We start from the raw sequence: 57,671 nt of genomic DNA, 5'->3' as shown, positions 1-57,671 counted from the left end.
CAGGATGGACTGAAGGAGTTCAGCTGATGGTAGTAGGCGATAAAACACGCTTTTTTATCCCATCACACTTAGCTTACGGGAACAGTTCAACTGGTAAAATACCACCAGGTTCAGTGCTTATTTTTGATGTTGAATTATTAGAAATTCAATAAGAAATGAGAATAACATTAGCTTCATCGATTTTTTATAGTGGTGAAGCTAACGTAAATTTTTATCAAGCCTAGTCAATATCATCCAGAGGCCACACGACAATATAATCTTCAAAATCATCCAGCGACACTTGGTCATCTTTAACAATTTTGCCGCGAATCGACATACCAGCCTTATGCATTGCTGATTTTTTTCCTTTGTGCAGCAAAGGATGCCAACTAGGCACTCCACGTCCTTCTCGAATGCGCCGATAAGTACAACTTGGCGGCATAAAAAACACGTCATCAAGGTTTTCTTGCGTCAACCTTACACAATCAGGGACAAGCTTAGTACGTTGCTCGTATTTGCTGCATTGACAGGTTTTGTCGTTCAATAAAAAACAAGCAATGCTTGAATACAGCATGTGCTCGTCTTCTTTGATGTAATCAGTTGGCTTAAGCTCTGTGGACTCATCAGTATTATCATCATCAATAAATTTATGCAAACAACACTTAGCACAACCATCACATAACGATTCCCACTCAGCTCTCGTCATTTCCTCTAACGATTTTGCTTCCCAAAACGGTAATGGATTTGACGTTGTCATTAGTCAGCTGCCTTAATTACTTTAGTGTTAAACTTATGGTTTGTAATTGAAAGCTCTAGTTCATCACCAACAATCAAAGGGCCAACGCCTGCTGGTGTACCGGTCAGCACAATATCTCCAGGTAGCAAGGTAAAATGCTGGCTGATGGTGCTCAATAACTTGGTGATGCTATGAACCATTAATTTGCTATTCCCTTGTTGTCTAGTATCGTCATTGACTAACAGTGAAAAGCTAATGTTTTGTGGGTCACTAAATTGTGATTTTTCAATAAAAGGCGAAACGGGCGCTGAGCCATCGAAGGCTTTGGCAATTTCCCAAGGTCGGCCTAACTTTTTTAATGACTGCTGCACTTCGCGTAAGGTTAAATCTAAACCGATGCCGTAGCCCCATACCGCGTCCATCACATCGTTGGCAGCGGCGTTTTTCAAAGGCTTGTGAATTAATACGGCAATTTCTGCCTCATTATGACAATCTCCCTGATTTTCAGGTACAGAGAATGGCTTCAACAAATCATGCAACGCCGTACTAGGCTTCATAAACAGCACAGGCTCATCATTAACAATACTGCCCATTTCTTGAATATGATCATGGTAGTTTTGCCCGACGCACACCACTTTGCCTACCGGTAAATCAATATTATTTAATGAAACCGTCTGATGTTGATACATGCTTATTGTACCGCTGGGTATTTAATGCGATCAGACAAATGTCCGACTGAGCTGACAAAGTAATAGGACAAATTCCAGTGCATCAAGCTTTTATAATTATTGTAGGCTAAATATACACGGCCTTTAGGATCGTCAGGAAATACCATAGCCGCCTTGATATCAGCCTTAGGTAAATTTGTGCCATCCATTCTTCTTACGCCTAATGCTTGCCATTGTGCTAGCGTTTTTTCAGTATTTGACCAAGCTTTTAACCAGTTTTTACGACTGCCAGTATTCTTCGGAATGGCGTTAGATAGATCGAAATCTTCAGGTAGCTTAACCTGACGACCCCAAGTTAAATCATCATTCCAACCTTCTTTTTTCAAGTAATTGGCCATTGATGCAAAAACATCGGCGTGATTACCCCAAATATCTTTTTTACCATCGCCGTCGCCATCAACCGCATAACTCACGAAAGACGTTGGCATAAATTGGTTTTGTCCCATCGCACCAGCCCAAGATCCCTTCATGTTTTCTACTGCAATATGACCTTCATTTAGAATAGTTAACGCCGCCCATAATTGTTTTTTGAAAAATACTTCTCGGCGTCCTTCATAAGCGAGTGTTGTTAATGCCGAAATGACATTATAGTTACCCATGATTTTACCGAAATTAGTTTCAAGCCCCCACAGCGAAACAATAAATCGTGGTTGTACGCCATATTCTTTACCAATCTTACTCAATAATTCATGGTGTGTTTTGTACATCGTACGTGCTTTTTTGACTTTCCACTCAGGTACACGTTTAGGTAAATAGGTGTCTAGCGTTTCAACTTTTTCAGGTTGGTTGTTATCTGCTTTAATCGCACGTTTATAAAAAGTAATATCTGCAAAAACCTGGTCAACTAGTGCTGTCGGATACCCCTTAGCAACTGCTTCTTGTTTAATGTCTGCAACATACTCTTCGTAGCTAGGTTTTGCCGGCGCAGATACCTGCTCAGCTTCTTCTGCATTAGCAATACCAACAAACAATAAACAGCTGATACTTGATGAAATCGCTATCTTTTTCATCACCTGAGAAAAAATATTCATTGGTTACTGCTCCTGATTTTTTTTCATTTGTGCTTTATGTTCATCCAACAAATTTTCTTGTGGTGGCGGTAATTGCAGATAGAAACCCGTATCTTTTAAAGCCGTTTTAACTTTATTTATATCGGCCATCGCGAGCTTGTCTTTGGTGGCTAAGTTAACCACTGTGACAAGCTGAGGTGTCCCAAAGGTTTGCATTAATCCTTCAGGGACATCAGAAAAATCATCCCGTTTATTGATGAACAGGTAGGTATATTGCTTTTTAGGGCTTTTATAAATTGTGCATAGCATAATGGAGACCTATGTTTATTAAATAGTGAATTGTGAGAGCAAGCATGAACTCAAGATAGCTAATACCTTGACCATTGGTATTTTATTTAAAACCATTGTTGGCAAAAGCGAGCAGTTTCTCTCCAAACAACGCCAATCGCCAATCAAGTAAAATATCCACTTTGTTTTCCTGCTCTTCCATATTATTGATTTTAAAATGCCATGACAAGAATTGGTTCACTTGCTTTTTAGACGCCAAATTTTCAGGTGTTAAGCCACTGCTATTGGCAACGTCTGCAATAAAGCTCTTTACTTTTTTGTACGTTTGTTTGTAGCTTGGGTATTCGTCTAAACGAATAATTTTTTCTGGAAACTCAGCTTCCGATATAGCTTCTGCTTTTTTCAACACATTTAGCATTGCTTTGCCTTTGTGTCGAACATCAAGTACCTCAGCTCCTTCTAACCCCGCCATAGTGCCAACATTTCTTGGGTTGTGCTGAGCCAATGCCATTAAAGTATTATCTTTAGCAATAAAGCTGATCGGCAAATCACGCTGTTGTGCCTGCTGGTATCGCCATGTTGCAAGCAGTTTCAGTCGATTTAATTGCTTAGGATTTAATCGCCACCCCATCTTAACCGCGCGGTACATTTCGTCGGCATCAATAGGTGTAAACTTTCGTTCAATCATCAATTGCGTTTCTTGCTGCGCTGCTACAAGCCAGCCCGTTTGCTCTAGCTCTTTGGCAATGATCGGGTAAATTTCAAAAAGGTATTTAACATCCGCTTGTGCATAAGCTAACTGACGGTCTGACAACGGACGTTTAGTCCAATCGGTGCGCGATTCTGATTTGTCTAATTCGATGTCAAGGTAATGATTCACCATCGCAGCATAGCCCATGGATAGTCCATGTCCCAAAAATGACATCATCACTTGAGAATCAATGAGGTTGACAGGTTTACAGTTGGCCGACGTAAGAAACACCTCTAGGTCTTCCGAACAGGCGTGTAGCACTTTTGTAATACTTGCATCCGTTAGCAAGGCCCAAAACGGTGTTAAGTCATCAATTACGATTGGGTCAATAAGGGCAATATCATCACCATTACTAACTTGCAATAACCCTAGCTTTGGGTAAAGGGTACGCGTTCGAACAAATTCAGTATCAATAGTAAGGACAGGCGATTGAGCATACTGCGCACAAATGGCAGTTAAAGTGTCTTGGTCTTGGATGTAGTGTATTGGCACGTTGTAACTCTTGTTCGACAGCGGAAGGTTAAATAAACGACTTTATTATGACTGTAAAATAATAATAAAGCCGTTGGCACGTTAGCTTATTTTTCAAAATAAACCAAGTGGGGGCTCGTTATGTTCTTCTTCTACGTACTGCTTGTTGATGACGAGATTGATGCTTTTTAACGCTGCGACGTATGCGCCTGTTTTTAGCGTTATCAATTCCTTTTTCAGTGACTTTCACTTTACTTTGCGTTTCATGGGGCAGCTGTACTAATTTACGGTAATAATTGACATCTTTTAGTCCTAACTCAGTCCATCCACCTAATGGTAATTGGCGCTGTAAGTTAATATCGCCGTACCTGACACGAATCAAACGACTCACTTGTACGTCTTGGCTTTCCCATAAACGTCTAACTTCTCGATTTCGCCCTTCAGAAAGCACTACATGGAACCAATGGTTTCTTCCTTCACCACCACGGTAAGTAATTTTTTGGAATTTAGCTGGTCCATCTTCAAGTTTAACGCCATGGCGTAACGTTTGAAGCATAGCTTCGTTAACTTCACCAAATACACGTACCGCATATTCTCGTTCTACTTTATGTGATGGGTGCATTAATCGATTGGCTAATTCACCATCATTAGTAAACAGCAACATGCCCGAAGTATTAATATCCAAGCGGCCAACCGCTACCCAACGCCCTCCTTCTAACGGAGGTAAACGATCAAAAACCGTTGGACGCCCTTCAGGATCTTTGCGGGTACACATTTCACCTTCAGGTTTGTTGTACATTAATACGCGGCAAATTTGCTCTGATTGCGCTTCAAGCACAACAGTATGACCGTCGATGCGAATTTGCTCATCACCTTCAACACGATCCCCCAAATAAGCGGTTTTTCCATTAACACTTACGCGTCCGGCACTGATCACCGTTTCCATTTCACGTCGAGAGCCTTTACCCGCTCTAGCTAATACCTTCTGTAACTTTTCAGACATAGGTCAAATCTCATTCGTCAGTAGCTTCACATTTATCAATTAAATGCTACGCCTCTGTCTCTATTTTAAATGGCAAGTCAGCCGTCGCGGTTGACTCAGTTATTGGCATTATTTCTGGTAGTTGCTTGAGTGAATCTAATGAAAAGTAGTTCAAGAATTCATGGGTGGTACCTAGCATTGCTGGCCGACCAGGAACTTCTTTATGCCCAACTACTTTTATCCACTGCCGCTCAGTTAACGTTTTTACAATATGACTACTTACCGCCACACCACGAATAACTTCAATTTCACTGCGGGTGATGGGTTGCTTGTAAGCAATTATCGCGAGTGTTTCCATTAACGCTGGCGATGTTTTATGTATTTTCTCATTATACATGCTCGCTAACTGTTCACTCAATGAAGAATTTGTTTGAAATCGATATCCATTACTTAATTTGACTAATTCGACCCCGCGATTGTGATAATCTTGCGTTAGTTCGGCAATAACGCTCACAATTGATTGGGTTTTAATATTTTGCCCTTGTAGCAAATTTTCTTTGATAAATTTAATCGAAACCGGTTTACCTGCCGAAAAAATGGCAGCCTCAACCAATGGTTTCAGTTGATTTTCAGGCAATGCTTCTGACTCGCTATCCATCATGAGTTACTCACCAAATGACCGATAAATACAATCACACCAATAAAACCTAGGTAAGACAAAATCATGCGGCAATCCTAATACCAAATTCTTCATTTTCATTGCCCACTCGGCACAATACGCGTTCTTCTTTGACTAACTCCAATATAGCCAAAAACGTGACAATCACGCCAACCCTGCCCTGTTCGAGGACTAGTAATTGATGAAACGAATGATATGTAGTTGCATCAGACGCTAGCATTAATAAAACCTGCTCAATCTTATCTTTAGTCGAGATCGACTCTTTTTCAATATGATGGTGTTCAAAGGCCGCTTGTCTCGAAAGTACTTCTTGAAACGCAGACACTAATTGCGATAAGCCCAGATCATATTCTTGTTCTGGTTTAACGAGATTATCAGCCAGTAAAACATCAGCAACATGATAATCCCTGCCAGATTGAGGCAGTTCTTCAAGTAATTCACTGGCTCGTTTCATCAGCTCATATTCTTGCAGTTTGCGAACTAATTCAGCACGTGGATCTACTTCCTCATCCTCGATGATTTGTTTAGGTAATAACATCTTGGATTTAATTTGCGCCAATGTCGCCGCCATCAGCAAGTATTCAGCGGCTAGTTCAATGCCCTGTTCTTCTACCGATTCTAAGTACTCAAAATATTGTGTTGTGATTGGTGATATAGGCAAATCAACAATATCAAACTTTTGTTTTTTAATGAGATACAGCAAAAAATCCAGAGGGCCCTCAAACTCTTTGAGTTGAATTTCCAAAGCCCGCGAAGGAATAAACAAATCTTGCGGCTTTTCCACAACACGCTCACCGCGCACCAAAGCGATGGGCAATTCCTGTTGCATCATTTCACCGCTTTGTTTATTTAACACGTCATTCAATTTATGGTTCGCTCACTTTAGCAATGAATTTACACTCCGCGTCAAGCTTTACCTAAACGGTTCAGCATCACCTTCACCAACACGTAAAATATCAACTTCCCCTTCTGAAAAGTCGATAACCGTGGTTGGATGTTCACCTAAATATCCGCCATTAAGGATAAGGTCAACACGTTTCTCCAAGATATCGCGAATATGCTCAGGATCATATTCTGCCATATCTTCATTTGGCATAATCAATGTCGTCGACATTAATGGCTCGCCTAACTCTTCTAATAATGCCTGAGCAATTTCATTGTTTGGAATGCGAATACCAATGGTTTTCTTCTTGGGGTTCATTAGTCGGCGCGGTACTTCTTTGGTCGCTTTAAATATAAAGGTGTACGCCCCTGGGGTGTTATTTTTCATTAATCTAAATGCGGTATTATCGACTTTAGCGTAATCAGACAATTCAGATAAATCACGACACACCAAGGCAAAATCATGATCGGTATCGATATTTCTTATTTGGCAGATCCGCTCTAACGCTTTTTTGTCACCAATATGACAACCTAGCGCGTAGCCAGAATCAGTAGGATAGACAACAACCGCCCCTTCCTTAATCATGGCGGCAGCTTGCTTCATTAATCGCCCTTGCGGGTTATCTGGATGAACATAGAAAAATTGGCTCACAAAAAGCTCCTATGATTGCCATAACTGCCACACAGGCTTGCAGCTATCAGGTAAAGTTAAATTGCGTCCAAGATCACTCCATTTACTTGGGTAGTGAAAATCTGAACCAAGCGACGCATACAATTCATATTCTAGACAATAACTTAGCATAAGTCGTCTTTGTTCGGGGTTCATTTGCGGCAATACGATTTCCATGCCGTCACCGCCAGCGGCTTTAAAATCACTCAACAGGCGTTTTAACCATTTAGCGGTCATGTCGTATCGCATGGGGTGCGCCATTACTGCAACGCCGCCCGCTTGATGAATAGCATCAACCGCGTTAGAAATATCACACCATGTAGGTTTGACAAAAGCACGCTTACCTTTGCCAATGTATTTATCGAATGCTGCCTGCATTTTCGGCACAGCCCCTTCATTCAATAATACTTGGGCAAAATGTGCTCGCGTTATACTACCCTCACCGGCAAGCAACTTGGCTTTTTCTAGCATGTTATCAAAACCGCACTTTGCTAATTTTTCGCCCATAGCTATTGCTCGCTGTTCACGCGCATTTTGCTGATTACTTATCAGTGATTGCAGGCTTTCATTATCAGGGTCGATATTTAAACCCACAATATGAATTTCAAAGTTCCTCCAACTAGTAGAAAACTCAATACCATTGACCAATTCGATTTTTTTATTTGTTTCACTGATATACCGATTGGCAATATCTAATGCCGCAGTCGTGTCGTGGTCAGTTATTGCCAGCACATCAAGCTGGAAGTTCTCCGCCCTGTCTATCAGCTCTTTCGGAGATAATTTGCCATCAGAAAGATTAGTATGGCTATGCAGGTCGAAACGCTTATTAGTTTGTTTTTGATTAATATTGTCTGAAACAGCAGTTGACATAGATTCAAATTTGATGTCTTCTATATGGGTGATTATTTTACGCTTATTCACTGGCTATTGAAACAAGTATCCGCAAGGCAATGTTTTGATCAGTTTGAATAAACGAGACTTGAGAAAATACTAGGACAAAACATGCAATTCGCAAAACAAACAAACACAATGATTTGGTGGTGGCATAACTCTACATAAGTGGGTTGTGATGTTTGCGTATACGCAAAAAATATTATGAGGACCCGCTTTTTAAGCGGGTTTTTTCGTTCTTAAGCTTGTTGTTTTGATAAACAAAGAAGCCTACAAACAAGGTAAAAGTAATGTTAACGATAAAAGTAAAAAGTTGGTTTATGTGGTGGCTATTGCCCATTTACGCCGGATGACACGAGAAACTAACGAATAAAGGAAAACTGATGATTATTGTATTAAAACCAAACGCATCTGAAAGCGATGCTAACGAAATTCTAGATAAAATTGCCAGCCTTGGCTTAAAACCACTTTATATGCCCGGTGTAGAACGCACCGTATTAGGTGCACTCGGGGATGAACGTGTACTAAGACAACTGCACTTAGACAGCTACCCTATGGTTGACCAAATCAAGCCAGTATTAAGTCCCTATAAATTGGTAAGTCGCGAACTTCAAGCGCACGACTCGACTATTTCAATTGGTGGCGTTAAAGTTGGAGGTGGAAACTTCACCGTAATTGCTGGGCCTTGCTCAGTAGAAAGCCAAGAACAGCTATTCAGTGTCGCCGAAATGATCAAATCTCATCAAGTGCCATTATTACGAGGTGGTGCATACAAACCCCGCACCAGCCCATACAGTTTCCAAGGGTTAGGCGAGGAAGGATTAAAATTACTTAAAGCCGCGAAAACCCAATATCAGCTCCCCGTTGTGTCAGAAATTATCGACCCCAGTGATGCTGATTTAATGTCAACTTATGTTGATTGCTTTCAAATTGGCGCCAGAAACATGCAGAACTATCGTTTACTTGAAGCCGTTGGTAAACAAAATAAGCCTGTTTTACTTAAACGAGGCATGAGTGCCACCATTGAAGAATTATTGCTGGCGGCTGAATACATTGTCGATGCCGGCAACCCTAACGTTATTTTATGCGAACGTGGCATTCGCACGTTTGAAACCGCGACACGCAATACCCTTGATTTGAACGCCGTGGCTTACCTCAAAGAAAAGACACACTTACCCGTGTTAGTTGACCCATCTCACGGCACCGGCGTTAAATCGCTCATCAATCCACTTTCACGAGCAGCTGCTGCGGTGGGTGCTGACGGTATCATTGTCGAAGCGCATTTAAACCCTAAAGAAGCGCTATCTGATGGTCATCAAGCACTTACTGCCGATGACTTTGCCCAGTTAATGGCAGACATTAAACCTTTTATTACGGCGGCTGGTAAAAGCCTTTAAAGCATTCATTATGAAAACGAACATAAACACAGAAATTGGCTCAGTAAATACGCTATTTGGCAGTGCAAACTATCAAAAAGATCCGCTCGCGGTTTATCAACGCCTGTGCGGTGACAAAAACAATAGTGTCTTATTAGAGTCCGCCGAAATAGATAAAAAGCATCAGTTGAAGAGCTTATTATTAACCGACGCAGCAGTAAAAATTGTATGTTGCGGTAATCAAGTCAAAATGAGCGCTTTAACACTAAACGGACAAGCTGCATTAGCTTTTGCCAAAACGAAACTTCAAGATGAAGCGCACATTGAAGCAACTGACCTTAGCTTAGTCGCGACATTCTCCGCCGTTGACAGTAATTTAGACGAAAACGCTCGCCTTAAAGCCACTAATGTCTTTGAAGCACTACGTTGCTTTGAAGCAATGAGCAATGAAGACCATCACCCGTTTGCGATATTTTTAGGTGGCGCTTTTGCTTTTGACTTAATGTCAGTTGCTGAAACATTACCCGAAGTAGAAGACGGTGATAACACTTGTCCTGACTTTGTTTTTTATCTGGCAGAAACGTTAGTGATTATCGACCACGAAAAGCGTGCTAGCGAAATTATTGGTAACGTATTTTCAGGACCAAACCAACAAAAATGTTATTTTGAAATCAGTCGACGCTTATCCAACATCAAAGAAACATTAACGACGGGTATTTCGGACAGCGATAATGAAGTCTTAATTAATGCACCAGTAAAAAGCACTGGCGATGATAAGCTCATCAATAATGTATCGGTGGATATTTCCGACCAGCAGTTTTGCGCCATTGTTGATGACTTAAAAGAACACATTCGTGCGGGTAACATTTTCCAAGTCGTACCATCTCGTACATTCTCACTGGCTTGCCCTGACTCTGTTATGGCTTACAAAGTGCTAAAACAGACAAACCCTAGTCCATACATGTTTTACTTAAAAGATGATGATTTTGTCATGTTTGGCGCTTCACCTGAGTCGGCTTTGAAATATCAACACTCAAATAGACAAGTAGAGCTTTACCCTATTGCTGGCACTCGTCCTCGCGGCTTTGACAGCTCAGGTAAACTCTCACTGGATTTAGACAGCCGCATTGAACTTGAGCTAAGACAAGACCAAAAAGAGCTTGCCGAGCACACCATGTTAGTTGATTTAGCCCGTAACGATATCGCTCGTGTTTCAAGCCCCGGCACAAGACACGTAGCGGAGCTTTTAAAAGTCGACCGTTACTCACATGTCATGCATTTAGTGTCACGCGTGTGCGGTGAATTAAAGCCTGATTTAGATGCCCTTCATGCCTACCAAGCTTGCATGAACATGGGCACACTTTCAGGTGCCCCGAAAGTTAAAGCAACGCAGCTGATCAGGCAATGTGAAGGGAAACGTCGCGGCAGTTACGGTGGCGCGGTTGGTTACATTACGGGCAATGGTGATATGGACACTTGTATTGTTATTCGCTCTGCGTTTGTGAAACACAGTATTGCTCACGTTCAAGCAGGCGCAGGCGTTGTTTACGATTCAAACCCGCAAGCAGAAGCCAACGAAACTCGTCAAAAAGCACAAGCAGTACTCTCCGCTGTTCAAAAAGCAAATACGTTGTTAGGAGGTAACGAGTAATGACTGGACAAACAATCAATTCAAGTTTGCTTAACAGCAATAAACCTCAAATTATCATGTTAGATAATTTTGACTCATTCACCTACAACCTTGTTGATGAATTTTATCAGCTAGGGTTTGAGCCAAAGGTCTACCGTAACACCATCAGCGCTGACTACATTATTGAACAACTTAAACTTGCGGGCGATAATGCCATGTTGGTGCTTTCGCCAGGACCTGGTGAACCAACAGACGCGGGCTGTTTAATGACGTTAATTGAAAAAGCCGTAGGACAATTCCCCATTTTAGGCATTTGTTTAGGTCATCAGGCACTCATTCAACATTACGGTGGTATTATCGGCCGCGCCCCAGAAATAGTGCACGGTAAATCATCGATGATGACGCACACGGCAAAAGGCGCTTTTCAAGCCATTCAAAACCCTGTGCCTGTTGCGCGCTATCATTCATTAGTGGCCACCAAAATGCCCGAACAACTCATTACCACAGCGCAAGTCGAATTTTCAAAAGAAAGTTCTTTAGTAATGGCAGTGGAGCATCCTCAAGATGCCATCTTAGGTTTTCAGTTTCACCCTGAGTCAATTTTAACGACCTATGGTAGCCATTTATTGAAACAAGCGATTTGCCATTTGCTTAACACCCATAAGCGCAATAGAAACACAAATGAGCTAAAGGAAGAGACATTATGAGCAACATTCTAGATAAACTTGTTAGCGGCACGTCGTTAACTCAAAACGAAACAACCGAATTTTTTAACCACGTGATGACAGGTGATATTGCGCCTGAATATTTAGCCTCGGTATTAACCGCACTAAAAATTAAAGGTGAAACATCAGAAGAAATCGCAGGAGCCGCCGTTGCTGTGCGTCAACACGCAACAGCATTCCCAGAGTTAGATTTTGCCGTCTCTGATTGTGTAGGTACAGGTGGCGATGGCGCAAATACCATTAATATTTCAACAACCGCTGCTATTCTAGCCGCCGCTTGTGGCTTGAAAATGGCCAAACACGGCAACCGTAGTGTTTCGTCAATGTCAGGCTCTGCCGACTTACTTGAAGCGCTTGGTGTTAACTTAACCATGTCGCCAGATACGGCAGCGAAATGCTTGGCAAACGCCAATTTATGTTTTTTATATGCACCGGCGTATCACCCCGGCTTTAAACACGCAGGTCCGGTGCGAAAAGCCATGGGCATTCGCACCCTGTTTAATATTTTAGGCCCATTGGTCAACCCTGCTTCACCTGAAACCATGTTATTGGGTGTTTATACACCAGAGCTCATTGATGTGATGGCTAAAGCTTTGCCACTAACTGGTGTGAAACGCGGCTGGGTAGTCCATGGTAGTGGTTTAGACGAAATAGCACTGCATGGTCAAACCCAAGTAACTGAAATTAACAGAGGTCAATTGACCCCAAAAACCATATGCCCTGCTGATTTTGGCTTAGAAAGCTATACCCTTGAAGACATTAAAGGCGGTACACCTCAAGAGAACGCGGCCTTTATTCAAGCTATTTTAGCGGGCAACGGGCTACAGGCGCACAATGCAGCGGTTATTATTAACTGCGCAGCCCTACTCTACTTACATGAAAAAACAGACAACTTAAAAGATGCAGCAAACATTGCAGCAGAAGTGTTGGCCTCAGGTAAGGCGGCGGAAACACTTGCTGAACTAGTGTTAATATCAAACCAGCAACAAGAACAAGGCAGCTAACCACATGGCAGAATCAGTCGTTGCTAGCATTAAAAAGTTACCGAATGTTTTAGCAAAAATTGTAGAAGATAAAGTGCAAACGGTTGCGCAGCATAAACAATCGCTGCCATTAGACAGCTTTATTAACCAACTTACGCCGTCGACAAGGTGCTTGTATGATGCGTTATCTCAAGACAATGCGGGCTTTATTTTAGAGTGTAAGAAGGCTTCTCCGTCAAAAGGCTTGATCAGAGAAGATTTTAACGTTGAACACATTGCTAACACTTACGATAAATACGCGGCAGGTATATCCGTACTTACCGACGAAAAGTACTTTCAGGGCAAATATGAATACCTAGAAACGGTCAGTAGATTAGTGAATTGTCCGGTGTTAAACAAAGACTTCTTCATTGACACTTACCAAGTGCACCTTGCCCGTTATTATGGCGCAGATGCTATTTTACTAATGCTAAGCGTGTTAAATGACGAGCAATATACTGAATTAGCTAATGTCGCAAAAACTTACGACTTATCAATTTTAACAGAAGTATCAAACCACGAAGAACTTGAACGGGCGATTACGCTAGACGCTAAATTAATTGGTATTAACAATCGCGACTTACGTGATTTATCAACCGACATTGCACGTACATTTGAATTTGCGCCACATATTCCTGATGACAGAATTGTTATTTCAGAGTCTGGTATATACACCAACGCACAAGTGCGAGAACTAGCGCCTGCGGTTAGTGGTTTTTTAGTTGGCAGTTCAGTGATGGCTGAAAATAATATTGATCTTGCTTGTCGCAAACTGATATTTGGCCACCACAAAATTTGTGGCTTAACCAAACCAGAACACGCTAAATACGCGGCGCAAGCGGGAGCAGTTTATGGTGGGCTTATTTTTGCAGAAAAATCGCCGCGTTTTGTCACCAAAGAACAAGCCATTGCTATAACCAACAGTCCAGCAAATCTAAACTATGTTGGTGTATTTGTTAACCATAAAATTATGGACATTGTTGAACTTGCCACCAGCCTTAATTTATCCGCGGTACAACTTCACGGACAAGAAGACAATGACTATGTGGCACGTTTAAAAGCGAAACTACCAACCTCGGTTCAAATATGGAAAGCGGCCAGCGTTGACGAGCAAGTACCAAACCTTGATTTAGACGTAAGCCATTACGTGCTTGATGGCAAAAATGCCGGTAGCGGCCAAGTGTTTCGATGGCAACATTTACATGACACAGAACAAACCTTAGATCGTTGCTTTCTTGCAGGCGGCTTAAGTACAGAAAACATAAATGAAGCCATTAACGTGCTTAATCAACAAGAATTATTCGGTCTTGATATCAACTCAGGTGTTGAATCAAACCCAGGTGAAAAATCGAGTGCAAAAATTAATGAAGTTTTTGCCCAACTACGGAATTATTAACATGACACTTTTAAATGATAACAAGGATCAAAACCAAACACTTGCGCCCTATTTTGGCGACTTTGGTGGCATGTTCGTTAGCGAACTACTTGTGCCGGCGCTTGAGCAACTTGAACAAGCATTTATTGATTCACAAAACGACCAAGCTTTTTTAGATGAGTTCAACGGCCTTTTAACTAATTACGCCGGACGTCCTACACCACTGACTTTATGTAGAAATTTGTCTACAAACAAAAAAGCAAAAATTTACCTTAAACGTGAAGACTTATTGCACGGCGGTGCCCATAAAACTAACCAAGTGTTAGGACAAGCACTGTTAGCTAAACGTATGGGAAAAACCGAGATTATCGCTGAAACTGGTGCTGGTCAACACGGCGTAGCCACCGCTATTGCTTGTTCATTATTGGGCTTAAAATGTCGCGTTTACATGGGCGCAAAAGACTGTGAACGCCAACAACCTAATGTATTTCGTATGAAATTAATGGGCGCAACGGTAATTCCCGTCACCGCTGGTAGTGGCACACTTAAAGATGCAGTAAACGAAGCGTTAAGAGACTGGTCAGGTAATTATGAAGATGCACATTATTTACTAGGCACCGCCGCAGGCCCTCACCCGTTCCCTACCATCGTACGTGAATTTCAAAAAATGATCGGCGAAGAAGCCAAACAACAGCTACTTGCAGAGGAAGGGAAATTACCTGACTACGTAATTGCTTGTGTTGGTGGTGGCTCAAACGCTATTGGTATGTTTAATGACTTTATCAAGGAAACTGACGTCAAACTAATTGGCGTAGAAGCTGGTGGTAAAGGTGTTGATACAGACCAACATGGCGCAACTTTGTCAGCGGGTTCAAAAGGTATGTTACACGGTAACTACACCTACATTATGCAAGACAAGAACGGTCAAATTGAAGAATCATACTCTGTTTCAGCGGGGCTTGATTACCCTGGTGTTGGTCCACAACATGCGTTTTTAAAAGAAACTGGTCGCGCACAATATGTGCCTATTAACGACGATGAAGCATTAGAGGCATTCCAAGCATTGGCAATGAACGAAGGCATTATTCCGGCGTTAGAATCATCACACGCACTTGCTCAAGCTATGAAAATGGCTGATGTGGTCACTGAAGACACGGTTTTTTTAGTGAACTTATCTGGTCGAGGCGATAAAGACCTAGCCCACGTTCATTCTATTTTGTCCCCTGCAACTAGTTCATCAGAAGGAGTATCGTAATGAACGAACATAACAAACCAGTAGGCGCACGATACAACCAATTGTTTGAACGTTTGTCAGCGCAAAACGAAGGTGCTTTTATTCCTTTTGTTACCATTGGCGACCCTAACCCTGAGCAATCGTTCGAGATCATTAAAACCCTAATTGACAACGGCGCGGACGCACTTGAACTAGGTATTCCGTTTTCTGACCCAAGTGCTGACGGTATTACTATTCAAGATGCTGGCATTCGAGCATTAAGTTCAAACGTAAATACAGACACTTGTATTGAAATTTTAAGGAAGGTACGCGAATACGCACCGCAAATTCCTATTGGATTATTACTGTATGGCAACTTAGTATTTGCCCGAGGAATTAATAACTTTTACCGTGATATGAACCAAGCAGGTGTTGACTCCATTTTAATTGCCGATGTTCCTATTAGAGAAAGCGAACCGTTTAAACAAGCCGCGTTAGCAAACAATATTGCACCAATCTTTATTGCTCCGCCTAATGCCAGTACAGAGACATTAAAAGAAGTAGCCGCCTTTAGTAAAGGTTACACCTACGTACTTAGCCGCGCAGGTGTTACTGGCACAGAAACCAAAGCCAATATGCCAGCCGACAGTTTAATTAACGCGCTTAATGAATACCAAGCAGCCCCAGCGATATTGGGCTTTGGTATTTCATCTCCTGAACAAGTTAAGCAAGCCATAACAAGTGGCGCTAAAGGCGCAATTAGTGGCTCGGCTGTGGTTAAAATTATTGAAAATAATTTAAGCGATAACGCCGCTATGCTTAACGTTTTAGGCGAATTTGTGCGTGATATGAAAGGCGCAACAAAGTAGCTTTATTCAAAAACCAAAGCTACGTAAATCATCCAGGGGCTATTGACACCATTAGCCCCCTGTTTTATTTCATACGTGTAGACTTGTGTTGTTCGGATATCGATGTGGCCTAGCTACTTTTGTATGGTTGTAATATTGGTGCCACATTGAAGTAGATGAGTAGAAAAATGAATGATGCAAAGTATGACTAGTCACTTGCGTATTTACACCAGATACAATACCTGCCTATTTAATCGCTTTTCGTAATACGGTGCGATTAATATGATGTGCCTGATCTCTCCTGTTTCAGGATCAGCACTTAACCGTGTAGACGTTAACTCCAAAGTTAATGGGTTGCTCAATATGTGCCGACACATGAAAACCAGCGCATTTAATGCTACAGCTTGGGTTTTAGGTGTAACATTGATGTGTGTTATTAGGTAGGTAAGAATACTCTCCACTTCTCGATCGTGTAAAAGATTAGGGCGCTGCTTCGCGTTAAAGTTAATAAACGCTTTTATCCAATACCAATAAGTCTCAATAGTTCGTTTAGCGTATCTTCTAAATTGCATTTTTCAGCGACATAAGCCATAAAAACGGAAAACATAAATATCCAAATAAAACAATAATCAACTGTGTAAATACACAGTCTAGTGTAAGTGCCACTTTTAACGGAGTGTAAAAGTTCTCATTTGTAGAAAGGGAGCATTTTGCATAGTGCTTTATGAAGTCTTTTATCTTTTTCTCTTAATTGCTCGTATATGAGCCACGTCTTACCTTCAAAGGTTAGTGATCTCATCTAATTGCTCTTGTGTTGGTTTATAGCCTTTATTTTTGGTATGTGTTTTCATCGAATCAGCAATTTGTTGCATCAAACTATTGCTCTGTAAAACCTGTAAAGTTTCTTGCTCGCGTTCCCAATCTTCAGCACTCATTACAATAAAAGCATCACCAGCTCGTCTATTAACCTTTATAGGTTCATGTTCGCTAACTGTTTTCTCTACGTATGTTTTTAAGTTGTCTCTAAATTGATTTACACTTATGCTATCCATAATTCAATCCCCAATCACGTCGGACACGTAATGCTTGCTCGGCTCCGCTTCGTTTCACATTTTAGCAAGCATTACTTAGCCGCTTATTACGGCGATAGGTGTCAGTGATACTCAGAGTAGGTAATCAGATCATTTAACTAAGTTTATTCAATTTAAATCTTTAAAATATTAAGGAACATATGAATAGTCACGGGAACATTTCTTTCTCATGGGTAGAAGACATTTTTGCTTTAATAGTCAAAGGTCCATTTAACGAAGAAGGTATAGAGGTTAGCGTACCTTTACTACAAGAATCTGTATTAAATAGAACTTATAACAAATGGAAGCATCTAGAAATGTGGGATTCAGAAGTCCTTGGTTCTCCTGAAACAATCAAGAGATGCCAATTCATATGGAATTGGTTCAATACAAACGGATGTATAAAAACAGCAGTTGTGATTTCTAATAGTATCCAAGCTCAAGTACTTGAAAAACACTCTGATAGTAGTACACAAACATTTTTAGATAAAGAAAAAGCATTAAAATGGCTTAGAAACACCATACAAGCGCATTAAGAACTGGACTGCTAACAGTTTGCTCGGTTCCACTTCGCTTCACATTTTAGCAAAACTATTACCAGCCCTTTATCCGGGCGTTATAAGCCTAAAGGAATCCCAAGTGAAACTTTCCCTTTCAATTTTATTATCAATGATTTCTCTCCATTGTTTTGGCATTACGGATTTAGAGGTTAAAAGTTGGCAAGATGATCTTGAATTTTACTCTCAACACTTGTCTGAAAAACATATAGATCTATATCATACAATTTCTAAACAGAACTTTAATAAAGACATATCTCAACTTAAAAGCTCTTTATCTTCTTTAACAAAAAATCAGTTATTAGTTGAACTGATGAAGTTGACACACAAAATTGGTGATGGACATACATCATTTCCTTTATGGGGGGCTAAATTAAAAAGCTTTCCTATTCAGTTAAAAATGATCATGGGAAAGCTTTATGTAATTAAAGCTACCAAGGATTTTAAGCACCTCCTTGGAGCAAGACTTGAGAAAATTAACAATAAGAATGCAGACGAAATCTATCGTTCATTTTCTCAACTAACACCTTTTTCTGAAAATCAATACTCAACGCAAGTAAGAGCAGCGCAATATATCCCAAAAGCCGAGTTACTTAATGGGCTAGGAATCATTAACGATACATTTCAAGCTCGATTCACATTCATAATAGGCAAAGAGCTAATTGAACAACAATTAACACCTTCTTATTCAAATGAGTACACAGCCGAACTCTCATATCTAAACAATTCTATGTTTTCTATTGAGGAAAAATTAAACGAGGATCTTTGGTTTGGGTCGTTAAATGATAAGAAAGTAGTATATTTTAAATTTCGCCGTTACACATCAATTTCAAAAATGGAATCATTGGGCGAAGATTTATTGTCTTTCATTAAAAAAAACAAATCCAAAAAATTAATAATTGACCTTAGAGACAATTATGGTGGAGACTTTTTTGTAGGTTTAAAGTTGGCTCAACTTCTTGTGCTGGCTGACAGTATAGATTGGAAATCCGGAGTTTATGTTCTTATTGATAATGCCACTTTCTCTGCTGCAATGAGTAACGCAGCCCAGTTTTCACAATTACTGAACGCAAAATTAATTGGTGAGCCTACAGGTGCTAAACCTTCAGGGTATCAAGATATGGGGCAGTTTGTTCTACCTAATTCCAACCTAGAAGTGACATATTCAAAACGGTTGTATCATTTCACTAGTGATATTAAGGATGCGTTATACCCTGATATTAATATAGGGGTATCAATTGATGACTATATTTCAAAACAAGATCCTCAATTAAAATGGATATTAAATGATATAGGTTTGAATTAAGCGGCTTATAACAAGCTATTAAACAAAATACAGTTGGCTTTTGCTCCTTGGTCACTTATTTTAGCCAACAATTATTAACCCATTAACGAGAGTGTTAAGTGTTACTACAAAAATGTAATGCTATACAAAGTATTCACGTCGAGTAATAAGCGAATTAACCAATGAGTGATTCATTAACCACAACAACGAAGTTTTTCGATGCATGTGAGGCAGGCAAAGGCTGAGGCGCATGCAAGCCTTTCGTCCCCTTAATGCATCCTATACTATTGGCCTTCAACAACTTGGCTGGACGTAGTACTCTATATCTGGGCAGTATATGTACAAATAGATTTAACTCAACTTTATAATAAAAACTAGGGGTTCAAATGAATAATAAAATTATAGGTATCATACTGATTATCGTCGGCGCAGCTTTGGCTATGTGGGGTTATAATATTTACGATTCAGCCAGTTCACAACTGAGCCGTACATTAAGTGGTGATACCCCTATTGAAGCTTGGGCTGGTATGATTGGTGGTGTTATTAGTATTTTGATTGGAATTACCAGATTAAAATAAAGTAGCTTAGTAACGTAAACTACACTACGCAACAGACATTTAAAGCGGGGTGACTTCCAACTTGCTCTGCTTCCTTTCGCTACAAAACTTTAGCATACTATTTTCAGCGCCCATTGGGACTATGTTTAGAACCTTACAATGGAGTTTTAAATGCTAGAATTAAGACCTAACTGTGAATGCTGCGATAAAGATTTGCCTCCCGAATCGAATGAAGCAATGATTTGTACATTTGAATGCACATTTTGTTCAAACTGTGTAGAGACGGTACTAAATAATGTATGCCCAAACTGTGGTGGTAATTTAGTTCAACGGCCCATTAGGCCTTTAGCTGCGTTAAAAAACAATCCAGCATCAACTAAGCGGGTGTATTAAGTACATAACAAGCTTTTCTCGCGCTCAATACTCATCTAACGGTAAGTCATATTTTTGCTTGATGGCGATGCGTTGTTTAGCAATGGCTTCAAATGCGGTTTGATATTTTAATATCAAGCTGTCAGGGGTGTTTTTATGAAAAGCAATGTAATTCCCCACTTTATTAACCTGCCAAACTTGTTCGTACTCTTTAGTATCAAAACCTATTAACGAAGCCAAATGGTAATAACCATGTATGGTTAACACAATCATGTCTACACGATCAGTTTCCAGCATTAAAAACGCCTGCTCTAATTTTAGCACCGCAGAAAGATTCGATGAAGGAAAGCCAAGTTGCAGTAGCGCGACTTCCGAAATGTCTCCTCTGACAGCTGCAATATCATAGTCGAATACCTGCCCTAATGAGTTGATTTTAAGCTTTCTTTTTTTCTTGGCGAAAAGAACATGGGTTGAATAAAAAATGGGGCCAACCCATTTGAACATTCTCTCTCTAGCTGGTATTTTGGACATAGTAAAAAGCGCACTACGGTCAACATCTAAGGCGTATCTATAACCTCTTGCCCAAGGTACAATCGAGATAGGCTGCTCTTTTTCCCCTAAGTGTTGCCACATTGCCTTAAGTGTATCTACCGTTATACCTTTTAACTCACCCTCTTCTACATAATTGGCTGGGGGATATGCCTCGGTATAAAAGTTGACTGCTGCCTTTTTGTCATTAGCAAACACATTGAAAGAAACAACAATGACAAACCCAACGACATATATAAAGATTGGCTGAAACATGAAATCGGACTCTTAAATCACATGAAATTAAATATCTGGATAGATAAAAGTTTAGCAGTAATAAAATAATTGGCGGTAATAAACAGCTATAGATACAATCGTTCAAATCTAATGTGCTATTTATCTCCAACATGAAAGTTTATGTAAAAAACATGGTTTGTGACCGCTGTAGTCTAGCGGTAAGAAATGTACTCGAAAGTATAGGTTTAAACTATGCGTCGGTTGAGTTAGGGGAAATTGATTTCGCCAAGATTCACGGTGACCAGTTACCCAGCAATAAACAAGGGTTGCTAGAGCAACAATTGGAGGCACTCGGGTTTAGCATTCTAAGCGACCAAAAAAGCCAATTAATTGAAGCAATTAAACTTGCTTGCCTTGAATACATTGACACCATTGAAAGCTCAAACAACTCTAAGCTGTCTAGCCACATAAGCAGCACAGTCAAATTGGAGTATAACTATTTGAGCCACCTATTTTCCGTGGTTGAAGGGATTACCATTGAGCAATATTTTATTCGGCTTCGGATAGAGAAGGTCAAAGAGCTATTGGTTTACAACGAAATGACCATCAAAGAAGTAGCCTTTCATTTAGGGTATAGCAGTGTTGCTCATTTAAGTAGCCAATTTAAGAAACATACTGGTTTAAGCCCTGGACATTTTCGCACACTTAAAAATGAAAAATCACGTTCTTCGCTTGATAAGCTGTAAATTCTATAACAAAGGCATGACAGGATATAACAAGGTTTAGGCCCTGTTCAATTACACTAAACCAAGTATTATTCATCAATGGAAAACATCATGGTTATTGTTTGGAACAACCGAAAGAACTGGCTTAAAAGTGCACATAACACTAAATGGTGTTTAATAGGCTGCGCCATAGGCGATTTAGGTACAATCGCCTATTTTCAATTCACAGAACACAGTCTTTCTACGCTTACCGTCATGTTGCTCGCCATGTTTAATGGCCTTGTCACGAGCATAATTCTTGAAACCATCATATTATATCGTGCCAAATTTACGTTAATTGATGCCCTAAAAACCGCCTTTGGCATGAGCTTTATTTCGATGCTAGCGATGGAGCTTGCGATGAACATCACAGACTTTCTACTAACAGGTGGCGCAATACTCACCTGGTGGGTATTACCCATCACATTGTTGGCCGGCTTTTTGACCCCTTGGCCATATAATTATTGGCGTTTAGAAAAACACGGTAAGTCGTGTCATTAAGCTCGTTAAGCTCATTAAGCTCATTAAGCTCATTGACACGTAAATGTGAGGGCTAAACCAAGTTAAGCCAAGCACTACACACTGTTTGGCATTAACACTTTAATGTCCGCTTGGTTGAGCACGTTTATATTGAATTCATTTAGCAGTAATTGCTGAAGCTTTTCGATACTGCCTATGACTATTTCTTGTTTCTCACCATGCTCTGTACGAATCAAACTACCGTTAGCAACGGTTATCCGGCCGTAATCACGTAGTAATGTACAAACAGTTTTTTGGGTAAACGTAGATTGAGGATTGAACTGGTGGTATTCAAACATTCCTGCAAAATCTTCTATCGTATGTTGCTCAAGCGAGAACTTGTATTGAGGAAGCCAATTTTCAGTGGACTTACGTTGGTGAAGCACCTTCATCCCATTGATATCGGTAATTTTATAGTCGCCATTAATTTGATACGACGTTTTGCCGTTTAGGTTTATTGGTAAAATAAAGGAATCGCCAAAACCTACATCGACCAAGTAGCTCTTGTCAGCTAAATTTACCCGTAGCACTAAGTGATCAAATGGTTGCCCATAGTCATTTGTTGTTTGATTAAATACTTGAGCAGACAATATGCTGACATCAAACTTCAAGGAGCATAATAGCTGGTAGAACGCATAATTTAACTCATAGCAAAAACCACCTCGATGCTCAGCAACAATTTTTTCAAACGCATGATATCCGCCCAACTGGATCTCTTGGTTTAAAGCAATAGATAGGTTTTCAAATGGCACCGTAGACAGGTGTGATTGGTGCAATTGCGATAGCCGTTCAAGGTTTGGCAAATCACATCGAGAAAAAGAATACTCTACGCCTATTCTTGTTAAATACAGCCGAACTTCCAATTCATTTAAATACATGTTTCCCTACTCCGTTTATCCACTAAAGCATAGTAGCTTCTAGCAAAATCATTGAGCTTTTTTTGATGTTTTTTTAGTTCGAATTTATCTGCGCAATAACAATATTGCATTCCTAGATACTCCATTCCTAAATAATCAAAAGTGTGTTTAAACATTTGTTCAAAACACAACTCTGGCATTCTACTCGCGCCAGTTGACAGCACAGAAGCCACTTTAGTCCTTAACAGTCGTCCACTGTCCCTGTTTACTTTAAGTAAATCAGAAAGCCTGTCTAAAAACACTTTCATTTGAGCACTTGGCGCATACCAATAAATGGGCGATGCTAAAATAATGTGGTCAAATTGAAGTAACTTTTTGGTGAGTGTTACAAAGTCATCATGTTGGTTATTGAAGTTGTAATCAAATGGCAAGATATGGTGTTCCGTTAGGTCAATAACGTCTGCATCAATTAACTTTGCAACGCTATTTACCAATTTTTCGGTGTTACCTTGCTTTCTGCTAGTGCCTAAGACAATCACACTACGCATATTGATTTCGCTCTTGGGGAATATCTGACAGGTACTGCACAAACTCAATCTCGAAACCATTAGGATCTAGGAAATAAACATTTTTACGATATTCGTCTTGTGAACCGTCTTTAGCAATATCAAAACCAGCGGATAGTAACCTGCGGATCACAGCGTCTAGGTTTTGTGTAACATAAGCAAAATGCGCTAAGCCTAAATCATTAGTATGTAACGCTCGATTTTCACCGCTACCGTTATCGTTAAAGGTTAAATACTGCTGGTCATCACCAAAATGTATCCAACGTCTAGGTGTTCCATACCAACTTTGCGTACCTTCACCTCGTACTTCCCAGTATGGAAATGCTGCGCGGTAGAAGGTAAGCGTTTCTTCTAAATCATTTACGACTAAATTCAAATGTTCTAAATACATTCTTCACCTACCTATTATTTGTTTGCCATGGTTTGATTGAACAAGCTGATAAACGCCATTAACGTCGATGATTCTGTCACATGGTTTTGCTCTGATTGTTGAGTTTTCATAGTAATCTCCTTGATATCTATTTAAATTTTGGCTTTTTTTGTTCAGGTTTTCTTTAACACGCCACCACTATAAAACCTCAAGTTAAGTTGAGGTAAAGCGTTTTTTTTAATAAACTGAAAATAAATTTATCCAAAGAGAAAAATATGCAGACAACAAAAGAGCTTTCGGTAGGTTTTGTCGCAAAACGCTGCGGCATCAAAGTGTCAACGTTACATTTTTATGAACAAAAAGGACTTATCAGCAGTGGACGAAATGCAGGAAACCAGCGTAGATATTCGCCTGACGTACTAAGACGAGTATCAGTCATTAAAGCGGCGCAGAAAATGGGCATCAGTTTAGAGAGCATAAAAGCAGCGTTTGCTGCATTGCCAAATAACAGAACACCTGACAAGAAAGACTGGGAAATGTTATCTAAAACGTGGCAACAAGATTTGAACGAAAGGATTAGGTACCTGGAGAAACTACGAGACTCACTGACAGGTTGTATCGGGTGTGGCTGTTTATCAATGAAGAACTGCCCTATTTACAACCCTGACGACGTACTTGCCGAGCAAGGACAAGGCCCAGTGATTTTAGACAGACCAAGTGATTAGCTGTGCGTTAACACGACTCTATTCATTACATTTACCGTCTTTAAGCAATTTTTCAGCCTCTTCTAAATATATGCGAGCTTGTTCTACTTTTGATAAATCATTGCTGTTGAGCTCAAGTTTAGCATTGTTCATTTGCGCTCGAAGATAGTTGCAAGCATTCTCAGGGCTAGCTTGAGCATTATCGTAACCAGATGTTGTAGTCGAGGAGTTGCTTGAAACATTGGCATTAATTGCTGCTAACGCTTCATTATTTTGTTGCAACTCCTGCTCATTGACTGCGGGCTGTGAATAATTGTTATTACGCAAAATAAAGCGTTTTGCGTTGGCATTTTTAGGCTGATCAGCATAATGAACGTTTCCGTTCTCATCCACCCACCGATAAACCTCTTCCTGTGCTAGCGCATGTAAACTGACTAAACATGTCAGTAATATGGTGTAGATAAGCTTATCCAAAATTCACCCCGATCATCCAAATCTATTGGCTCAGTATAGCGTGAAGAGGTTGTTTTTCAACCAATAAAGAATAACTGTCCCCGCCAAACATTTTGACTATTAACAGATACTAAATGAGCTTTTAAGGCATAATCTAAATTGTTTATTTAAATTGATTCTATGGGATTTCAAGGTAATTTCTTGAGTCTGATGCCCTGCATGCTAGACTATCGCGCGAATTAAAAAAGAATTACCGATAGTGCTCTCTAATCCTATACTTGTAACGTTTTAATTTGGAATATTGAGCAATGCCTACTTTATCATTCACGGGCAAATAAATAGGTTTATAACTCTTGAATAATTAACATCCAAACAAATGGATGTGGTGTTTCATCTAACCAAAAGACAAATGTATATATGACGCGTTCTTCTATTCTTTCTCCTACTCTTGAACAAGCAAAATCCAATACAGCCGATAAGAAAGTATGGACCAACTTAGTTGGTAGTAGTGCTAGTGTTGCACTGTTTAAAGCGACGCAAAAAGCACAGCAGCCGATACTCCTGGTTACACATGACACGCCATCTGCCATTCGGTTTGAACAAGAGCTCGAGAGTTTAAATACAAATAAAGCGCTAAATATTTGTCTATTTCCTGACTGGGAAACGCTACCTTATGATTCATTCTCACCGCACCAAGACATTATCTCGCAACGATTATCGACTCTGTATAAGCTGTCGAGAATGGACAGTGGTATCGTTATTGTCCCCATTTCAACCTTGGCGCAACGACTTGGCCCTAAAGCGTACCTAGAAGCTAATACCTTATTGATCAAAAAAGGCGATAAGAAAGATCTTCATCGCTTAAGGCAAGATTTAGAAGCTTGTGGTTACCGAAATGTAGATCAAGTAATGGAGCACGGCGAATTTTCTGCGCGAGGAGCAATTTTAGATCTGTTCCCTATGGGCAGTAATCAACCATTTAGATTAGATTTTTTCGATGATGAAATAGATGAAATTCGCCTCTTTGATCCTGAAACTCAGCGCTCAAAAGAAAAAATAGAGACCATTGATTTACTGCCTGCTCATGAATTTCCAATGGATGAGAACGGCATCAACTTGTTTAGACGCCAATACCGTGAGCAATTTAAAAGCACTATCGACAAAGAATCGGTTTACCACCAAGTCAGCAATGGCATAATGCCTGCGGGCATTGAATATTACTTGCCATTATTTTTTGAGCAAACCAATACGCTATTTGACTATTTGGCGACGAACACTCTTGTAGTCCTTAGCGGTGATATTGAACACGCCATGGCGCATTATTGGCAGGATATAGAGTATCGCTATGAAGACAGACGATACGATCCTACTCGCCCTTTGTTGCCGCCAAGCCAACTATTTTTAAATACTGAGCAGCTATTTGTCGAGCTAAAAACCTTTGATCGCATTTCATTGGTGGCACAAGCGCAAGAAAAGGCAAGTAGAAAAGCCAGCGAAGTCTATTTTAATATTCAAACACTGCCTAACTTAACCGTTGACCATCAACTTAAAAAACCCTTTGAATTACTGAACCTGTTTTTAGCTGATAAAAAATCACCGAAAAAAGTACTATTTGTTGCTGAATCTCAAGGACGAAGAGAAAGTGTTTTAGAACTTCTAAAACGCGATGATATCAAACCGAATGAATTTTCGAGCATTGATGCGTTTATCAATAGTGATGAATCGTTAGGGATCACAGTCAATGCTTTATCGCAAGGTTTCATATTTGCGAATGAAGAAAACAAACAGGGCATTGCGTTAATCACTGAAACAGAAATTCTCGGTGACAGAGTTAAGCAGTCAAGGCGCCGCAGCAAACAGCAAGACGTACAAGCAGATGCTATTTTCAAGAATTTAGCAGAGCTTTCGATTGGTCAACCTGTGGTACATATTGATCACGGTATCGGTCGTTATCTAGGGCTACAAACGCTTGAAACAGGCGGCATAACAACAGAGTTTTTAACATTGAGTTATGCCAATGACGCAAAGCTTTATGTCCCTGTAGCGTCTTTGCATCTGATCAGCCGTTATTCAGGTAACGATCCTGACCAAGCACCACTACATAAATTAGGTAACGATACTTGGAGCAAGGCAAAGCGAAAAGCCGCGGAAAAAATTAAAGATGTTGCCGCTGAACTGCTTGATGTGTACGCCAACAGAGCGATAAGAACAGGTCATCAATTTAAACGCAACAAAGAAGAATACCAAGCATTCGCTGCTAGTTTTGGCTTTGAAGAAACCCTCGATCAAGAACAAGCGATTAATGCGGTTGTCAGCGACATGCTTGATAAAAAATCAATGGACAGATTGGTCTGTGGTGACGTAGGTTTTGGTAAAACCGAAGTGGCGATGCGCGCCGCTTTTGTTGCCGTCAATGATGGAAAGCAAGTTGCCATTTTAGTGCCAACCACTCTGCTTGCCCAGCAGCACTATGAGAACTTTAGAGATCGATTTGCCAATTGGCCGATCAGTATTGAAGTGCTGTCTCGATTTAAAACCACAAAAGAACAAAATCAAGTCATTGAAAAAGTTGAGTCTGGACAAATTGATATTTTAATTGGTACTCATAAGCTGATTCAAAACTCGATTAAATACCATGACTTAGGGTTGCTTATTGTTGATGAAGAGCATCGATTTGGCGTTAAGCAAAAAGAGAAAATTAAAAAGCTAAGAGCCAATGTTGATATTTTAACGTTAACGGCAACACCTATTCCACGCACACTTAATATGGCGATGGGGGGGATGCGAGATTTATCCATTATTGCCACACCTCCTGCAAAACGACTTGCGGTCAAGACCTTTGTTCGACAACGCGAAGATGCGCTCATTCGAGAATCTATCCTGCGTGAAATATTGCGCGGTGGTCAAGTTTACTTCTTACACAACAACGTAGAAACTATTGAGAAAACTGCCAGAGATATTGAAGCATTATTACCTGAAGCTAAAGTCACTACGGCTCATGGGCAAATGCGTGAGCGTGATCTAGAGCGCATCATGAGTGATTTTTATCACCAGCGGTACAATGTCTTGGTATGTACAACGATCATTGAAACAGGTATTGATGTGCCTAGCGCGAATACCATTATTATGGACCGAGCGGATAGCCTAGGCTTAGCACAGCTTCACCAATTGCGTGGCCGTGTTGGTCGATCTCACCATCAAGCCTACGCTTACCTACTTACACCGCATGAAAAACGAATGACGAAAGACGCCAAGAAAAGGCTAGACGCCATCGCTTCATTGGAAGACTTAGGCGCTGGCTTTACCCTAGCAACCCATGATTTGGAAATTCGTGGCGCTGGTGAATTGTTAGGTGAAGAGCAAAGCGGTCAAATGAGTCAAGTAGGCTTTAGTTTATATATGGAAATGTTAGACCAAGCAGTATTGGCACTGAAAGCAGGTAAAGAGCCTAGCCTAGATAATTTAACCGCAAGACAAACTGAAATCGATTTACGTATCGCCGCCCTAATACCTGACGATTATATTTTTGATGTCAGCTTAAGACTCAGTCTTTATAAACGTATTGCCAGCTGTGAAGACAAACAAGCGTTAGATGATATTCAAGTCGAGTTGATCGATCGTTTTGGCTTGCTCCCTCAGCCAACAAAGAACTTAGTCCAAATTGCAAAATTAAAACTTAAAGCACAAAAACTCGGTATTTCGCGGATTGAAGTGGGCCCTAGTGGCGGCTCAGTAGAATTCAATGATAATACCAATGTCGATCCAGTAAAAATCATTGGCCTAATTCAAAAGCAGCCAAAAATTTATAAACTCGATGGTGCAAACAAAGTGAAATTTACGAAAGTCACTGACGATGCACAAGCGCGATTTACTTGGGTTAACTCATTGTTAGCAGAATTATCAAATAAATGAGTAAGCCCCCAAAAATATTTGGTATTATCTAAACACAAAACATAAATCGCTGTTAATTGAGTGATTTTATTTAACAGTTACTCATTGGTGATTGATATAATATTTTACCAGTGAAAGCTTAGATTTATTACACGGACCAAAGAGAGTTAATGAAGGCTTATTTATCCCTAGTCAGTGCGAGCGTAGTTTTTATCTCTGCAACGGTGTTGTCAGGCAGCGTGCAAGCAGCAGAAAAGAAAATTGACAAACGGTGGTTTGAAGTAGAAGTTATTCTCTTTCGTCAATTAGGTGATAAAAGTCAGTTAAAGGAACGGTTTGAACAAAATTCAACATTGCCTAACTACCGCACCTTTGACTTACTTGGTCAGTACCTTCAGCCAAATTTGGCACAAATTAAATATCAATTACCGTCATGTGATGCGAAGCATTACCCTAAAAGCTTGCTTGAGCAAAGCGCAGAGTTACCTGCTTTTTTCACGCCCCTGACGTTAGAAAAAATCGACCAACAAGTCACTCTCGAACAATCCGATTTTATGGCTGACCAAACATTGGGCAATGAAGCCACTTTGAATATTGAGGATGCAGCTGCTAGTAATATACTGAATGAGCCAGAGCCGTATTTTGAAGAAGACGAGCAAGCGCTTGACGAGCTATCAAATGTAGATGAATTAAACACAGAAGTAATTTTACTAGGGCTGTCAGATGAAGAAATCACTGCCGTTAGTGATGCCGAGAAAGCATTTCCAGCGCTAGTGTTTAATTATAGTCACTTGAAAACCAACTATTTTACGTATAAGACAGACGGCAGCAGACGAAAATTAAGTACTTTATGTCAATACATCAGCTCAAATCCGCTATCGCCAAGAGCTTATACGACTGACACCTTCCCTGTTCATGGCTTAACGGGTCGTGTTGACGGTAATGAATTTGTTCATACTGACAACCCATACCTTATCGACAGTGACTCTTTACAGTTAAAAGACATTTATCTGCAGTTAAGGCGCAGCAAAAACTTTAGACCTATGCTCCATCTTGGTTGGAGACAAACGCTGATCAATAGAAAGCCTGCTGATCAAAATAAAGCACTAAAATTGTTTGCCGGTGAACATTTTCATCAAAACTATCTAGACCAACAACAAAATTATCAAAATCGTTTAGAGCAATTATCCATTGAGCAATGGTTAGCGCAACAACATGAAAGTATCACTGATGATATTCAAAATACTGAAACATCAACGCAAAGCTTATTAGACGAAAAATTATTGCCGGCTGAGACAATGTCGCCTACGGCACTAAAAACAAACTTTATTCTTGAAACCATTGATCAGCTTAATATTGCCCCAGAGCAGTTACTGGCTGAAATTGATGCTCCCAATTTGCACGCCGATGTGCTAGCTAAACTTAATACTGATGAATTGGCTGCGAGTACTGAAATCCAAGAGCCTAATCCCCCTATTCAATCTTGGTATTTAGATGGCTTATTTAGGCTGCATTTGAGTCATTACTTATACATCACGGCTGACTTTAATGTCTCCAGTCATAGCGCTGCTGAATTAGCGACACAATCACTCGAGGATGACACTGCCAATGCAGAACAAACTACTTGGCACTCCATTCCATTTAGTCAAAATCGCCGAGTAATTAGCGGAGAAGTTCATTATTTTGATCATCCTTACATGGGCATGATCGTACAAATAAGACGCTATAAAAAGCCGGAATTAGAGCAAGATCCTGAAGAAACCGGTTTAGTTCAGTAGACCAAGCATTAAACACAGCGCAATAACAACACAATACTACCCCATTTAAATTCCAACAGGAGATCACACATGATGGATAAAGAAACCGAAATTCAAGCCGCGGTATTCAGGCGTTTACTTGCCCACCTGGACGCAAGAAAAGATGTTCAAAACATTGAGCTAATGAACCTAGCTGGCTTTTGTCGAAACTGTTTTTCAAAGTGGACGGTAGCAGAAGCTGAAAAGCTGGGTGTAAATGTAGATATGGATACGGCCCGTGAAAGTGTTTACGGTATGCCATACAGTGAATGGAAAGAAAAGCACCAACTACCTGCGACACAAGAGCAATTGGCAAAATTTGAAGCGCTCAACCCTAAAAACTAGAAGACCTCATCTTGTATAAATAAACGCAATTTAATCAAAAAAGGTAGTGAATAATTCACTACCTTTTTTGATCCTACTAAATGGAGATTATTAAAGGTGCTCTTTAAAGAAAAGCACCACCGCTTGGGTATAAATATCTCTGTTTTCTTTTTTCCTGTAACCATGCCCTTCATTGAGCGCATTCATATACCAAACAGGCTTGCCTTTTGCTCGTAGTTCCTTAACGATTTGCTCCGCTTCAGTTACAGGAACACGCGGGTCATTTTCCCCCTGCACAACAAACATCGGCACGTTAATTTTTTCTACATTGTTACTTGGGCTAATTTTCTCTAGATGTGCGCGCATTTTTGGATCGCGTTCATCGCCATATTCAACACGACGTAAATCTCGACGATATGCTTTAGTATTTTCTAAGAAAGTCACGAAATTTGAAATACCAACAATATCCACCGCTGCTTTTAAACGATCGCTGTAATGCACAGCACTTGCCAACACCATGTAGCCACCGTAACTACCGCCAAAGACTGCGACACGATTTTCATCTAAATCCGGTTGTGTTTTGATCCAATCAAGCAATGCGCCAATGTCTTTAACAGAGTCTTCGCGTTTAAAGCCATTATCTAGGTTAATGTATTCTTTACCGTAACCCGCTGAGCCACGCACATTAGGCGCAATAACGGCAGCACCTAACTTGTCCATCCAAAGTTGGTAGGTACTTCTAAATGCCGGTTGAAATTGACCTTCAGGCCCACCGTGAATTGAAATAATTACCGGAAGTTTTTTCTTAGCTTTGTTTTCAGGCTTATAAACAAATGCTGGAATATTCCTGTCATCAAAGGTCGGAAATTCTACCAATTCAGGAATTGAGAATTTTGATGTGTCTAAGCCTCCCACTTCAGAATATGTCCATCGCGACAGGTCGCCATGTTTAGTCGCTTGTTTTGATAGTGCCAATACGAAACTATCACTTGGTGATTGTGCTGTGTTCAGTGTTAAACCCAGTTTTGTGTCATCATCACTGAATTCTAAACTGCCTAAGAGACCTACGGGTAAACCACTGACTTTTTCGTAATCAAACGACTTAGTATCAAGTAAATAAAGTGTATTGAGACCACCTTCATTAACCGAAAATGCAGCGCGTTTGCCATCATGAGACAATACAAACTCTGAGACATTCCAGTTAATCGCTTTAGTGATCAGTGAAACTTTACCACCAGAAAAGCTCTTATAAGCCAATTGCTCAAACTCGCTAAATTCGTTCGTGATAAAGAACATGCCTTTATTGTCGGCGTCAAAGTTAAGGCCGTAATTTACGGTTGGTTTTTCGACATTACCTGCAAGTAATTGCTTCTTCTTGGTTTTGATATCAACAAGGTAAATTCTTGAGTCGCTGGCACTTACGTATTGTTGTGCTAACAACTGGCTATTATCGTTACTCCAATCTGACGGTCCCCACCAGCTGCCATCTTTAGACTCTAAAATCATGGTCGATTGACTCGGGTTATTCGGGTCCATCATCCAAATATCATTTGATTTGCCATTTCGTTTGGTGCTTTGATAAGCAATTGCACTGCCGTCATTATTCCAATTCACGGCCCCGTTTCGAGATTCACCATCGGTGAGCATTATGGTGTTCCCTGTGGCAGGGTCTAAAGTAAATATTTGTGCATATTCATTGCCACCAGCATCCATAGTAAATGACACTAAGTCGCTATGTGGCTGTCGAGCGACGTTACCAATTGGTTCATCAAAAAAGGTTAGTTGATGACGGGCACCTCCAGCCATATCAACACGGTGCAACTGACTGACTTCACCAAACCGAGTTGAAACCAGTATGCTGTTACCGTCTTGGGTGAAGGCTCTAAAAGGGGCAGAACGGACATTTTGGTAGCGATTTAATGCATCAACTAATGTGGTAGGGATACTAGGCACATTTTCCATCACGAGATTGCCATTATTGGCTGTCGTTTTAATGACTTCTGCGTGAACACTGACCACGGCGCATAAGCTAAGCGCGATCATTCCAATATGTTTCATTATTATTATTCTCCGAGTTGTAATTTTGTATAAAAATACATCGTCAGAAAATTTAGCATAAAAATATCTTTAAACAACAAGCAACTAATTTAAAGTATTACAAAATGTTTACGCTTAATATTAATTTTATTGCTATGCGCTAAATCGCTATGTCACTTGCTTGGCGTAAGAAGCTCTTTCCATGTCTATCACTTCGACCGTCAGTGATACATTTTCAAGCTCTAAGGCAGCAATAGCACCTAGGATTGTCTGTGTAAGATGTTGTCGTTGTTCTAGCGTACGGCCAGAAAGTATTTTAGCGTTTACGTGAATAAAAGCCTTATCACTTTGCCCTACTTGGAAATGCTGATAGGCAATAGCTCTTGTTTTAATATGATTCTCGTCAAATAACGCAGAAGATGCTGCCGCTTGATTAATGATGGTGATTAATTTTTGCGGGGAAATAAGCTGCTCTACTGTGTCGGCATATTCAATTATACAATGAGGCATAAAGTACTCTGATTTGTTATTTTAGCGATTGTTTATATTAACGTTTCGTTTGAAATTCAGTGAGAAACCTTGACCTGACATCGTACGAACATCAACAAGTATTTCATCTCTTGATTTAACTTGGTAAACAATTTTTTGAGGAAAGTCATGTTGTTCATTGATGAAGACAAATCGCTTCTTCTCACAAGTCATCAATTTAAATGCAACTGGCAGTGCGTTACTCTTAGGCTTTGCAAGATAGAAAATACCATCAAGCATTTTTACTAAGCGCAACGATTCTGTTGATTGCACTTTATCAAACGTGCCTTTGACAAAAAACACACCCGCACCTTCGTAGGTATTTTCGCTAACTTGCTGCCACGATTCATTTACCATTTGCTCGTTTTGATGATGTTGCCAAAAACCGAGTAGTGGTGATAGCTGACGTAATGACTGACATTCATTGCCAAAAGACAAAGTGCTAGCACAAAGCAACAACAAACCAGTCAAAACTGGTGCCTTATTTATGATGATTTTAGGTAGGAAAAAGCACACCATGTTTGCCCCCGTAACTAGCTTTACCATCATTTTTAACAGCGTCATTAATGAAATTGATCTACTTCGTCATTAGTGAGGTAGCGCCACTGGCCTGGTTCTAACTCTTCATCTAAGGTGATATTACCAATTTTTTCCCTATGTAATCGCACCACTTTATTGCCGACAGCGGCAAACATACGTTTAACTTGGTGATACTTTCCTTCAGTAATGCTCAACATCGCCTCTTTCTCGCTAAGTATTTCAAGCTTCGCAGGTCGTGTTAGTTCCTTTTCATTATTTAGCTGAACGCCTTGCTCGAACTGTTCTTTAACATTCTCTACTATCGGCTCGGCGAGCCAGACATGGTATGTTTTCTGACAGGATTTATTAGGTGAGATAACATTGTGAGACCATTGGCCATCGTCGGTGATTAAGACTAAGCCTGTGGTATCTGCATCAAGCCGACCTGCGATATGCAGCTCAGTCCATTTCTCAACTTCAATCAAATTTAACAATGACGGTAAAGCTTCATCAACATTAGAACAAATGGTATCGGCGGGTTTATGCATCATGATATAACGAAGACCAATGGGAGTAAGTTCTCGATCATTTAACAATACGTTATCTTGCTCTTTAACTTGGAACGCAGCATTTTTTACAACGGCACCATTAACTTTGATACTGCCGTATTTTAATGAACGCTTTGCTTCACTTCGTGTTAACTCGGTACTTTTACAAATATATTTATCTAGGCGCATGAATTGAAATCACTGGTTGGGAAAGTGTTTTTTAATAGTGCAATTATGCCCCATTCGGTAAATGTTTAATATATGATTAGCAAACCCGATGAGCTTAAACCTTAATTTAATTTTGACAGTGCATTGAAATGACGAAAGTAACCAGCTCAGTCCATTTGATAAATAACATCGCTCAATGTCAGCTTTGCCAAAGCCAACTCCCTTTGCCCGCAAAACCTATTGTTCAATTTAGCGATCAAAGTAAAATTTTATTGGCAGGCCAGGCGCCGGGCATCATTACACACCACCAAGGTATTCCATTTGATGACAAAAGTGGTGAGCGACTAAGGGATTGGTTAGGCATTTCAAACGCAGATTTTTATGATGATCGTTTATTTGCCATTGTACCAATGGGCTTTTGTTACCCTGGTAAAGGAAAGAGTGGCGACTTACCACCACTTCTTCTTTGCGCTGACACTTGGCGGGAAACCATCATGAGCGAGCTCGGTGCAATCAAGCTCATCGTGCTAATTGGCAAGTATGCCATTGATTGGCACTTAGCAAAGCTTGCAACATCATTGGCTATTGATTCAGATAAAACGCGAATTGACAGCTATAAGAACATAACAACCGTCGTACAAGATTGGCAATTTTTACTGCAATTTAACCTGATTGCGCTTCCTCATCCAAGTCCAAGAAATAATATTTGGTTGAAGAAAAATCCTTGGTTTGAACAAGAGGTTTTACCCCAATTGCAAACGAAAGTTAAAAGCGTTTTAGGAGACACTTCATCAAGAGCCTCCTTTAAATAAGGCAAAGTTGCGAATAGCCATTGGTATCAACCCTAATATTGCGGTGAGCACACCTAAGGCTGACTCGATTGCATCGGTTGCGGCGTATGCCATGATGGCCAACAAGGCTATCAGTAAAGCGAAGAAAGGAATTCGTAAATAGCGCCAAATATTATCATTAGCTTCATCGAGCCACTCTTCCATCACCTCTGGCGGCTCTGCAGTGAGTATGAACTGCTTAAAGCTCTCGTTGATTATGTGCCAACCGCAGTCGCGATAGATATAACCGCGGCGGGTTAGATGTTCAATGGGTGCTAAATTTTTGGGGTTCGGCTCAAAATCATTGGCTAATTGAAACAACAGTAATCGTTCAGCTTTAGTGCACAACTCCCAACGATAGCGATATAATGCACCAGCATGACCGCTAAAAAACTCCACAATTTGTGATGGCTGCCAATACTTACTTAGACCACTATTTTTTGCTACTCGATCGTGTTGTTCTTGTGTCAAAAGTTCAAGTGTTAATTCGTAGTCTAAGTTATCTTCTTCATCCTGTGTTTTAGCATAATTATGATATTGACAAAACTCATGGAGCACACCTTTTAACTCTGGCCACCCCCTAGCTTCATTAATCAACGTTTCATCAGCCGTTAACGTTTCAATTCGGCCAAAATATGGTTTTCTGCTAGCGCTCCATTGATAGATTTTCTTGAATTTTCTAAAGAGATTTGACCAACGTTTCACTTCGCTGCTTTGCGCATTGACTTCATCATGCTCAGCGCATGGATACTCGCTTTGTTTAGTTAACATATAAAGCGGAGCTACCTCGCAGAAGATCACAACATTAAGCTTCGGAACACTAATGAGTGCTTCCAATACGTCTAATATCAGCAACCTTTTTTCTTTGTCATTAGCAATAGTCTCAAAGCCTTCAATAAATAATGTTTTTTGTTCTGTTATCTCCTGTTCGCCAGCTTCATCAAACAAAGATTGAATAATATTGCTAACCCTATCATCATCAATTAATGCTTTAACCTCTTGATGGTTATCGCCAACATTTAGTACCAATTTGATACCGTTAGGCTCATTAATCTCGGATTCAAGCGTTTTGATAATTGGCTGCTTATACCAAGTGGCCACATTAATGATTTTGTTGATTAGCGGCTTAACCGTACCTTGCTTATCCAATTGCTCAAACAATGTCTTTTTAAATTTAACATCAGGGCGAATTACCAACGCGAATTGATCTGTTTTGAACAGTTGAACATCTATGTGTTGTAATAAATCATTAGATTTAGTCACTTGCTGGCGAAAATGAATAGGAATATCTATACCGATGAGCCGTTGAAACAACCAATCAACGATCAATACACGCACAAGGTAAAATGCTATTAGAATTAAAATGGCCATCACAAAAACTAAGGCGACATTATAAAAATAAAAATCATGAATCTGGTGAGCATTAGGTACTGAGGTTTTATCAATAATATATTTGCTTGGCGCTTTGCCATTGTGCTCGGCTACTGCACATAACTGAGCATTATCACTGTCATATTGATGACAATACCAACTGACGTCCGCCAGTTTTTGACTGATCGTCAAGGATTCATCAATAGTGCTGGTTAACATAGAAAATGACCAGAAGTATTCAACCAGAGCGGAAAAGCCCAATCCTCGACGACGGGGCGACTGGGCATACATTGCACTATCGTGATTTAACGGAGTTAGAGTACATTGCTCAAAATTAACGCCCGCATCAGGTGTAGCCTGTCCCCCCATATAACAAGGAATACTGTATTGGATATCCCTTAAAAATATTGGGTTACCACCTTTATCAAACGGCTCAATGGCAAGTTGGCGGTATTTGTTATGGGCAACTCTTGCTTTTTCCACTGCATCAGCGAGTCTTGCATCCAATACTTCAATATACCGCTGTTCATGAAGGGCAAAGATACCAAACGACATAACAAGCCCAACAGCGATTGTCATAATAGCAGCGAAAGCCGTGTTGCTTATTAACTTACGACGACTATGTTCGACATTTTCAGTGTATTCAGGCCAAAAAAAGTACCTACGCGTACGTTTTCGCATAAAGAACAGCGCACTTGCATACACCAGCAGGCTAACAACAAAGGAAAGAAATAACGCAATAATGGCGGCAATTAGATTAACTGAACGTCGCTCTTCTTTGTCATAGAAGATGGCTAGTTTCCAAGGAATATCAGGGTGGATAGCTCCCACAGAAAAGTGATGCATTTTCCCACCATAGATCGCATCAAAATTTACGGGTTGTTCATAGGTATAAGGGTTAATTTTCAACGATTTAAACAATGGATTATTATCGGTTTCTACATAAACATTTTCAACTAAACTGCGACTTTTATCATCGCTATGATAAAGTGCCTGTCCTGTGTGTGTTTCAAATACCACAAAACCAAAATTTTCAGGCAGTACCGCATTAAAGAAGGTTTGCAGCTTAGTACCGTAAGACAAAACATCAAATAATGGACGATCAGGATTATCTATTAGCTGCCTTGCATTTACCCTTGAAAATTGAGTTGTTAAACGACTATCTCGTAGGTTAAACACACGTTCAATATACAGGCCACTAAAGTTTGATGTTTGGCTGTCATGTGCCAATGAGATTGGCCATATTTCATTTTGCAGTGCATTTTTAGCGTAATCACGTGAATACACGGATACATTATCATTTGAACGGTAAGTTTTTGTGGTCGACCACATAGCCAAACCATCAAGCTTGGTGCTTTCTTTTATGTCATCTTTTGCCGTTAGGTAAAACAAATTATCGAGAAAATATTGGTTATCACTAAACTCTCTATTACTTGCAGTGGTGAACAGAGAGTCACTAAATTGATTAACACCTGAATTTTTTGCTTCTAGCTCTGTTTTTTTGCTTATAAATTGTTCTTCCGCATATTGTGCTAATAACGTAATTTCATTATTAAAGCGGTTTCTAATTTGCGTGAAGATTGCTTTACTTTGTTTTGTAATCATCTGTTTTGTGTCTGCATATTGCCAACCACAGACTCCGCCTACAGTTACCACAGTTACCAACAATAGCAAGCCTATCGCAGTATAATGACGGTCAAAATTTGAAAATGCCTGTCCTTGAGACACTAGACGAATTTTAAATAGCGGTATCAGCGAAAATAAGCCAAAAAAAGTAAATATAGCGATAATAATTAAACTACGAGACAGAGATAACTTAGCCTGCACTAAGTTGGATTTGTCCCTAAAGCCGATTAAATATAGCTGATTACTTTTTAAAATATTGCCTTCAACACCACCTGATTTCACGTAGAAATTATCACTGGTTTTAGATTTAGACTTATTTGTATAAGGCGAGATGAATAGCCGATAAACATCGCCAGCAATATCGACATCGATATAGCCTGAATAACCAGGAAGCGAAAGTTTGCTTTCCGCTACCGGTTGCTCACTCGCTTTGAGAGAGAGCTCATTGTCACTTTGATTAGAAGCCGATACGGATTTTTGACCTGTTCCGCTTTGAGGCTTTTGTTGCTCAAACAAATTTAAAAATATGTGGTTTAACTGCTCAAATTCGATTCCTTTAAGTGAAGCATTAATTTGCTGATTCTCCTTGGAAACAATGACTTCCCCAGTTTCATTCACCAGTAGAACCAACGGGTACCTGGTACTTGCCTCCCCCATAAAATCAATGTGATGGGCTTCACCTACCTGTTGATCCGGTAAGCTCATAACGATAGTTTGCGCGTCGCCATCGAGTATGACCTTAGGATTTTCGTCTATTTCATTCTCGAACGCTTCAACTAGCATAGGGGTTGATTTATAGCTTTTAATCTTTAAGTTCTTTAGTGCGGTGCCAGCCAACAACAAGGTATTAATGGGGCTTGATAGGTTTAATGTTTCGGTAAAGGTTATTTCACAAAGACTTTCGGTCAATAAAGCATTATCAAGACATGACGTATAGATTTCAAAATCTCTTTGCCATGAATTTTCGTTAGTATTAGATTCTTTCAGTGACCTTAGTCGACTAGAGTTTGAGAGCTGGTGTGGCTCATTGAGTAGAAGATCAGAGTAGTATGTTTGTACAAGTGTTAGCAGTTCCTCTGATTTTTCATTTAGAGCAATTCGCGCTTTGTTACTTAGTTTTTTGAGCTTAGATCTTATCTCGACAATTCTCAATCGAACATTTTTAAGTTGCGTCTTCTTTGATGAGTCTTTTTGCACTAATCTTTCTTGGCTGGTTTTTATCTCCCGCTCTAATATCGGAATTGCTCTTTTTTTAACAAGCAGCTTTTCTTCGACTTGTTGTTTTTCCACATTAAGCACATACATATTGGCGAGCGCGAGTTGTACTCTTGACTTCTGCTCTAGCATCAGTTTATTTACGTTTTCGATTAAGTTAAGTTTCCCAATTAGATATCTTCGTTGTTCAACTGCTTTATCTCGGTGCGATAATAAATAGTTGTCAATTTTAGCGCTTAGCTCCTGATCAACGGTATTTATGAGTATCTCACTGGGTAGCGTTAAAGGCGGTTGTTGCGGCAGTTTTAGAATTTGTACCTGTTGGTTTTGTCGAGTATTTCGAGCCCTTGTATTTTGTCTGTTCTTACTTGAAATATACTGCTGAATCAGCGTTGAAATATCCTTAATGTGTTGCTCATTTTGAAACAAATATTGTGGTAAGGCACTGCTATCAGCAACTCGTAGAGTCGATTGAAGCGTTGTTATTTGCTGACCAGTAAATTTATTAAACCACGGCTTAGCGCTATCTACCTGAGCAACAATGGCATCTTGTTCACTTATAGCCGCCTTGATTTGAGCTATTTCTTTTCCTGCACTTGTAGCTAAGTCCGTTGATAATTTGGTTATTCGTTTTTCACTTTGTTTGTTTGCCTGTTTTATTATCAATTCAGCTAACGAGTTTGGCGATAAATTGCTAATATCCTCCTGTGTTAGATCTAGTTCACTGTCAAATATGTCAATTATATTGTCAATAAACTGCTCTAACCATTGGCATCGCTCAGGACTTTGTTCACACTCGTTATCATAACGCTTGGCATAATCAGTACTTTCATCCCACAACGCCGCTGTAATTTCTTCTAACACATCAAAGAAGGTTTCCTTTTCATCTAATAAGCTAAATTCTGCCTGGTCGAGATCAACTGATAACTCTTCAAACTCTCGCTTTTCAATTTTGAGCGTTGCATGTTTTGCCTCTATTGTTTTACTCAATTCTTCATTAGCATTATCTTCACTAGATATATCCTTAAGCAGCGCAACTAGGGATTGGTTTTGTTGGCTGAGCTGCTCTTCTAAAGCTGCTTTATCCGGATGGTATTCACGAATGATGTCATTATTCTTATCCGTCAACGCTTGGATTTGCTTGTAAGCACCTTTAATTTGCTTACTGTATTGCTTGAATTGCCCTATGCCGTTGTTAAACGAGGTATTGATGTTTTGGAGTTCGCGAAAATGCAGCTGATTTTGATAACTTTCGTTTTGTTCAATTTTGAAGTAATAGAAAACACTACACACAGTGATCGCTAGTAAAGTACTCGCGAATACAACGAGAATGCCTTTTAGTCGGCTTGAACGTTTAGCCATAATTCCACTTCCCAGTTAAAAGCAGAGATTCTTTTTATTGTTTTTAATAGGAGGCAGTAGAAAGTCGGGAAAGAAATAATAAGTATAGAATGAACAACATATACCTAATTTTACACCATCTCACCACGTCCTTGTTTGTTTTTTAAACATAGCAGAGTTTTGTATATTTACAACGTAACTACTGGACGCCGACTCTATTTAGCAATTTTTACTCATGTAAGATTAGAATTACAAAAATAAAAAAGGCTAAGAACGCAATGTTCTCAGCCTTGAAATAACTCCTATCAGGAAGTATTTATAACGGCAATTATTCCGTTAACGCGATTGATTAACAATTATTGCTTTAAGCTCAGCTATTTCTGATTGCAGCTGCTCGATTTGAGCTCGACTTGCTGGCTCTCCACCTTCTTTTGATTCGCCGTGAGATTCAGCGCGGAAGTTCTCATGCTCTTCACTCATGACATCTAAAATGGTGCCTACCATCATGTTTAAAAAGATAAAGGCTGTCAGGAAAATAAAGGTAATGTAATAAATCCAGCTTATAGGATGTACCGCCATGGTTTCATACATAACGTCCGTCCAATCTTCAAAAGTTGCTACCCTAAACAAGGTTAACATTGAAATTGAAACATCGCCCCATAACACTTCATTAATGGAGTGAAAGACAATACTGCCAATCGCTGCATAGATATAAAAAATGACAAACATTAATAACGCAATGTAGCCCATACGAGGAATGGCTTTAATCAGTGCATTGATGAGTAAACGCAGCTCCGGCACCATCGACACCAAACGCAGTACTCTAAAGACGCGCAGTAGACGTGCAATCAGTACCCCTGAGCCACCTGCTGGTATCAGTGAACCGATGACTATTACCGTGTCAAATATATTCCAACCACTTTTAAAGAATTGGCTTTTTTGTCGACAAGCGAGAAAACGAATAGAAATTTCGACAACAAAAAATATCGTCACGCCTAGGTCAAGTATGGCTAAAAATGTTATCGCTTGCTCTGGTAAATTATGAGTTTTTGCGCCAACTAATAATGCAGAAACTATGATGACTGCAATGACAATGCCTTGAAATATTTTACTTGAGTCAATTGATTTTAGGCGGCGTTGCACCTTGAAAACTAAACTACTTTTCATATTCTGTTCTATCTTGCGTCTTGACCAACATAGGGATTATTGCGTCTCTCTTCACCAAATGTCCCCATAGGGCCGTGACCTGGAATAAATTGAACGTCATCACCCAAAGGAAAGAGGTTGTCTTTGATTGAACTGATCAAAGTGGCATGATCTCCACGAGGAAAATCGGTTCGGCCAATAGAGCCACAGAAAAGTACGTCGCCAACTTGGGCTAATTTGCTCTCTCGATGAAAAAAGACAACATGTCCAGGTGTATGACCCGGACAGAAATAGACTTCTAATTCAATATTACCAAACTGGCAGGTATCCCCTTGATTTAACCAACGATCAGTGGTGAATGCTTCTGCGTGCGCAAAGCCAAAGCGTTCTTTTTGCATCGGGATCATATCAATCCAAAACTGGTCTTCTTTTTGAGGCCCTTCCACTTTCACACCATAATGCGCTGATAGCGCTTTCGTTGCACCAGCATGGTCAATATGAGCATGTGTCAGCAACACTTTTGCGAGTTTAAGCCCTTTGCTATCAATAAATGCAATAACCTTTTCAACGTCTCCGCCGGGATCAACCACGGCTGCTTGCTGGGTTTCATCGCACCAAAATACTGTACAATTTTGTTGAAAAGGTGTGACTGGAATTATTTGATATTGCAACATACATTGTTCTCTTAAATATTAATCTCACTGGCGTAACAGTGAATACAGCTCATACTTAGACCAGCCTTGAATACAGTGATCATAAGGTCTATCGACCCTATTTCCAAGACCATAAAAGATAATATTATCAAGTTAACAAACTTCTACATAGAAAATACTTTCCCTTCGCGAGTGAAGTCGGTAAGCTCGCATTTATAATAAAAATAATATGTTAAGTAGGATATGACCGTTAGAGACTCTTTTCATTCACGCATTGGCTTTGTGTTAGCTGCAGCAGGCTCAGCTATAGGCTTAGGTAATATATGGGGCTTTCCTACGAATGCTGCTAATAATGGTGGTGGAGCATTTCTATTTGTCTACCTAATTGTTACGCTTTTACTTGCACTACCTGCTTTATACGCAGAAATATACTTAGGTAATCAGGCCCAAAAAAATCCAGTAAGTGCTTTGGGCGAAGCTTGCGCCGAGAAAATGCCAAAGTTTGGCCGTTTGGCGGGAAAAATTGGCCTCAGTGGCGCAATTATGATGTTAAGCTTTTATACCATTGTCGCTGGCTGGATGTTGTCACACGCACTTTCCGCCTTTGTTGCATTATTGGGTTTTAATGATATTTCCCAGTGGTTGGCTACTGACAGCACGGTAAGAAATGTTGTATTCACCCCTGTCTTTATTATTCTTGGCGCGGCAATTGTTCATCAAGGCGTTCACAAAGGTATAGAAAAGTGGTCTGCTCGGTTAATGCCCATATTATTGATGATGCTGATTGGCCTGATTGTTTATATTCTCCAGCAAGACGGGGCTACAGAAGGGTTAAAGCAATATTTGATTCCCGATTTCAATCAAGTAACCGATCCTAAATTGATTATTTCTGCCATGGGGCAGGCGTTCTTCTCATTGTCCATTGGTGTTGGCGGCATGATGGTTTATGGCTCATATATGCAAAAAGATAAAGACATCGGCAAGTTAGTACTATCAATCGGTGCGTTGGATACTTTTATCGCCTTTTTAGCTGGGTTACTCATTATTCCAGCACTTTATGTAGCACAACACGCTGGCCAAGAAGTATTCGTGGGCAATCAATTAATTGGTGAAGGCCAATTAATTTTTCAAATATTACCGGCACTCTTTAGCACAATGGGTGCAGTCGGTTTACTAGTTGCTACTGGATTTTTCTCGTTATTGTCTATAGCTGCATTGACATCAACTATTTCTTCCACTGAAGTGCCAGTCGCCTATTTAGTTGAAGAAAAGAAAATGACTCGCGCAAAAGCCACATGGTTAGTTTCTGGTGTAGTACTTATTGCAAGCATGACCTTAGTCGCGTTTTTTGATCAATTATTTGGTCTAGTGATACAAGTTTTGACGACCATGCTGCAGCCACTAAGCTGTCTGTTTTATTTTATTGTTGTTGGTTGGGTTTGGAAGCGCGGTAATAAATTACGTGATAAGGCCCTACAAGGAGAGCAACGGTGGTTAGGGATATGGGGAAATTATTTACGCTTTGTCTGCCCTATTCTATTAACCGTCGTATTTATAAACGTTGCATTTTAATAAGAAAATAATTAACGAGGGCTATGTTAATCAATATAGCCCAGTGGTTTACTCGCTCACAGCAACCACGAATAGAATCCTTTAAAAGTCTTTTTCTCAGAACTCCCTTTACTCAACAGATGAACAAACACCAACTAGCTCATCATGAAAACAGAGCTATACTGCTATCGAAGACTTACATATGTTTACTTAGGGCTATCAAAAAACGGCTAAACCTGTTACTTTTATGGCGCTTGTGTAGCCAATAGAGGCGCTTGTATAGCCCCTAAATTGCACCACCATATGTGTGCTCAAGTGATAAGTCTTTAGAATATATCAACTTAAGAACTTTATTTTTCATGAAACTTACTAAAATTATTGATACTGGTACGTATAACCAGACTTTTTCAGCTGCTAATAAAGTAAGAATTACCAATATCATTGGATTATTTACGACCATAGTCTCAGGGCTTTATACGTTGGCCTATCTATTGGTTTTGGATAATGCCTTAGTTGCTTTGATAAACTTGGTATTCACCATAGCGTATGCATTCACGCTGTCATTCAACTATTTTAATGCCCATAGAGGCAGTAAACTTTGGTTTTTTAGCGTCCTAATGGTGCATTTATTGGTGTGCACTAATATTTATGTGACCAACGCATCAGGTTTTCATCTCTATTATTTCCTTGTTCCAACAGGGGTGTACTTACTCTTTGATTTAAAAGAGAAAAAAGAGAAAATCAGTTTAAGTATAATAGCAGTAATCTTGTATTTATACTGTGAAAATACGCTAAATGCTTTTCCTCTTATAAACCTCTCAGATAGTGTTAATCATATTATTTATCAATCGGTTATTTTGGTTAACATGATTGAAGTTATTGTTGTACTCACTATTTTTGCTAATGAAATAGAAAGCAATGAAGCCAAATTAACGCGACAAGCAACAACTGACGCCTTAACAGGCATCGCAAATCGCCACTGCTTTTTTGAGCAAGGTAATTTGTTGTTTGATGCATCTATCCAACTGCAAAGACCGTTTAGCTTGGTCTTACTAGATTTTGACTATTTCAAATCGATAAATGATAAATACGGTCATTACGTTGGGGATTTGTGCTTAGTTGAAATTTCTAAAGTCATTGAAGCAGAATGCAGAAAACAGGATCTCTTTGCACGTATTGGCGGCGAAGAGTTTGCCATAGCGTTACCGGAGACCACACTGCAAGAAGCCAATAATATTGCTGAAAAAATGAGGATAGCTATAGAAAATCATATCATTCCGGTAGTGGGTACGGCTAACTTCAATTGTACGGCGAGTTTTGGTATTACCGCTAAACAATCTCGTCACGACAGTCTGAAATACTTGTTGATCCAAGCAGATAAAGCGCTTTACTTGGCGAAAGAGCAAGGTAGAAATCGCGTTCAGCAATTCGACTCGGTCAGTAATCTAGACTTTTCAAGCAACGTGAAATTTGACAAATATTAATATCTGCTGAGCCTTATCGATACGACCATTAGGGATTAATACCCACTAAATTTGACGGTGCTTGCTTCGCATCGTCAGTTTCACTTAATTCGACCTGTTCAATTTTATCAAATCGTTTGCTGATCTTATCTGCTGAAGTATGAATCTGTTTAACGTCGGTTGCGGCTTGATCAATGTGCCGCGCTAAGTTATTAAATCTTCCCTTAAAGCGCTCAAAATCAACCGATAGCTCACCTAAGTGCGCTTGAATAATATGCACCTGTTGTCGCGTTGCTTCATCCTTAATCACCGCTCTTGCCGTTGTTAATATCGCCATTAGCGTGGTGGGTGAAGCAAGCCATACTCGTTGTTTATTTGCATAATCCACTAAGTCACTATGGTGGGCATGTATTTCAGCAAACACCGCCTCTGCTGGGATAAACATAACCGCCCCTTCTGCGGTTTCATGTTCAATTAAATATTTACTGGCGATATCATTGATATGCTTTTTAATGTCGGTTTTAAATTGCTTCGCTGCGTTTTTACGTAATAATTCTTCTGCATGAATGTCGGTAAGTACTCGATAACTTTCAAGAGGAAATTTAGAGTCGATAACGACATTTCCTGTTGGCTCAGGCAAAAATAAGACGCAATCCGCCACTTTGCCGTTAGACAAGGTATGCTGCAGCGCAAATTGATTTTCAGGTAAAACATTCCTTATTAAAGCATTTAGTTGCACTTCACCAAAAGCGCCGCGTGAGCGTTTATCTGCAAGAACTTCTTGGAGACTGACAACATTGCTTGAAAGCTCGGTAATTTTCTTTTGCGCATCATCAATTAATGCTAAACGTTTTAAAATATCGTTAAATGTTTTGGTGGTTTTCTCAAATCCCTCATTTAAACGTTTATCCACTTGTCCGCTAATTTCCAACAGGCGTTTATCGGTTGTTTCAGCAAGTTTGCTCATATTACTTGCCAGTTCTTCGCGGTTACTACGACTGGTTTTATTGAGGTGCTCAGTAATTTGATCTATCGATTTTAATTGGTTTTGTAGGAAACTCTGTTGATGATTTTGCAGCATTTGTTGCAAAGACTGTTGGTGTTGATGAATAAGCTGCTGGTGTTTTTCATTTTGATCCGCAGATTGTCTCATCAGCTTCATTCTTAAATCAGCGATTTGCCCATCAAGGTAATGTTTTTGTGTCGTGCTATTTTGCTCCTCACACTGGAGCTGTTTTTCTAGCAGTAACTTCGTTAAGTTTTTCTGATGACGATACAAAACAAAAGTCGCAATGACTGCATAGACAAATAGAGAGAGAATTAACACGTGGGTAAAATTATAAGACTCAAGAAAAGAAGTTAATTCAAGCATAATGGCACTTTAAACTGTTTATTTTTACAGTATTAAAGCACGAAATGATCCATTCGTTAAGTACGTTTTTAGCACCATTGAATTACGTGCATAAAAAAGCACCCTTGCGAGTGCTTTTAAAATACAATTTTATGAACTAATCGATATGAATGATTATGCGTCCATCACTTCAATTTTCTTTTGCCAAATTTGCGGCCCGGTTACATGAGCAGACTCACCTGTGCTATCAACAGCCACAGTTACTGGCATGTCTTCAACTTCAAATTCGTAAATCGCTTCCATGCCTAGTTCTTCAAATGCTACCACTTTCGCTTTTTTGATCGCTTTTGACACTAAGTAAGCCGCTCCGCCAACTGCCATTAAATAAACTGACTTGTGGTTTTTGATGCTTTCACAAGTGGCAGGGCCACGCTCTGCTTTACCGATTGTACCTAAAAGACCAGTATCGTTAAGCATCATTTCAGTGAACTTATCCATGCGTGTTGCCGTTGTTGGGCCAGCAGGTCCAACTGCTTCATCGCCGATGGCATCAACTGGACCTACGTAATAAATAAACTTGTCGGTGAAATCTACAGGTAGAGTTTCGCCTTTTGATAACATATCTTGAATTCGTTTATGGGCAGCATCTCGTCCAGTCAAAATAGTGCCTGAAAGTAACACCGTTTCACCAGTTTTCCAGTCACTCACGTCAGCTTTTTTCAAGTCATCAACATTTACACGGCGAACGTCATCACCGACTTCCCATGTAATATCAGGCCATTCTTCGAGTTTAGGTGGCGTTAAATTCGCAGGGCCAGAGCCATCTAGATGAAAATGAACGTGACGCGTTGCCGCACAATTTGGGATCATCACGACAGGTTTTGATGCTGCGTGTGTTGGTACCGCATTAATTTTAACATCAACCACTGTCGTTAACCCACCTAACCCTTGCGCGCCAATACCTAACTTGTTAACACGTTCGTAAATTTCTAAACGCAGCTCTTCTTCCGCATTTTCTGGACCACGTTCAATTAACTCTTGAATATCTACTGGATCCATTAAGCTTTCTTTCGCAAGTACACCTGCTTTTTCAGCTGTGCCTCCTACGCCTATACCTAACATCCCCGGTGGACACCAACCAGCTCCCATGGTTGGTAGTGTTTTTACTACCCAGTCAGCAATTGAGTCACTTGGGTTAAGCATCACGCTTTTGGTTTTGTTTTCACTACCGCCGCCTTTAGCCGCTATCATCACTTCAATTTCATCACCAGCGACCATTTCAATATGAACAACTGACGGCGTGTTATCTTTGGTATTGATTCGTTTGCCCGTAGGATCGGCAACGATTGACGCGCGTAAAGGATTGTCAGGATTTAAATAAGCACGACGTGTACCTTCGTCAACCATTTGTTGCACAGTTAAGTCAGTTGCGTCCCACTTAACCGCCATACCGACTTTAACAAAACAAGTAACAATACCGGTATCTTGACAAATTGGACGCTTGCCCATGGCTGACATTCTTGAGTTTATTAGAATCTGTGCAATAGCATCTTTCGCTGCTGTGCTTTCTTCTTTGTGATACGCTTTTTCAAGTGCTTGAACAAAGTCTAATGGATGATAATAAGATATATATTGCAACGCATCGGCAATACTCTCGATGAAATCTTGTTGTTTGATAATGCCCATATTTTTCTCTTTAATCTTTGGTAGGATTTTATTGATTAACAATCTATAGTTGAAAGTTATAAAATTGCCGATATGATACCCTGCTTAACCTATAGCTACCAGTATCTTATTAGCATTAAAGCCTTTAAGTAATACCCTTTTTCAACGCATTGAACTGTGATTAAATTACCTAAATTAAATAATAATTCGCCCATGACATCTTCGCCAATTCATTTTGGAGATAGTGCTAGTCATACAAACTTTTTCGCTAGAGTTGCCGATCAAAACTGGGCGATGTGGCTAGACTCCTGTGAAAGCGAGCATGTTGATAGTCGGTTCGATATTCTCGTTTTTGAACCATTGGTCACATTAACGACGATTAACTCTTCTACTCGTATTTGCGTGCATGCAACAGGCGAATCAATGACATCAGATGATGACCCTCTAGCTATTTTAGCAAATATACAGCAAGAGCTATTTTTGGGTATTGATATTCAAGAAAATGATCTACCATTTTTCGGCGGTGCAGTGGGTTACTTTGGTTATGATTTAGGGCGTGAATTTGAACGCTTGCCCGTCATTGCCGACAAAGATATCTTTGCACCGGATATGGCTGTAGGCATATACGTTCACGCATTAGTCTTTGACCGTAAATACAAAGTGTATCATTTGATCTGTCAAGATGAACAAAGAGAAGCATTAACTCAGTATTTACAAGCCGCATTTGAACAAGATGATGCCAAACAAGAGTTCACATTGACATCTCCATGGCAATCAAACATGACACCTGTTGAATACGCGAATAAATTTGACCGAGTGCAAGAATATTTATTAAGCGGGGATTGCTATCAAATTAACCTAGCGCAACGATTCCAAGCGCAATATCAAGGCAGTGAAATTGCCGCTTACTTGAAACTTCGCGAAGAGAACAAAGCCCCCTTTTCTGCGTTTATCAGAGCGGATGGTGCTTGCGTACTAAGTATATCGCCAGAGCGCTTTTTAAGTGTGAACCATGGATTGGTCCAATCCAAACCCATCAAAGGTACACGGCCTCGTCACCAAGATCATAAGCAAGACTTGCAGTTGTCAAATGAGCTACAAGTAGCGACTAAAGATCGTGCTGAGAATTTAATGATTGTCGACTTATTACGAAACGATATTAGCCGAGTGTGTCAACCTGGCACCGTGGTTGTGCCAAAGTTATTCGATATTGAAAGCTTCCCCGCTGTTCACCACTTAGTCAGCACTGTAGAAGGTCAACTTAAAGACGATCAAAACAACACGGATCTACTACGTGCTACTTTTCCAGGGGGCTCAATTACTGGCGCCCCTAAAATTCGTGCGATGGAAATTATTGAAGAACTTGAACCTCACCGCCGAAGTGTTTATTGTGGATCTATCGGTTACTTATCCGCTTGTGGAAAAATGGACTCGAGCATTACCATTCGCACCTTAATTTGCGAAAACAACTCAATTTATTGTTGGGCGGGGGGTGGCTTAGTCGCAGATTCTAATGTGGACAGTGAATATCAAGAAACGTTTGACAAGGTCAGCAAAATCCTTCCACTGCTTGGCTAGTCAATACTTTCTATATACGTAAAATAATAGAGGTAGTCGTCTATGGAAAGAAGCGAGTTTATAAAACGTTTCAAACTGAATTCACTTCAGCCTTCATTCCATAAATTTATTTACCCCAAGCAAACCAGAGCCGCCGCAGTGCTTATAGCCATTACTGAAATGGACGATCAATTGTCCATTTTACTAACAAAACGTGCAGCACATTTAAAGCATCATCCAGGACAAATTAGTTTTCCCGGCGGTAAGGTTGAGCCTTTTGATCCCGATCATATAGCTACAGCACTAAGAGAAGCGGAAGAAGAAATTGGTTTACCACAGCAAAACGTTGAAATTATTGGTCAGTTAAAGCCCTACCAAACCATCACAGGTTATGTTGTCACGCCCATTGTTGCCGTGATCAAACAACCAGAACAATATATTCAGGATCATAATGAAGTGGCTGAAATATTTCATGTACCATTACATCATTTTATGAGCGCTGAAAACCATCACAAAGTAGAAACTTTTCACAAAGGAAAAAGTCATTTAATCTACTTTATGCCCTATAAGCAATATAATATTTGGGGTGCCACTGCCGCCATGATGGCCGATCTGGTGAACCACATCAAATAACTCTCCCCATCAATGTTCTATAATCATTATTATATACCACGGTAAATTACTTCAATATGATTTCAATCTGTTTCCTAAACAGACAACTTTCAGGTAACATTACCGACTTTAATTTCAGATAAAGTTTTAATATCCAATTATTATTCAGGAAATAAGATGATAAGTGTATTTGATATGTTTTCTATTGGTATCGGGCCATCAAGCTCGCATACTGTTGGACCGATGCGCGCCGCTAAACTATTTGTCGAGCATCTTGAGCAAGAAAACTTACTGGGCTCGGTTGATCGAGTTCGTACTGAATTATTTGGTTCACTGGGCCAAACAGGTATTGGCCACGGCACTGGAAAAGCGGTAATTTTAGGACTTGCCGGGCAATCTCCAGAAAGTATACCAGTTGATAGTATTGAAACATTATTAAACCAGACGGTTAACTCACAAAAAATCGAATTAAATGGTACTCATAAAGTTGCCTTCCCCAAAGACACTGCCATTGTATATCACCGCCGAAAAACGCTGCCGGCACATGCAAATGCAATGACAATATTTGCCTATCAAAATGATCAAATTATTAAAGAAGAAACCTACTACTCCATTGGTGGTGGTTTTATCGTTCAAGATTGTGATTTTGAAAAGGAAAAAGATAAAGCGTTGTCTTTGCACAGCAATATTGCAAGACCTCATGCATTCTCAACGGCAGATGAGCTTATTTCAGAAGCGACCACTAAAGGACTATCCATTAGTACCATCATGATGGACAACGAGAAATGCCTGAATGATGAAGCAACTATCCGCACAGGCTTAGTCAATATCTGGCAAGCAATGAAAGACAGCGTCGCACGCGGCATGCGTACAGAAGGCATTTTGCCTGGAGGATTAAAAGTGCACCGCCGCGCCCCAGCGTTACATCGCTCTTTATCTGTCGAGAAGAATGTTGACCCGCTTTCCGCAATGGACTGGGTTAATTTATTTGCATTAGCCGTCAATGAAGAAAATGCAGCTGGAAGTCGTGTCGTGACTGCACCAACAAACGGTGCTGCAGGCATAATTCCTGCGGTGCTTTGCTACTACGATAAATTTATCAAAAAAGTCGACGATGAAGATTGCATTCGGTACTTACTAACAGCTGCTGCGATTGGCATTTTGTATAAAACCAATGCGACGATCTCTGGCGCTGAAGGTGGCTGTCAGGCTGAAGTAGGTGTAGCTTGTTCGATGGCTGCAGGTGCACTGACAGAAATCATGGGCGGCTCTCCTAAACAAGTCGAAAATGCTGCTGAAATCGGTATGGAGCATAATTTAGGCTTAACGTGTGATCCTGTCGGCGGATTGGTGCAAGTGCCGTGCATTGAGCGCAACGCAATGGGCTCGGTTAAAGCGATTAACGCTTCTAGATTAGCACTTCGCGGCACAGGTACACATAAAGTCTCTTTGGACAAAGTAATAAAAACCATGTGGGATACGGGCAATGATATGAAGACCAAATATAAAGAAACCTCACGAGGTGGCTTAGCAGTGAATATTATTGAATGTTAGTCGTTAGGCTTCTGCCCTTCTGATCTAAAAAGGCAGCCGTTGTGGCTGCCTTTTTTAATACTGAATTCTTGTACCTGAATGATCACACATCTATTAGCGAACGGGTAATTTTATGTCTGACATCAGTTCTTCTATTTCGTGATTATTTTTAAGCAACATCGCACGAGTTACAATATCTCGCGTTAAATGTGGCGCAAATCGTTCGATAAAATCAAACATATAACCACGTAAGAACGTCCCACGCCTAAAGCCAATTTTTGTAGTACTTGCTTTGAATAAATGACTTGCATCTAACGTAACAAGGTCACTATCAGTATTGTCATCCATTGCCATCGTCGCGATTACGCCGATACCAACGCCTAAACGAACATACGTCTTGATGACGTCAGCATCTGTGGCAGTAAAGACCACTTTAGGCTCGCATCCTGCGTTACTGAATGCGGTATCAAGCTCAGAGCGTCCCGTAAAGCCAAAGACATAAGTAACCAATGAATATTGAGCAATATCTGCAATAGTTAAATTTTTCTTGGTTGCCAACGGGTGATCTTTTCTCACAATAATACTACGATTCCAGTGATAACACGGCAACATGATCAAATCGCTGTACAGATGGAGAGATTCGGTTGCTATCGCAAAGTCCGCATCCCCCTTGGCAGCAGAATCACTGATTTGTGCCGGTGTTCCTTGATACATATGCAAAGATACCTTTGGGTACTTCTTAATAAACCCCTTGATAACATCTGGCAAAGCATATCTCGCCTGTGTATGTGTCGTTGCAATTCTCAATTTACCTTCATCGGGCTGAGTGTGCTCTCGGGCAACCGCCTTTATCGCTTCAACTTTCGATAAAATTTCTGTCGCAATCGTAATAACTTCATGTCCCGCAGAGGTGACATGCGTTAGGTGTTTACCACTACGGCCGAAAATTTGAATACCAAGTTCATCTTCAAGCATTCTCACTTGCTTACTGATACCTGGTTGAGAAGTAAATAAACTTTCTGCAGTTGCAGAAACGTTTAAATTGTTGTTTAACACTTCGACAATATAACGAAGCTGCTGAAGTTTCATTGATGAAATACCATTAGGTTTGACGAGTCACTTATTCTAAAAATATATACTTAACCTAAAATATATTCCATATAATTTTTAAAAAAGATGTTTTTTTGTCAATTTACCTGATTATTACAACAGGAAAAACCTCAACTGTAACAAGGGAGTTACTGCTCATTGAGGTATTTCAATATTTTCTGCTAAATTTCAGTAATTAGTCCTTTTTCCGCTATGCTAATTAAGACAATTTTTGTAGACTGCTTAAAGTAGTTTGATCATTTAACCGAGAATAAAACACATGATGTTTGTAATCATTGGTTTGATCGTTGCGCTTATTATCGTTGTGGTAGTGGTGAATGCGATCCAACAGCATAAAGAAAAAATTGAACAAGAAAAGCGCGCTCGAGTTTCTAAGCAAAAAGCTATAATTGATGAAACCGAAGAGTTAATTCTAAATCTCGCTTTATTACCAGAGAACCCAATGGTAATTACGATATTGAATACACGTAGTTTGCTTGCTGCCAAGCAAATGAAGCAAATCATGCCTGAATTAAAAGGTATAGGAAGTCGAGTTCAAGAGCTTGATTCTAGGTTAAAAGCATCTCAAGAAGCGCTTAAGAATCATGTGCCTAAAGATGATAAATTTATCCTGCCAGATAATGAGCAGCAATTGGTACAAATATTACAATGTATTAAAAAATTACGTGCTGTTATTAAATCAGAACAATCAAAAGGCGCATTGGACTCGCAAGTTTTCATCAGAGAAGATGCTCGATTAGATACTATGCAGCTTCGAATCAACATTGAAAGCTTGATGAAACGAGGTAACACCGCGGCAAGTAAAGAGATGCTAGGTTCAGCAAGGCAATATTTTGAAAAAGCCTTACAAACGATTGAAAATCATGCCAATCAAAGTGAATATACCGTAAACAAAAAAGAAGAAATAGAAGATAAGCTAGAACAGATCACCAATGAGCTGAAATCAACCAACGCAAAAGATAGAGCATCGAAAGCGAAGGACGAAGAAGACGAATTGGATATGTTATTTCAACCCAAAAAGAAATGGTAGTTTACGACTGTAAAACAAGAAACAGCCAGCTTTTGCTGGCTGTTTACGTTATAGAATAACAGCTACTTTCATATAATATTATTTTTGCTAAAGATAAAGGCGGCAAGTGGTAACTAAGATCAAACCAATAATTTTGCCTTCATTTTTACGGCGGACAATGAAAGCGTACGCACTAAAAGCTCACATACGTGGTCTTAATTGTGAACTTAATCGTATTGGCCGCTCTAGAAATTGGAAACTTGTTGCTGATAAACAACAACTGCTTGCCATCATTAACGTGATAGAAGGCTCTGAAGAGGAAAGTTGGCAGTGGCTAGCAAAATTCTTACGAAAACAGCAAGAAGCATTTACGTTTGAGGAATTAGTTTTTATTGCCACACAAAACTCAGGCATTACCGTGAATCAGTTAATGGCGCGAACTGACTGTACGATCGCACAAGCAAGAAAAGTGATTGATGAACTGGAATTTCTCGACTAGAACACAGCTGCCTCTTCTTAATTTTCGTGACAGAAAAGACATAAAAAAACCGCACTAACAAATGCGGTTTTATTATCTTGTAAGTAATGATTAGAAGCTCATTTTAAACTCAGCCCCTAATGAACGTCCTTCGTTAACTATAGCTGCTAAGTTATTTATCGTTAAACCACCAATGATTGCTGTTTCATCTGTGATGTTACGTGCAAATGTAGCCACTTCATAGTCATAGTAAGATGAGCTCCAAAGGTAGCCCATTCTCAATCCGCCTTCCAAATAAGCGTCTTGAGACATTTCTTCAGCTCCCATTAAGTTAAACTCAACTTCACTGGTATAAGACCAATCGGTGTATGCATAAAATTCACCTTCGCCAAGATCAGCATAGTAGCTAATGGTGAAGTTACCAATCCATTCAGGAGCACGTGGTAGCGACTTACCGTCAACACCCACTAGGCCATTCTCATCAACAGGATCGTTGATTTCACAGAATGAACAAGCGGCGATCGCAGCATCTTCATCTTGAATTTCGGTGTAGTTATAACTAATACCGGCTGTAACCGTAACGTTTTCAGTCATGGCGTACTGAAAGTCTAATTCAGAGCCATAGCCAATAGTTTTGTCTAAATTGATCAGCTCTTTTTGGGCACTTTCATCAAATGTTGATTGTGCCGTCACTTGTTGATCATTCATTTGGAAATAGTAAATATCAAAGTTAACGCGACCTGCACCATCTAAAACATCTGATTTAACACCTACTTCTATTGAATGAATCGTTTCAGAGTCCGCTACACTTGGCTCCGCATCACCTTTGATCACGCGGCCTTGAATACTAGGTGCTCTAAAACCTTTCGCTAGACGTGCGTATAAGTTCGTGTCATTTGAGTATTTATAGCTTGCGCTTAAATCCCAACTGATGGCTGAATCTTCAACATTTTCTTCAAACTGCGCATAACTATCGGTCCACACAATACGCTCTGCATCAAAGTCTTTTTTATCATCGGAATAACGGATACCGGCAGTAACATTTAATCGCTCAGTTAGGTCATAGTCAGCGGAAGCAAATAATGCCCATGCATCTGTTTTTTGATTTTGAACCAAATGACGCTTAACTGTGCCGTCCGCATTGTAGTTAAAACTATCAATTTCTACATCTTCAGCAAAAATGAACAAACCGAATTGATAATCCAAGCGGCCTAGTTCATTTGATGCCACACGAAACTCTTGAGTGATCTGGCTATGTTCAGGAATGCCATCAGCACTTTCTACAGTAAAGCTATTTACTTTCCCTAATCCGTCAGAGCCATCTTCTGGGTTATAACCACCGTCAACATCGGCACGAGAGAACGCAACAACAGACTCATATCCTGTCACTGATGTTAGCGTGTAATCTTGCATCACGTACTCTAATGTTAAGCTGCCACCGTTGACTTTAACGGTTTGCGTGGCTCGATCCGCAGCATCATGGTAGATTTCATCTCGTTCAAAATCGTCAACCAGTTCATTCGTACCAGGCTTAATTGCACTTGCGTAGTTAACCGTTGGCGTACCATTTAAATCACGGTAGTGATAGTTAAATAGTGCTGAGAAATTATCATTCGGTTGATAAAGCAATTGAATTTTAGCAGCATGATCGTCGTAACCACCTAATACATCTTCTTCCTCATGGCCTTCAGCTTTATTATCAATCCAATCGTCACGCGTTTGACTAGACAAAGACACTCGTGCCGATATCGTATCTGTCAATGCACCGCTGAGTGCGCCTTCCGTTGTAATGCTGTCCAAGCTGCCGTATGACGTTGAGAAATATCCCTCTGTGTCTTGTGTCGGACGCTTAGATGTGAATTTAACAAGTCCAGCTGGCGTATTGCGACCAAATAACGTTCCTTGAGGACCTCGAAGTACTTCAACGCTCTCTACGTCAAACACAGGAAAGCCTTTTAGCAAAGGGTTTTCTTGAACGACGTCATCATAAATCAGTGACACAGGTTGAGATGCATTGAGATCATAGTCTGGGTTGCCTAAGCCTCGCATATAAAAACGAGGAAAGGCACGGCCAAACGAAGATTCAATCTTTAAGCTCGGGATACGTGCAGACATAAAGCGAATGTCAGCACCACCTGCTGAAGAGGCGTCAAGTAATTCATCTCTCATAACAGACACCGACACCGGCACTTCTTTTGAGTTTTGTACACGGCGCTGCGCCGTAACTTGGATCACCTCAAGTTTGGCTGATTCC

Annotated in this window: 54 protein-coding genes (2 of these 54 only partly in view); 26 read left to right on the top strand and 28 right to left on the bottom strand. The window is 40.1% G+C overall.

What is annotated here, in order from left to right:
* A protein-coding gene (gene bamJ, locus QUE03_RS06700) for a BamJ family beta-barrel-assembly machinery protein (protein ID WP_286266409.1) crosses the window boundary here: on the top strand, window positions 1–152 show its final stretch. The gene continues 322 nt to the left of window position 1, outside the view; the window shows 152 of its 474 coding nt (coding positions 323–474); the start codon falls outside the window, past its left edge; its stop codon occupies window positions 150–152.
* Between the two features lie 68 nt (window positions 153–220).
* Here bamJ and QUE03_RS06695 read toward each other — a convergent pair whose 3' ends face one another.
* The 10 genes from QUE03_RS06695 to rnm form a co-directional block, all read right to left on the bottom strand.
* The gene (locus QUE03_RS06695) at window positions 221–736 is read right to left on the bottom strand and encodes a YcgN family cysteine cluster protein (RefSeq protein WP_286266407.1); all 516 of its coding nucleotides are present in this window, start codon (window positions 734–736) and stop codon (window positions 221–223) included.
* Entirely contained in the window at window positions 736–1,404 is a 669-nt protein-coding gene (locus QUE03_RS06690) for a fumarylacetoacetate hydrolase family protein (RefSeq protein ID WP_286266405.1), read from the bottom strand. The genes QUE03_RS06695 and QUE03_RS06690 overlap by 1 nt, the downstream gene beginning before the upstream one ends.
* 2 nt (window positions 1,405–1,406) lie before the next feature.
* Entirely contained in the window at window positions 1,407–2,456 is a 1,050-nt protein-coding gene (locus QUE03_RS06685) for a lytic murein transglycosylase (protein WP_434020158.1), read from the bottom strand.
* A 21-nt stretch (window positions 2,457–2,477) separates the two neighbouring features.
* Window positions 2,478–2,762, bottom strand: a complete 285-nt coding sequence (locus QUE03_RS06680; protein WP_286266401.1) for a YcgL domain-containing protein — start codon at window positions 2,760–2,762, stop codon at window positions 2,478–2,480.
* An 82-nt stretch (window positions 2,763–2,844) separates the two neighbouring features.
* On the bottom strand, window positions 2,845–3,984 hold the full coding sequence (gene rnd, locus QUE03_RS06675) for a ribonuclease D (protein ID WP_286266399.1): 1,140 nt from the start codon (window positions 3,982–3,984) through the stop codon (window positions 2,845–2,847).
* 118 nt (window positions 3,985–4,102) lie between these two features.
* Window positions 4,103–4,966, bottom strand: coding sequence for a 23S rRNA pseudouridine(2605) synthase RluB (gene rluB / locus QUE03_RS06670; RefSeq protein ID WP_286266397.1), 864 nt, complete (start codon window positions 4,964–4,966; stop codon window positions 4,103–4,105).
* 46 nt (window positions 4,967–5,012) lie between these two features.
* Window positions 5,013–5,606 carry an SMC-Scp complex subunit ScpB gene (scpB, locus tag QUE03_RS06665; protein WP_286266395.1) on the bottom strand — a complete coding sequence of 198 codons (594 nt, stop codon included), beginning with the start codon at window positions 5,604–5,606 and terminating at the stop codon, window positions 5,013–5,015.
* A gap of 61 nt (window positions 5,607–5,667) precedes the next feature.
* Window positions 5,668–6,480: a segregation and condensation protein A gene (locus QUE03_RS06660; RefSeq protein WP_286266393.1), complete on the bottom strand. Its 813-nt coding sequence runs from the start codon at window positions 6,478–6,480 to the stop codon at window positions 5,668–5,670.
* Window positions 6,481–6,537: 57 nt separating this feature from the next.
* Window positions 6,538–7,158 (bottom strand): L-threonylcarbamoyladenylate synthase, encoded by a 621-nt coding sequence (locus tag QUE03_RS06655; protein ID WP_286266391.1) that lies wholly within the window; start codon window positions 7,156–7,158, stop codon window positions 6,538–6,540.
* Window positions 7,159–7,167: 9 nt separating this feature from the next.
* On the bottom strand, window positions 7,168–8,046 hold the full coding sequence (gene rnm, locus QUE03_RS06650; protein WP_286267782.1) for an RNase RNM: 879 nt from the start codon (window positions 8,044–8,046) through the stop codon (window positions 7,168–7,170).
* A 404-nt stretch (window positions 8,047–8,450) separates the two neighbouring features.
* Here rnm and aroF point away from each other — a divergent pair, with 404 nt between their 5' ends.
* The 7 genes from aroF to trpA are packed head-to-tail and all read left to right on the top strand — an operon-like array spanning window position 8,451 to window position 16,277.
* Window positions 8,451–9,464, top strand: coding sequence for a 3-deoxy-7-phosphoheptulonate synthase (aroF, locus tag QUE03_RS06645; protein ID WP_286266389.1), 1,014 nt, complete (start codon window positions 8,451–8,453; stop codon window positions 9,462–9,464).
* Between the two features lie 10 nt (window positions 9,465–9,474).
* On the top strand, window positions 9,475–11,094 hold the full coding sequence (locus tag QUE03_RS06640) for an anthranilate synthase component 1 (protein WP_286266387.1): 1,620 nt from the start codon (window positions 9,475–9,477) through the stop codon (window positions 11,092–11,094).
* Complete coding sequence (locus tag QUE03_RS06635) at window positions 11,094–11,780, top strand: aminodeoxychorismate/anthranilate synthase component II (protein WP_286266385.1); 687 nt, start codon at window positions 11,094–11,096, stop codon at window positions 11,778–11,780. Before QUE03_RS06640 ends, QUE03_RS06635 begins: the two co-directional genes overlap by 1 nt.
* Window positions 11,777–12,802 (top strand): anthranilate phosphoribosyltransferase, encoded by a 1,026-nt coding sequence (gene trpD / locus QUE03_RS06630; RefSeq protein ID WP_286266382.1) that lies wholly within the window; start codon window positions 11,777–11,779, stop codon window positions 12,800–12,802. Before QUE03_RS06635 ends, trpD begins: the two co-directional genes overlap by 4 nt.
* Before the next feature lie 4 nt (window positions 12,803–12,806).
* Window positions 12,807–14,216 (top strand): bifunctional indole-3-glycerol-phosphate synthase TrpC/phosphoribosylanthranilate isomerase TrpF, encoded by a 1,410-nt coding sequence (gene trpCF, locus QUE03_RS06625; RefSeq protein WP_286266380.1) that lies wholly within the window; start codon window positions 12,807–12,809, stop codon window positions 14,214–14,216.
* Between the two features lies 1 nt (window position 14,217).
* Window positions 14,218–15,450, top strand: a complete 1,233-nt coding sequence (gene trpB, locus QUE03_RS06620; RefSeq protein ID WP_286266378.1) for a tryptophan synthase subunit beta — start codon at window positions 14,218–14,220, stop codon at window positions 15,448–15,450.
* Window positions 15,450–16,277: a tryptophan synthase subunit alpha gene (gene trpA / locus QUE03_RS06615; protein WP_286266377.1), complete on the top strand. Its 828-nt coding sequence runs from the start codon at window positions 15,450–15,452 to the stop codon at window positions 16,275–16,277. Before trpB ends, trpA begins: the two co-directional genes overlap by 1 nt.
* Before the next feature lie 203 nt (window positions 16,278–16,480).
* Here trpA and QUE03_RS06610 read toward each other — a convergent pair whose 3' ends face one another.
* Together QUE03_RS06610 and QUE03_RS06605 are read right to left on the bottom strand one after the other, a co-directional pair.
* Window positions 16,481–16,828 carry a site-specific integrase gene (locus QUE03_RS06610; RefSeq protein ID WP_286266374.1) on the bottom strand — a complete coding sequence of 116 codons (348 nt, stop codon included), beginning with the start codon at window positions 16,826–16,828 and terminating at the stop codon, window positions 16,481–16,483.
* A 207-nt stretch (window positions 16,829–17,035) separates the two neighbouring features.
* Window positions 17,036–17,308, bottom strand: a complete 273-nt coding sequence (locus QUE03_RS06605) for a type II toxin-antitoxin system Phd/YefM family antitoxin (protein WP_286266371.1) — start codon at window positions 17,306–17,308, stop codon at window positions 17,036–17,038.
* A 179-nt stretch (window positions 17,309–17,487) separates the two neighbouring features.
* Here QUE03_RS06605 and QUE03_RS06600 point away from each other — a divergent pair, with 179 nt between their 5' ends.
* The 4 genes from QUE03_RS06600 to QUE03_RS06585 all read left to right on the top strand — a co-directional run bounded on the left by QUE03_RS06600 (window position 17,488) and on the right by QUE03_RS06585 (window position 20,118).
* Complete coding sequence (locus QUE03_RS06600; protein WP_286266369.1) at window positions 17,488–17,862, top strand: hypothetical protein; 375 nt, start codon at window positions 17,488–17,490, stop codon at window positions 17,860–17,862.
* Window positions 17,863–17,965: 103 nt separating this feature from the next.
* Window positions 17,966–19,189, top strand: coding sequence for a S41 family peptidase (locus QUE03_RS06595; protein WP_286266367.1), 1,224 nt, complete (start codon window positions 17,966–17,968; stop codon window positions 19,187–19,189).
* Window positions 19,190–19,554: 365 nt separating this feature from the next.
* Window positions 19,555–19,746 (top strand): DUF3185 family protein, encoded by a 192-nt coding sequence (locus QUE03_RS06590; RefSeq protein WP_286266365.1) that lies wholly within the window; start codon window positions 19,555–19,557, stop codon window positions 19,744–19,746.
* 150 nt (window positions 19,747–19,896) lie between these two features.
* Entirely contained in the window at window positions 19,897–20,118 is a 222-nt protein-coding gene (locus QUE03_RS06585; RefSeq protein WP_286266363.1) for a DUF1272 domain-containing protein, read from the top strand.
* Between the two features lie 24 nt (window positions 20,119–20,142).
* On the opposite strand, the gene QUE03_RS06580 is transcribed toward QUE03_RS06585, so the two are convergent.
* Window positions 20,143–20,901 carry a substrate-binding periplasmic protein gene (locus QUE03_RS06580; RefSeq protein ID WP_286266361.1) on the bottom strand — a complete coding sequence of 253 codons (759 nt, stop codon included), beginning with the start codon at window positions 20,899–20,901 and terminating at the stop codon, window positions 20,143–20,145.
* A gap of 131 nt (window positions 20,902–21,032) precedes the next feature.
* Between QUE03_RS06580 and QUE03_RS06575 the strand changes: the two genes are divergently transcribed.
* Complete coding sequence (locus QUE03_RS06575) at window positions 21,033–21,608, top strand: helix-turn-helix domain-containing protein (protein WP_286266359.1); 576 nt, start codon at window positions 21,033–21,035, stop codon at window positions 21,606–21,608.
* A 90-nt stretch (window positions 21,609–21,698) separates the two neighbouring features.
* The gene (locus QUE03_RS06570; protein WP_286266357.1) at window positions 21,699–22,127 is read left to right on the top strand and encodes a DUF4396 domain-containing protein; all 429 of its coding nucleotides are present in this window, start codon (window positions 21,699–21,701) and stop codon (window positions 22,125–22,127) included.
* Window positions 22,128–22,201: 74 nt separating this feature from the next.
* On the opposite strand, the gene QUE03_RS06565 is transcribed toward QUE03_RS06570, so the two are convergent.
* From QUE03_RS06565 to QUE03_RS06555, 3 genes are read right to left on the bottom strand one after another with little or no spacing between them, the layout of a single operon-like run.
* The gene (locus QUE03_RS06565; protein WP_286266355.1) at window positions 22,202–23,023 is read right to left on the bottom strand and encodes an arylamine N-acetyltransferase family protein; all 822 of its coding nucleotides are present in this window, start codon (window positions 23,021–23,023) and stop codon (window positions 22,202–22,204) included.
* Window positions 23,014–23,550, bottom strand: coding sequence for a flavodoxin family protein (locus QUE03_RS06560; RefSeq protein ID WP_286266353.1), 537 nt, complete (start codon window positions 23,548–23,550; stop codon window positions 23,014–23,016). Before QUE03_RS06560 ends, QUE03_RS06565 begins: the two co-directional genes overlap by 10 nt.
* Window positions 23,543–23,959 (bottom strand): VOC family protein, encoded by a 417-nt coding sequence (locus QUE03_RS06555; RefSeq protein ID WP_286266352.1) that lies wholly within the window; start codon window positions 23,957–23,959, stop codon window positions 23,543–23,545. Before QUE03_RS06555 ends, QUE03_RS06560 begins: the two co-directional genes overlap by 8 nt.
* A 254-nt stretch (window positions 23,960–24,213) precedes the next feature.
* Here QUE03_RS06555 and soxR point away from each other — a divergent pair, with 254 nt between their 5' ends.
* Window positions 24,214–24,663: a redox-sensitive transcriptional activator SoxR gene (gene soxR, locus QUE03_RS06550; protein ID WP_286266350.1), complete on the top strand. Its 450-nt coding sequence runs from the start codon at window positions 24,214–24,216 to the stop codon at window positions 24,661–24,663.
* Window positions 24,664–24,681: 18 nt separating this feature from the next.
* On the opposite strand, the gene QUE03_RS06545 is transcribed toward soxR, so the two are convergent.
* A complete protein-coding gene (locus tag QUE03_RS06545; RefSeq protein WP_286266348.1) occupies window positions 24,682–25,116 on the bottom strand; it encodes a DUF4124 domain-containing protein in 435 nt (144 codons plus the stop codon).
* Between the two features lie 396 nt (window positions 25,117–25,512).
* Between QUE03_RS06545 and mfd the strand changes: the two genes are divergently transcribed.
* The 3 genes from mfd (at window position 25,513) to QUE03_RS06530 (ending at window position 31,127) form a co-directional block, all read left to right on the top strand.
* Window positions 25,513–29,007 carry a transcription-repair coupling factor gene (gene mfd / locus QUE03_RS06540; protein ID WP_286266346.1) on the top strand — a complete coding sequence of 1,165 codons (3,495 nt, stop codon included), beginning with the start codon at window positions 25,513–25,515 and terminating at the stop codon, window positions 29,005–29,007.
* A 149-nt stretch (window positions 29,008–29,156) separates the two neighbouring features.
* Window positions 29,157–30,764 (top strand): CsiV family protein, encoded by a 1,608-nt coding sequence (locus QUE03_RS06535; RefSeq protein ID WP_286266344.1) that lies wholly within the window; start codon window positions 29,157–29,159, stop codon window positions 30,762–30,764.
* A gap of 72 nt (window positions 30,765–30,836) precedes the next feature.
* On the top strand, window positions 30,837–31,127 hold the full coding sequence (locus QUE03_RS06530; RefSeq protein ID WP_286267779.1) for a DUF1244 domain-containing protein: 291 nt from the start codon (window positions 30,837–30,839) through the stop codon (window positions 31,125–31,127).
* A gap of 90 nt (window positions 31,128–31,217) precedes the next feature.
* Here QUE03_RS06530 and QUE03_RS06525 read toward each other — a convergent pair whose 3' ends face one another.
* From QUE03_RS06525 to rsuA, 4 genes are all read right to left on the bottom strand, one after another.
* Window positions 31,218–33,164, bottom strand: a complete 1,947-nt coding sequence (locus QUE03_RS06525) for a S9 family peptidase (protein WP_286266342.1) — start codon at window positions 33,162–33,164, stop codon at window positions 31,218–31,220.
* Between the two features lie 147 nt (window positions 33,165–33,311).
* Complete coding sequence (locus tag QUE03_RS06520; protein WP_286266341.1) at window positions 33,312–33,653, bottom strand: 5-carboxymethyl-2-hydroxymuconate Delta-isomerase; 342 nt, start codon at window positions 33,651–33,653, stop codon at window positions 33,312–33,314.
* A gap of 21 nt (window positions 33,654–33,674) precedes the next feature.
* Complete coding sequence (locus QUE03_RS06515; RefSeq protein ID WP_286266339.1) at window positions 33,675–34,220, bottom strand: DUF6265 family protein; 546 nt, start codon at window positions 34,218–34,220, stop codon at window positions 33,675–33,677.
* A gap of 14 nt (window positions 34,221–34,234) precedes the next feature.
* A complete protein-coding gene (gene rsuA, locus QUE03_RS06510) occupies window positions 34,235–34,927 on the bottom strand; it encodes a 16S rRNA pseudouridine(516) synthase RsuA (RefSeq protein ID WP_286266337.1) in 693 nt (230 codons plus the stop codon).
* Window positions 34,928–35,055: 128 nt separating this feature from the next.
* Between rsuA and QUE03_RS06505 the strand changes: the two genes are divergently transcribed.
* The gene (locus tag QUE03_RS06505) at window positions 35,056–35,718 is read left to right on the top strand and encodes a uracil-DNA glycosylase family protein (protein ID WP_286266335.1); all 663 of its coding nucleotides are present in this window, start codon (window positions 35,056–35,058) and stop codon (window positions 35,716–35,718) included.
* Here the strand turns inward: QUE03_RS06505 and QUE03_RS06500 are convergent.
* The 3 genes from QUE03_RS06500 to QUE03_RS06490 form a co-directional block, all read right to left on the bottom strand.
* Complete coding sequence (locus tag QUE03_RS06500) at window positions 35,698–41,310, bottom strand: hypothetical protein (RefSeq protein ID WP_286266333.1); 5,613 nt, start codon at window positions 41,308–41,310, stop codon at window positions 35,698–35,700. The genes QUE03_RS06505 and QUE03_RS06500 overlap by 21 nt on opposite strands.
* Window positions 41,311–41,625: 315 nt before the next feature.
* On the bottom strand, window positions 41,626–42,456 hold the full coding sequence (locus tag QUE03_RS06495; RefSeq protein WP_286266330.1) for an ion transporter: 831 nt from the start codon (window positions 42,454–42,456) through the stop codon (window positions 41,626–41,628).
* Window positions 42,457–42,464: 8 nt separating this feature from the next.
* Window positions 42,465–43,106 carry an MBL fold metallo-hydrolase gene (locus QUE03_RS06490; protein ID WP_286267778.1) on the bottom strand — a complete coding sequence of 214 codons (642 nt, stop codon included), beginning with the start codon at window positions 43,104–43,106 and terminating at the stop codon, window positions 42,465–42,467.
* 225 nt (window positions 43,107–43,331) lie between these two features.
* Between QUE03_RS06490 and QUE03_RS06485 the strand changes: the two genes are divergently transcribed.
* Complete coding sequence (locus QUE03_RS06485; RefSeq protein ID WP_286266328.1) at window positions 43,332–44,660, top strand: sodium-dependent transporter; 1,329 nt, start codon at window positions 43,332–43,334, stop codon at window positions 44,658–44,660.
* A 338-nt stretch (window positions 44,661–44,998) separates the two neighbouring features.
* Entirely contained in the window at window positions 44,999–46,123 is a 1,125-nt protein-coding gene (locus QUE03_RS06480; protein WP_286266325.1) for a GGDEF domain-containing protein, read from the top strand.
* Between the two features lie 28 nt (window positions 46,124–46,151).
* Here QUE03_RS06480 and QUE03_RS06475 read toward each other — a convergent pair whose 3' ends face one another.
* Window positions 46,152–47,474 (bottom strand): DNA recombination protein RmuC, encoded by a 1,323-nt coding sequence (locus tag QUE03_RS06475; RefSeq protein WP_286266323.1) that lies wholly within the window; start codon window positions 47,472–47,474, stop codon window positions 46,152–46,154.
* A 153-nt stretch (window positions 47,475–47,627) separates the two neighbouring features.
* Window positions 47,628–49,139 (bottom strand): fumarate hydratase, encoded by a 1,512-nt coding sequence (locus QUE03_RS06470; RefSeq protein WP_286266321.1) that lies wholly within the window; start codon window positions 49,137–49,139, stop codon window positions 47,628–47,630.
* 192 nt (window positions 49,140–49,331) lie between these two features.
* Between QUE03_RS06470 and pabB the strand changes: the two genes are divergently transcribed.
* The 3 genes from pabB to QUE03_RS06455 all read left to right on the top strand — a co-directional run bounded on the left by pabB (window position 49,332) and on the right by QUE03_RS06455 (window position 52,841).
* Window positions 49,332–50,696: an aminodeoxychorismate synthase component I gene (pabB, locus tag QUE03_RS06465; protein WP_286266319.1), complete on the top strand. Its 1,365-nt coding sequence runs from the start codon at window positions 49,332–49,334 to the stop codon at window positions 50,694–50,696.
* A 42-nt stretch (window positions 50,697–50,738) separates the two neighbouring features.
* A complete protein-coding gene (locus QUE03_RS06460) occupies window positions 50,739–51,308 on the top strand; it encodes a CoA pyrophosphatase (RefSeq protein ID WP_286266316.1) in 570 nt (189 codons plus the stop codon).
* A 156-nt stretch (window positions 51,309–51,464) separates the two neighbouring features.
* Window positions 51,465–52,841 (top strand): L-serine ammonia-lyase, encoded by a 1,377-nt coding sequence (locus tag QUE03_RS06455; RefSeq protein ID WP_286266314.1) that lies wholly within the window; start codon window positions 51,465–51,467, stop codon window positions 52,839–52,841.
* Window positions 52,842–52,934: 93 nt separating this feature from the next.
* On the opposite strand, the gene cysB is transcribed toward QUE03_RS06455, so the two are convergent.
* Window positions 52,935–53,909: an HTH-type transcriptional regulator CysB gene (gene cysB, locus QUE03_RS06450; RefSeq protein ID WP_286266312.1), complete on the bottom strand. Its 975-nt coding sequence runs from the start codon at window positions 53,907–53,909 to the stop codon at window positions 52,935–52,937.
* A gap of 280 nt (window positions 53,910–54,189) precedes the next feature.
* On the opposite strand from cysB, the gene QUE03_RS06445 reads away from it, so the two are divergent.
* Together QUE03_RS06445 and QUE03_RS06440 are read left to right on the top strand one after the other, a co-directional pair.
* Window positions 54,190–54,960: a hypothetical protein gene (locus tag QUE03_RS06445; protein WP_286266310.1), complete on the top strand. Its 771-nt coding sequence runs from the start codon at window positions 54,190–54,192 to the stop codon at window positions 54,958–54,960.
* Between the two features lie 106 nt (window positions 54,961–55,066).
* Window positions 55,067–55,438 carry a ribosome recycling factor family protein gene (locus QUE03_RS06440; protein ID WP_286266308.1) on the top strand — a complete coding sequence of 124 codons (372 nt, stop codon included), beginning with the start codon at window positions 55,067–55,069 and terminating at the stop codon, window positions 55,436–55,438.
* Window positions 55,439–55,528: 90 nt separating this feature from the next.
* Here the strand turns inward: QUE03_RS06440 and QUE03_RS06435 are convergent, their stop codons facing one another.
* A protein-coding gene (locus tag QUE03_RS06435) for a TonB-dependent receptor (RefSeq protein WP_286266307.1) crosses the window boundary here: on the bottom strand, window positions 55,529–57,671 show its 3' portion. The gene runs 98 nt beyond the window's last position; the window shows 2,143 of its 2,241 coding nt (coding positions 99–2,241); its start codon lies off the right edge, out of view — the gene reads right to left on this strand; its stop codon occupies window positions 55,529–55,531.

This window comes from Thalassotalea atypica (assembly GCF_030295975.1).
Classification (GTDB): Bacteria; Pseudomonadota; Gammaproteobacteria; order Enterobacterales; family Alteromonadaceae; genus Thalassotalea_F; species Thalassotalea_F atypica.
This window is presented reverse-complemented; position numbering and strand designations above follow the sequence as displayed.

Excerpts from the sequence above, each read along its gene's own strand:
- QUE03_RS06695 (WP_286266407.1), bottom strand. The coding sequence starts at position 736 with ATGACAACGTCAAATCCATTACCGTTTTGGGAAGCAAAATCGTTAGAG.
- QUE03_RS06690 (WP_286266405.1), bottom strand. The coding sequence starts at position 1,404 with ATGTATCAACATCAGACGGTTTCATTAAATAATATTGATTTACCGGTA.
- QUE03_RS06680 (WP_286266401.1), bottom strand. The coding sequence starts at position 2,762 with ATGCTATGCACAATTTATAAAAGCCCTAAAAAGCAATATACCTACCTG.
- rluB (WP_286266397.1), bottom strand. The coding sequence starts at position 4,966 with ATGTCTGAAAAGTTACAGAAGGTATTAGCTAGAGCGGGTAAAGGCTCT.
- scpB (WP_286266395.1), bottom strand. The coding sequence starts at position 5,606 with ATGATGGATAGCGAGTCAGAAGCATTGCCTGAAAATCAACTGAAACCA.
- rnm (WP_286267782.1), bottom strand. The coding sequence starts at position 8,046 with ATGTCAACTGCTGTTTCAGACAATATTAATCAAAAACAAACTAATAAG.
- aroF (WP_286266389.1), top strand. The coding sequence starts at position 8,451 with ATGATTATTGTATTAAAACCAAACGCATCTGAAAGCGATGCTAACGAA.
- QUE03_RS06640 (WP_286266387.1), top strand. The coding sequence starts at position 9,475 with ATGAAAACGAACATAAACACAGAAATTGGCTCAGTAAATACGCTATTT.
- QUE03_RS06635 (WP_286266385.1), top strand. The coding sequence starts at position 11,094 with ATGACTGGACAAACAATCAATTCAAGTTTGCTTAACAGCAATAAACCT.
- trpD (WP_286266382.1), top strand. The coding sequence starts at position 11,777 with ATGAGCAACATTCTAGATAAACTTGTTAGCGGCACGTCGTTAACTCAA.
- trpCF (WP_286266380.1), top strand. The coding sequence starts at position 12,807 with ATGGCAGAATCAGTCGTTGCTAGCATTAAAAAGTTACCGAATGTTTTA.
- trpB (WP_286266378.1), top strand. The coding sequence starts at position 14,218 with ATGACACTTTTAAATGATAACAAGGATCAAAACCAAACACTTGCGCCC.
- trpA (WP_286266377.1), top strand. The coding sequence starts at position 15,450 with ATGAACGAACATAACAAACCAGTAGGCGCACGATACAACCAATTGTTT.
- QUE03_RS06610 (WP_286266374.1), bottom strand. The coding sequence starts at position 16,828 with ATGCAATTTAGAAGATACGCTAAACGAACTATTGAGACTTATTGGTAT.
- QUE03_RS06605 (WP_286266371.1), bottom strand. The coding sequence starts at position 17,308 with ATGGATAGCATAAGTGTAAATCAATTTAGAGACAACTTAAAAACATAC.
- QUE03_RS06600 (WP_286266369.1), top strand. The coding sequence starts at position 17,488 with ATGAATAGTCACGGGAACATTTCTTTCTCATGGGTAGAAGACATTTTT.
- QUE03_RS06590 (WP_286266365.1), top strand. The coding sequence starts at position 19,555 with ATGAATAATAAAATTATAGGTATCATACTGATTATCGTCGGCGCAGCT.
- QUE03_RS06585 (WP_286266363.1), top strand. The coding sequence starts at position 19,897 with ATGCTAGAATTAAGACCTAACTGTGAATGCTGCGATAAAGATTTGCCT.
- QUE03_RS06580 (WP_286266361.1), bottom strand. The coding sequence starts at position 20,901 with ATGTTTCAGCCAATCTTTATATATGTCGTTGGGTTTGTCATTGTTGTT.
- QUE03_RS06575 (WP_286266359.1), top strand. The coding sequence starts at position 21,033 with ATGAAAGTTTATGTAAAAAACATGGTTTGTGACCGCTGTAGTCTAGCG.
- QUE03_RS06570 (WP_286266357.1), top strand. The coding sequence starts at position 21,699 with ATGGTTATTGTTTGGAACAACCGAAAGAACTGGCTTAAAAGTGCACAT.
- QUE03_RS06565 (WP_286266355.1), bottom strand. The coding sequence starts at position 23,023 with ATGTATTTAAATGAATTGGAAGTTCGGCTGTATTTAACAAGAATAGGC.
- QUE03_RS06560 (WP_286266353.1), bottom strand. The coding sequence starts at position 23,550 with ATGCGTAGTGTGATTGTCTTAGGCACTAGCAGAAAGCAAGGTAACACC.
- QUE03_RS06555 (WP_286266352.1), bottom strand. The coding sequence starts at position 23,959 with ATGTATTTAGAACATTTGAATTTAGTCGTAAATGATTTAGAAGAAACG.
- soxR (WP_286266350.1), top strand. The coding sequence starts at position 24,214 with ATGCAGACAACAAAAGAGCTTTCGGTAGGTTTTGTCGCAAAACGCTGC.
- mfd (WP_286266346.1), top strand. The coding sequence starts at position 25,513 with ATGACGCGTTCTTCTATTCTTTCTCCTACTCTTGAACAAGCAAAATCC.
- QUE03_RS06535 (WP_286266344.1), top strand. The coding sequence starts at position 29,157 with ATGAAGGCTTATTTATCCCTAGTCAGTGCGAGCGTAGTTTTTATCTCT.
- QUE03_RS06530 (WP_286267779.1), top strand. The coding sequence starts at position 30,837 with ATGGATAAAGAAACCGAAATTCAAGCCGCGGTATTCAGGCGTTTACTT.
- QUE03_RS06525 (WP_286266342.1), bottom strand. The coding sequence starts at position 33,164 with ATGAAACATATTGGAATGATCGCGCTTAGCTTATGCGCCGTGGTCAGT.
- QUE03_RS06520 (WP_286266341.1), bottom strand. The coding sequence starts at position 33,653 with ATGCCTCATTGTATAATTGAATATGCCGACACAGTAGAGCAGCTTATT.
- QUE03_RS06515 (WP_286266339.1), bottom strand. The coding sequence starts at position 34,220 with ATGATGGTAAAGCTAGTTACGGGGGCAAACATGGTGTGCTTTTTCCTA.
- rsuA (WP_286266337.1), bottom strand. The coding sequence starts at position 34,927 with ATGCGCCTAGATAAATATATTTGTAAAAGTACCGAGTTAACACGAAGT.
- QUE03_RS06505 (WP_286266335.1), top strand. The coding sequence starts at position 35,056 with ATGACGAAAGTAACCAGCTCAGTCCATTTGATAAATAACATCGCTCAA.
- QUE03_RS06500 (WP_286266333.1), bottom strand. The coding sequence starts at position 41,310 with ATGGCTAAACGTTCAAGCCGACTAAAAGGCATTCTCGTTGTATTCGCG.
- QUE03_RS06495 (WP_286266330.1), bottom strand. The coding sequence starts at position 42,456 with ATGAAAAGTAGTTTAGTTTTCAAGGTGCAACGCCGCCTAAAATCAATT.
- QUE03_RS06485 (WP_286266328.1), top strand. The coding sequence starts at position 43,332 with ATGACCGTTAGAGACTCTTTTCATTCACGCATTGGCTTTGTGTTAGCT.
- QUE03_RS06480 (WP_286266325.1), top strand. The coding sequence starts at position 44,999 with ATGAAACTTACTAAAATTATTGATACTGGTACGTATAACCAGACTTTT.
- QUE03_RS06475 (WP_286266323.1), bottom strand. The coding sequence starts at position 47,474 with ATGCTTGAATTAACTTCTTTTCTTGAGTCTTATAATTTTACCCACGTG.
- QUE03_RS06470 (WP_286266321.1), bottom strand. The coding sequence starts at position 49,139 with ATGGGCATTATCAAACAACAAGATTTCATCGAGAGTATTGCCGATGCG.
- pabB (WP_286266319.1), top strand. The coding sequence starts at position 49,332 with ATGACATCTTCGCCAATTCATTTTGGAGATAGTGCTAGTCATACAAAC.
- QUE03_RS06460 (WP_286266316.1), top strand. The coding sequence starts at position 50,739 with ATGGAAAGAAGCGAGTTTATAAAACGTTTCAAACTGAATTCACTTCAG.
- QUE03_RS06455 (WP_286266314.1), top strand. The coding sequence starts at position 51,465 with ATGATAAGTGTATTTGATATGTTTTCTATTGGTATCGGGCCATCAAGC.
- cysB (WP_286266312.1), bottom strand. The coding sequence starts at position 53,909 with ATGAAACTTCAGCAGCTTCGTTATATTGTCGAAGTGTTAAACAACAAT.
- QUE03_RS06445 (WP_286266310.1), top strand. The coding sequence starts at position 54,190 with ATGATGTTTGTAATCATTGGTTTGATCGTTGCGCTTATTATCGTTGTG.